Source organism: Pseudomonas orientalis (assembly GCF_001439815.1).
Classification (GTDB): Bacteria; Pseudomonadota; Gammaproteobacteria; order Pseudomonadales; family Pseudomonadaceae; genus Aquipseudomonas; species Aquipseudomonas orientalis.
In genome coordinates, this window is the sequence record NZ_JYLM01000017.1 from 1 (window position 1) to 57,432 (window position 57,432).

A 57,432-nucleotide genomic window follows, 5' to 3' on the forward strand; every position below is an offset into this window, starting at 1 on the left:
GTGGACGTGGATTGCGGGCTGGGGCTTGGCTGGAGTCATGCGCTGGCGCACAGGCTTTCTGTGTCGGGCGATTCGGTGGTGTGGACCGACCATGAGAATCGCTCGACCACCCTGCCCTTGCCGACGGCTGCTCGGCCGGCGATTACCAACAGCCTGGCGGAAGCGGCGATTTATTTGGGGTCTGCGCCGGATGAGTTGGTGCTGGCCCAGTCTTCAGGGTTTTATCACTTCCACGACGGCGTGCTGACGGCGATCAGCGATGCGTATGACAACCGGTTGCGGATTTTCCGGGATCGGTTGGGGCGTATTGAGCGACTGGATAACGGTGCCGGGCGCTCGCTTTTGTTGCGGTATGAATTCGACCGCATCGTCGCGGTGGACTACCAGGTTCATCGCGCCAAAGGCCATGAACCCTTCGCTTGGGTGACCGAGCAAAACGTCGTTTCCTACAGCTATGACGACGCCGGACGACTGGTATCGGCGACCAATGCCGTCGGTGAATGCGAGGTTTATCGGTACGACGAGCAGCACGTCATTCTTGAGCGGCAATTGGCCGGTGGGGCGAGTTTCTTTTGGGAATGGGAACGCGCCGGCAAGGCGGCACGCTGCGTCCGACATTGGGCCAGTTTTTCGCAGATGGACACGCGCTATGCCTGGGCCGATGACGGCAGCGTCAACGTGCACAACGCCGATGGCAGCCAGGAAGTTTACGTGCATGACCAGCGTGCGCGACTGGTACAGCGCATCGATCCCGACGGCGCCCGGCATTTCAAATCCTACGACGACAAGGGCCGACTGACCGTCGAGCAGGATCCGATGGGCGCGGTGACGGCGTATCAATACGACGACGCCGGACGCGTGATCGCGCTGTTTCCGGGGGAGGATGAGCCGACGTCCTACGAGCATGACAACGGCTTCGTACGGGTTGTGCGGCGCGGTGAATCGGTCTGGAAATACGAGCGTAATGAGCAAGGCGATGTCATCCGCAGGATTGATCCGGAGGGCAACGCGACCGACTACAGCTACGACAAACACGGGCAACTGACTGGGGTTTGGTATCCCGACAACAGCTGTCATCGGCTGGGGTGGAATGAACGCGGGCAGTTGCTTGAGGAGCAATTACCGAATGGCGGGATCAAGCGCTATCGCTATGACGATCTGGGGCGGCAGGTTGCGCGCGAGGATGAGCATGGCGCGCTGACCCAATACCAATGGGACGCGGTAGGACGCCTGCTGAAACTGACCCAATCCGACGGTACCTATCGGGAATTCAGCTACAACCCCTACGGCAAAATAATCACCGAACGCGATGAACTCGGCCACGTCACCCGCTACGAATACGCCGACGGCCTGCACCTGATCAGCCGCCGCATCAATGCCGATGGCACCCAGGTCAAGTACCGCTACGACAACGTCCGCCTTTTGCTGACCGCCATCGAAAACGAAGTCGGTGAAACCTATCAACTGGACTACCACCCCAACGGCCTGATCCGACAGGAAACCGGCTTCGACGGCCAACGCACCGCCTACGCCTACGACCTCAACGGCAACCTGCTGGAAAAAACCGAACACGGCGACGACGGCAGTCAGCTGGTTACCCGCTACGAGCGCGACCACGCCAGTCGCCTCGTACGAAAAACCCTGCCCGATGGCAACACGGTCGACTACACCTACGACCGCCAGGGCAACCTCCTCAGCGTCGAAGACGGCCACTGGGCGCTGGCCTACGAGTACGACAAACAAAACCGCCTCACCGCCGAGCACCAAGGCTGGGGCACCCTGCGCTACGGCTACGACGCCTGCGGGCAGCTGAAAAATCTGCGCCTGCCGGACAATAACCGCGTCACCTTCAACCACGACAAAGGCGGCCACCTTGCCACCGTCGAGCTGAATGACAAGTTACTGACTTCCCACCTCTTCCACGCCGGTCGCGAACACCAACGCCAACAAGGCCAACTGCTCAGCCACTACCACTACGACGACCAAAACCGTCTGCACGCCCACGCCATCACCCAGCAGCAAAACCACCTCTACCAACGCCAATACGACTACGACAAAGCCGGCAACCTCACCCGCCTGCTCGACACCCGCAAAGGCGAACACCGTTACCGCTACGACCCGCTTCAGCGCCTGACTCGCGCCGATCACTCCCAGGACGTCCAGGAGCGCTTCGCCCACAACCCCGCCGGCAATTTACTCATGCAGGACAGGCCGGGGCCGGACATCGTGGCGGGCAATCGCCTGATGATCCAGGGCGACCATCATTACGACTATGACGCCTTTGGAAATCTAATAAGAGAACGGCGTGGCAAGGGTCATGCACTCGTCACCGAGTACCGCTACGACTGCCAGCACCGGCTGATCGAAGTCACCCAACCCAACGGCCAAAAAGCCAGCTATCGCTATGACCCGTTTGGTCGGCGAATCAGCAAAACCCTCGAAGAGAAAACCACAGAGTTCTTCTGGCAAGGCGACAAGCTGATCGCCGAACACCATGCCGATCGCCATCGCAGCTACCTCTACGAACCCGACAGTTTCCGTCCGCTGGCCTTGCTGGAAGGCTTCGGTCCAGAAGACGTGAAGTCCTACCACTACCAACTCGACCACCTCGGCACACCGCAGGAACTCACCAGTCCCGACGGAGAAATCGCGTGGTCCGCCCACTACCGCGCCTACGGCGAAATCAGCCGCCTCGACATCGGAAAAATCGACAACCCACTACGTTTCCAAGGCCAGTACTACGACCAGGAAAGCGGCCTGCACTACAACCGGCATCGCTACTACCATCCGGATATTGGTCGTTACCTGACGCCGGATCCGGTGAAGCTGGCGGGTGGGATAAATGCATACCAATATGTAACCAACCCAACGGGATGGTTAGATCCACTGGGACTTAGTCAATGTCCTGGTGAATGCGCGTCTGTTAAAGGAGCCGAAGACCCGGCACACAATGCAAAATCCGAGGAAAACGAACCCACGCCGCCTTCACCTGAGAATGTCGAGTGGACAGCTCATGGCTATAAACACAGCCCTTCAAAGAAAATGCCTTGGAAAGAAATTTTGGCAGCAACAAAATCCGGCCCGGCCAAGTACAAGCCAGGGATAGACATTGAAAATTTAGAACGAGAAGCCTATAAAAATGGCAGAACGGCTACCAATGGCAAACCGTGGAAGGTGATGGAGTATCCTGACAGCATTGGCGCCAGCGAGGGCCTACCCAGCCGCTGGGTACGCATTGAGTTGAGTGCGAGAACGATTCATGGCCATCCTATCTCAGAGCAAGAATTCCGGAGACTCACCAAATGATCTCGTTAGACTTCCTGCAAGGCAAAATTACTTACGATGAGTTATCTATGTTGCAGGACTCCGGGGTTGAGCATCAAGCTCACCATCTGAAGGAGGACATGTTGCAGGTGGAATATCCAGACGGTTTCCTCATAGATGTGGGCTGGTATCCTTCATTCGACGCAAACGGCCACTTTCAAATCAGGGTTGTCAGGGACTATGAGTGGGACCTTCCAGCGTTGACGCTGACTGCGCAAACAATTGACGCATTAAAAGAGGTACTGGTTCTCGCTCAAGGTTCGATTAATACAAGACGTCAAAAAGAAGCCACCTCATTGATCGCCTCATAACACACTCAATTGATTGCCTTTCTGCACGCCTCTACCTGTGACGAGCAAGCTCGCTCGCCACAGCCAGGTTAAGCAAGCAGCGCCCTTAAATCCCCGCCAACGCCAAATCCATCGCAAAATACGTAAAAATCAAATCCGCCCCCGCCCGCTTGATCGACCCCAACGTCTCGCGTACCACGCGATCCTCATCAATCGCTCCGGCCTGTGCGCCAAACTTGATCATCGCGTACTCGCCGCTCACCTGGTACGCCGCCACCGGCAGGCGTGAGGCTTCGCGGATGTCGCGGATGATGTCGAGGTAGGCGCCGGCCGGTTTGACCATCAGCGCATCGGCGCCTTCCTGCTCGTCGAGCAGCGATTCGCGTACGGCCTCGCGGCGGTTCATCGGGTTCATCTGGTAGCTTTTGCGGTCGCCCTTGAGGGCGCTGCCGCCGGCTTCGCGGAACGGGCCGTAGAGGGCCGAGGCGAATTTGGTGGAGTAGGCCATGATCGGGATGTGGGTGAAGCCGGCATCGTCCAGGGCACGGCGGATGGCCTGGACCTGGCCGTCCATTGCCGCCGAGGGCGCGATGACGTCGGCACCGGCGCGGGCGGCGGCCACGGCTTGTTTGCCGAGGTTAACCAGGGTCGCGTCATTGTCGACGTGGGCGCCATGCATCACGCCGCAATGGCCGTGATCGGTGTATTCGCAGAAGCAGGTATCGGACATCACGATCATTTCCGGCACGGCGTCCTTGATGATCGACGACATGCGCGAGACCAGGCCGCGTTCCTTCCAGGTATCGCTGCCGCTGGCGTCCAGATGGTGGGAAACGCCAAAGGTCATCACTGACTTGATGCCGGCGCGGGCATAGCGCTCGATCTCGCCGGCCAGCTTTTTCTCAGGGATGCGTAACACACCCGGCATACTGGTAATCGGCACGAAGTCGTCGATTTCTTCTTCGACGAAAATCGGCAGCACCAAGTCGTTGAGCGTGAATTCGCTTTCCTGGAACAGGCCACGCAGCTCCGGGGAGCGACGCAGGCGACGGGGGCGGGCTTGGGGGAACTGGCTGGTCATGGCTTTCCTGAAAAAGTGGCTGAAATCTTTGGGGCCAAAGCTTATGCCCCTGGCCCCGACGGCACAAATGCCGAGGGGTCAACAGTGTATTGCGCGGCGCGTAACAATTGTATTGATCTAAAGCTGTAAACGCCCTTCGATGCAGACGGCAACGGCGCCGCCCACCCAGATTTCATCGCCCTGGCGCTCGATACGAATGCGCCCCGCTCGCCCCATGGCCGTACCTTGGCTGACCACGTAGCGCTCCGGCGCCAGACCCTCGCTGAGCAACCACTGCGCAAGACCGGCGTTCAGGCTGCCGGTGGCCGGGTCTTCCGGAGCACCGTCGCCGGCAATGAAGGCGCGCACCTCAAACTGTGCGTCCTCCACATCGCTCGGCGCGATGACGCCGACCGCCAAGCCGAGCAACTGCGAGTAATCAGGCTTCAACGCCAGTACAGCCTGGTGATCCGCCAGCATCACCGCCAGCCAACCGGCGCCGTTATCCACCCACTGGCTACGCACTATAGCGTCGGGCGCCAGGCCCAGCCCGAGGCGCACACGCTCCAGCAGCGGCTCCTCGACAACGCCCGAACGCAACAGGGGTGGCGCGATAAACGCCAGTTCGTCGCCTTCGCGTCGAATGCGTACCAAGCCGATTTCACACTCCTGAATGATTTCTTGCCCACGCGGCACACCGCCTGCGTGCAACCACGCGTGGCAACTGCCCAAGGTCGGATGCCCGGCAAATGGCAGTTCCTGGGTGGTTGTGAAAATTCTCACGCGGTAGTCGGCATCTGGGGCACGGGGCGTCAGCAAAAACGTGGTTTCGCTGAGGTTGGTCCACTTGGCGAAGTCGGCCATCTGCTGGTCCGTCAGGCTGTCGGCACCGAGCACCACGGCAAGCGGGTTGCCTTTGAGCGGCACACGGCTGAATACATCCAGTTGTTTGAAATCGAAAGTCGGCATGCTCAGCTCGGAATATTCAGGCCACGGATCACCGCTGGACGCGCGACAAAGCCATCCAACGCGCGCAGTACGTTAGGAAAATCGGCGATGCCCACCAGGTCGCCCGATTCGTAGAGGCCGATCAGGTTGCGAATCCAGGGGAAGGTGGCGATGTCAGCGATGCTGTAATCGTCGCCCATGATCCAGGTGCGGCCCAACAGGCGCTTTTCCAGAACCTGGAGCAAGCGCCGCGATTCGGCGGCATAACGGTCGCGCGGGCGCTTGTCTTCATAGGCCTTGCCGGCGAACTTGTTGAAGAACCCCAACTGCCCGAACATCGGGCCGATTCCGCCCATCTGGAACATCAGCCACTGGAGAGTTTCGTAGCGGGTGGCCGGATCTTCGGCGAGCAATTGGCTGGTCTTTTCCGCCAGGTAAATCAGGATCGCGCCGGACTCGAACAACGCCAGCGGCTGACCGCTGGGGCCATTGGGGTCGATGATCGCGGGGATCTTATTGTTGGGGTTCAGCGACAGGAACTCCGGGGACAACTGGTCCTGGGTGTCGAAGCTGACCTTGTGCGCCTCATAAGGCAGGCCCAGTTCTTCAAGCATGATCGAGACTTTCACCCCGTTGGGCGTAGGCAGCGAATACAGTTGCAGGCGCTCCGGGTGCTGGGCGGGCCATTTGCTGTTGATCGGGAAAGCGGCAAGTGCGTTCATCGGGAAATCCCTGGGCGTAAACCCCCATGATAGTCATCTGCTCGTCGTCATGCATGGGTCATCATTGCGCAACATTTGCGCACTAGAGTCCCACTCAGGCGAACCAAAGCACTCGACTGCACTCTTAACAGCGCCCGAACGGTGAATGGAGGCACCTTGCTACATCGACATGGAATACCGCAGGACGCTTGATGCGTCACTGGGGCCGGGCCTGTCCGCCATAACCCGACGCAAGAAGACTCGAACCTAAATGAAGATCAAGCCTCTGCGCCTTGTGCAACACATCAAACACTATTCATACATCATGTTACCGCTGCTGCTGGTCACGGCCGGTATTGTCACGGCACTGGATGCCCGTGAAAGCCGCGCGCAACCGGTGGACGGCGTGCAAACCCTGGTCTTCCTGCGCCACGGCGAAAAACCGGCCGGAGGCTTGGGCCAGCTCAATTGCCAGGGCCTGAACCGTGCGATGAACCTGGCCAGTGTATTGCCGGAAAAATTCGGCAAGGCCGATTTCGTGTTCGCCGCCAACCCGACGCGCAATGTCGAGGAAGGTGAACTGGACAACTCCTACAGCTACATTCGCCCGCTGATGACCATCAGTCCCAGCGCGATCAAGCTGGGCCTGCCGGTCAACATCAAGTTCTCAGCCAATGACACCAGTGCCCTGGCCGACGAACTGGTCGAGGACAAGTACCACAATGCCACGATCTACACCGCCTGGTCCCACGGTTACCTGCCGGAGTTGATCAACAAAGTCGCCAGTGAAGCGGCCGGCGAAAAGCACACCATTACCGACGATTGGTCCGGTAACGACTATGACTCGCTGTACGTGCTGACACTCACCTGGCACAACGGCAAGGCCTCGCTGCTCAGTCGCAACTATAAGCAGGGGCTCAATAACGGTAATGAAACCTGCCCGGATCCGACCCAGGTCAGCGCAGATACCTGAAGGTTGAGCGCCAGGCGCGTATGATGCTGCGCTATTGACTCATCGGCGGATCCTCTCCATGTCCAACCTCGCTTCTGCCCAGCCCAACCGGGGCTGGTCGTTCTGGTGCAAACCTGCCCTGTTTCTCCTGGTGGCCTGCATCGGCCTCTACTATGTGAAATGGTCGCCCTACTACCTCAAGGCGTTTGTAGCGGCGGACAACCACAGCATCGGCGCCTCGATTCTCAATGACCAGCAAAGCTCGCCTCTCGCGGCGGCACTGGCCTATGCCCAGGTGTATTTCCTGGCAATCTGGAAAGCCGCCGTACTGGCGGTGATCCTCGGTTCGCTGCTGCAGGTATTGATCCCTCGCGACTGGCTGCTGCGTCTGTTCGGCCGCGCCGGCCTGGGTTCGACCCTGCGCGGCGGGCTCTTCGCCTTGCCGGGGATGATGTGCAGTTGCTGCGCGGCACCGGTGGCGGCAGGCATGCGCCGTCAGCAGGTGTCGGTAGGCGCGGCGCTGGCGTTCTGGATCGCCAACCCGGTACTGAACCCGGCCACGCTGGTGTTCATGGGGTTTGTGCTGGGTTGGGGCTTTACCGCGCTGCGACTGGTGGCGGGGATTGTGCTGGTGGTGGGTGTGTCATTGATCGCGCAGCGTATTGCACGTCCGGACCAGGTGCCCGAAGCGGCGCTGGAGGCGGTGGCTGATGTCAGCACGGTCGAGTCAGAACCCTTCCTGTCACGCTGGTTACGCACCTTGTGGCAGCTGTTCTGGAGCACCATCCCTGTGTATATCCTGGCGGTGCTGATCCTCGGCGCGGCAAGGGTCTGGCTGTTCCCCCATGTGGACGGGGCGATGGCCGACAGCCTGGTGTGGCTGGTTCCGCTGGCGATTGTCGGCACGCTGTTCGTGATTCCGACGGCGGCCGAGATTCCCATCGTACAAACCATGATAACCCTGGGCATGGGCACCGGCCCGGCCGTCGCCTTGCTGATGACCTTGCCGAGCGTGAGCCTGCCGTCACTGCTGATGCTGCGCAAGGATTTCGATGCGCGCGTGCTGGTGACGGTGGCCGGGTTGACCATGCTGATGGGGGTGGTGTGCGGATTGATCGGGGCGGTGATTCTTTAGATTTCAAATGGGCTGACGGCCTTTCGCGGGCTTGCCCATACACCGCCGTCTGTAGGAGCGAGCTTGCTCGCGAAAAACGTCAACGATAACGCGTGCTTTCTGAATGAACGCGGTGCCTGCGAGTTTTTCGCGAGCAAGCTCGCTCCTACAAAAAAGCCTCCGCGAAGGGGTCTTTCAAACCTGCCAATCAACTGCGCCGAACATCACGCTCACGCAAGTATTCCACCACCGCCCCTTGCTCCCCGGCGAACTCGATCCGCGCGCCTTTCTTTTCACGCTGAAACGCATACATCGGGTCGTAATACTCGCGCAGCAAGCCTTCGATCCACACGCGGTGCAGGTCCACTGCTCCGCTGCGGGTCTGTTCCGCCAGGGCGTCCTGCAAAATCGCCTGCAGCCGCTGGAAGCGCTCGCCGCCCAGGCGCTTATGGATATTGGCCAGGCTCTGGGTCAGACGTTCGGCAAACAAGGCTTGGCCATTCTCACCAAATACCGCAATGAACTCGGCGCACAGGTCGACCACGTAGTCCTTCAGGATGCGCTCGACACGCCCCTCGACGCTGTCCTCCAGCCACACCATCGGGAACGCCTGCATACCTTTGTGCAGCGGCAGCGGCAGCGCGCAGCTGCCGATCATGCGGCTCTCGTCCTCGACCACAAACTGTTCGATGCCCGCCGCGCGCTTCTTTAGCAGGTCGACCGCGAGACGGTTCTCGAAGTCGATCGTGGACGGCTGCGCCGTGGCGCGCTTGCCGAAGCTGGAGCCGCGATGATTGGCGTGCCCCTCAAGGTCCAGGGCGTTACGCAACTGCCCCAGCACTTCGGTCTTGCCGGTGCCGGTCATGCCGCCGAGCAAGACGAAATCACAGTCGGCAGTGGCCTGCTCAAGCGTGTCCAGCAGAAAGGTGCGCATGGCCTTGTAGCCACCACCGACACGCGGATATTCGATACCCGCTTCGATTTTCAACCATTGCTGCACAATCTGCGAGCGCAGCCCGCCGCGAAAGCAGTACAGGTAACCCTCCGGATTAGCCTGGGCAAACTGCGCCCACTGCTCGATACGTTCAGCCTTGATCGCGCCGGACACCAGCTGATGGCCCAGCACGATTGCAGCTTGCTGGCCCTGCTGCTTGTAGCACGTGCCCACCCGCTGGCGCTCGTCGTCAGTCATCAACGGCAGGTTGACCACGCCAGGAAACGCGCCCTTGGTGAATTCGACCGGCGCGCGGGTATCCATCATCGGCCGGTCGTTGAGGAAGATGTCGCGGTAATCGGTGATGTCAGTCGCCATCAAACCACCTCTACCGCGTGGGTCTGTCGCTCAAGCAGTTCGCCGATTGGTTCGAGGACCAGGCCCAGTTCAGCGGCCACTGCGTGAAACTCGGCGTCGCCTTCGGGGGTGACGGCAATCAGCAGGCCACCGCTGGTTTGCGGATCACACAGCACGCGCTTGTGCAGCTCCTGTACACGCCCAAGCTTGCCGGCGTAGCTGTCAAAGTTGCGCAAGGTGCCACCGGGTACACAGCCCAGGTCCAGGTAGTACTCGACGCCAGGCAAGCGTGGGACTTTTGCATATTCGATGCGGGCCGTGAGGCCACTGCCGTCGGCCATTTCCACCAGGTGCCCGAGCAGGCCGAAACCGGTGACATCGGTCATCGCCGCGACACCGGCCAATTTGCCGAAGCGGCTGCCCGGCTTGTTCAGCGTGCACATCCAGTCGCGGGCCAGGCCGATATCCGCTTCGCGCAACTTGCCCTTCTTTTCCGCAGTGGTGAGGATGCCGATGCCCAAGGGCTTGGTCAGGTACAGCTTGCAACCGGCGGTGGCGGTGTCGTTACGTTTCATATGGCGCTTTTGCACGATGCCGGTCACCGCCAGGCCGAAGATCGGCTCCGGCGCGTCGATGGAGTGCCCGCCCGCCAGCGGGATGCCGGCGGCGTCGCACACCGAACGGCCGCCACGAATGACTTCCCGGGCAACTTCCGGCGCCAGCACATTCACCGGCCAGCCAAGAATGGCGATGGCCATCAACGGGTCGCCACCCATGGCGTAGATGTCGCTGATGGCATTGGTGGCGGCAATGCGGCCGAAGTCGAAGGGGTCGTCGACGATCGGCATGAAGAAATCGGTGGTGGAGACCACGCCGCGCTCCTCGTCGATGGCGTACACCGCCGCATCATCGCGCGAGGCATTGCCCACCCACAGGTTGGGGTCGAGGTTCTGTGCGCCGCTGCCGGCAAGGATCACTTCCAGGACCTGGGGCGAAATCTTGCAGCCGCAACCCGCACCGTGGCTGTACTGGGTAAGGCGAATCGGCTCGTTCATGGGGGGACCTCAAGCTATCAAGTGGGCCGATTCTAGCAGACAGCAAAAGGCCGGCTGGGCTCATATGAGCGCAGCCGGCCTGTTTGTGTCAGCGGTTACTGGCGGGCAGCGAGCAAACGCTTGTGGCGATTACGCCGTGCAATGTTCAGGCACTCGATGGCCGCCGAGAAGGCCATCGCCGCATACACGTAGCCTTTTGGCACATGGGCGCCGAAGCCTTCGGCGATCAGCGTCATGCCGATCATGATCAAGAAACCCAGGGCCAGCATCACCACAGTCGGGTTGTCGTTGATGAACTTGGCCAAGGGTTCGGCCGCCACCAGCATCACGATGACCGAGGTCACCACGGCAATGATCATGATCGGCAAGTGTTCGGTCATGCCCACGGCCGTGATGATGCTGTCGATGGAGAACACCAGGTCGAGCAGCAGGATCTGTCCGATGGCCGCGGCAAAACCGATGGCAACCGTATTGCCGACGCTGGCTTTTTCTTCGGGCTCCGGGTCCATGCTGTGATGGATCTCGGTGGTTGCCTTCCACACCAGGAACAAACCACCGGCGATCAGGATCATGTCCTTCCACGAAAAGGCCTGGCCGAACACTTCGAACACCGGTGCCGTCAGTTGCACGATAAAGGCGATGGTACTCAGCAGGCCCAGGCGCAATATCAGCGCCATGCTGATGCCAATGCGCCGCGCCTTGGCCCGGTGCTGCTCAGGCAGCTTGTTGGTAAGGATCGAGATGAAGATCAGGTTATCGATGCCCAGCACGATTTCCATGACGATCAAGGTGGCCAGTGCGACCCAGGCGGTGGGGCTGGCGGCCAGTTGTAAAAGATAATCCATAGGTCAGTCCTGACGTTGTGCTGGGAAATTAGGTTTCTTGGGTGTTCGATTCAGCGTCTTCTTTTTCCTGATCATCCTTTTTCTGCGGGCTGATCAAGCCTTGGGTCGCTTCACTCAATGCCTGTTGGGCGGCCTTCTGGGTGTCATCGATGGCTTGCTTGGCCGATTCGGTGGCCTTGCCCAGCACCTGCTGAGTGCTCTTTTCGACCTGATCACAACCGCTGATCACCACCAATGAAAGCGCAAGCAGCGACACCGCGCCCAGGGAATTGAGTTTCATGATGTATTCCTCGTTAGAACCATTGGGGCCAAATAGTGGCCTTGCGATAACGAGGCATTCTATGCAGATGGACAGTTCAGGAAAATTCGTATTTTTCTCACGTATACTTCGTTTTTTACGAAGTGTAGACAACGATGCTCAATTATCGACAGTTACATTACTTCTGGGTGGTGGCGAAAACGGGCAGCATCGTGCGCGCCTGCGAACAACTGAATCTCACGCCACAGACCATCAGCGGGCAGATCAGTCTGTTGGAACAGACCTTTGGCATCGCCCTGTTTCAGCGGGCAGGACGCCAGCTGGAGTTGACCGAAGCCGGGCGCCAGGCCCTGCCCTACGCCGAGCAGATGTTCCAGACCGGCAATGAATTGGAGGCGATGCTGCGCGCGCAACCCAATGAGCAGCAGATTGTGTTTCGCGTCGGGGTGGCGGATGTGGTGCCCAAGTCCATTGTGTACCGCCTGATTGCTCCGACCATGGAGCTGAGCGAACCGATCCGCATCACCTGCCGTGAAGACAAACTCGAACGGTTATTGGCCGACCTGGCGATCCAGCGCCTGGACCTGGTGATTTCCGACAGCCCGATGCCGACTCATCTGGACATCAAGGGCTACAGCCAGAAGCTGGGGGAATGTGGCATCAGCTTTTTTGCCACCCACGCATTGGCCGAGCAGCATGGCGGCGCGTTCCCCGAGTGTTTGCACGGCGCACCATTGTTGATTCCCGGCGCCGAAACCGTGGTGCGCAGCCGTTTGCAGCGCTGGTTTGCCGATCAGCAGATTCAGCCCAGGATCATCGGCGAGTTCGACGACAGCGCCTTGATGCAGGCATTCGGCCAATCCGGCAGCGGCATCTTTATCGCCCCCAGCGTGATCGCCGACGAGGTGGTGCGCCAGTACGGTGTGGCGCTGATCGGCCAGACCGACGCGGTAACCGAGTCGTTCTACGCCATTTCGGTGGAGCGCAAGGTCAAGCACCCCGGCATCGTGGCGATTACCGAAGGTGCCCGACGCGAGCTGTTTACCGCCCTACCCTGACACGAGGTGGGAGCGGTTTGGCCAAATCCGACGGCACCGGTGACGCAATGACGCAGCAAACGGGACTCGTCCTACAGCATGCTAGACTTCGCGCCTGCTCCCTACAGTACTTTCTCCCTGCGATGCTGTGCCCTACTAAAAAAACTAGAGACAACCGTTTATGACTGCTGCCCCTTCCCTGCTGCAACGTTTAATGCGCGTCAGCCTTGTCACCCAAATCATCATCGGCCTGATCGCCGGTATTCTGCTGGCGCTGTTGCTGCCTGAAGCGGCCAAGGCCACCGGATTTATCGGCAAAGTGTTCGTCACGGCGCTGAAGGCCGTCGCGCCGATCCTGGTGTTCGTGCTGGTGATGGCGTCCATCGCCAATCATAAACATGGCCAGGAAACCCATATCCGGCCGATCCTGTTCCTGTATTTATTGGGTACCTTTGCCGCGGCAGTGGTAGCGGTGGTTGCCAGCATGATGTTCCCGTCGTCCCTGGTCCTGGCGACCCATGACGCCACCGTGAGCGCCCCCGGCGGTATCGGCGAGGTGCTGCAAAGCCTGCTGCTCAGCGTGGTGGATAACCCGGTCAGCGCGCTGATGAACGCCAACTTCATCGGTATCCTGGCCTGGGCCATCGGCATGGGCATTGCCATTCGCCATGCCGGCGAAACCACCCGCACGGTGCTTGACGACCTGTCCAACGGCGTAACGCTGATCGTACGCGTAGTGATCCGCTTCGCGCCCCTGGGGATCTTCGGCCTGGTCGCCTCGACCCTGGCCACCTCCGGCTTCGGCGCCCTGCTCGGCTATGCCCATCTGCTGGTGGTGCTGATCGGCTGCATGCTGTTCGTGGCGCTAGTGATCAACCCGGCCATCGTGTTCTGGAAACTGCGCCGCAACCCCTACCCATTGGTGTTGCTGTGCCTGCGCGAAAGCGGTATCACCGCGTTCTTCACCCGCAGCTCGGCGGCGAATATTCCGGTGAACCTGGCGTTGAGCAAACGCCTGGGCCTGCATGAAGACACGTATTCGGTATCGATCCCGCTCGGTGCCACGATCAACATGGCCGGTGCGGCAATCACCATCACCGTACTGACCCTGGCGGCGGTGCACACGCTGGGTATCGCCGTTGACCTGCCCACCGCCGTGCTGCTCAGCGCGGTCGCGGCCATTTGCGCCTGCGGGGCTTCGGGCGTGGCCGGCGGCTCGCTGCTGCTGATTCCGCTGGCGTGCAGCCTGTTCGGCATTCCGAGCGAGATCGCCATGCAGGTGGTGGCTGTCGGCTTCATCATCGGCGTGCTGCAGGATTCGGCGGAAACCGCGCTCAACTCGTCTACCGATGTGTTGTTCACCGCGGCGGCGTGTTTGGACAAGGATGCACAGCGGTCTTAACCGTCAGCCACAAAAAAGCCCGGGACCGTTCGTTGAAGAACGCTCCCGGGCTTTTTTGTGGGGGTTTAGAAAGCGCCCATGTAATCACGCTTGCCCACTTCCACGCCGTTGTGACGCAACAAGGCGTAAGCGGTGGTGACGTGGAAGAAGAACTGCGGCAGGCCGTAGGTCAGCAGGTAGGACTGGCCGCTGAAGCGCTTCTCTTTCGGGGTGCCTGGGCGGGTGACGATCTCAATGCCTTCCTTGCCGTCGATCTGCTCGGGCTTGATGGTGTCGACAAAGGCCAGCACCTTGGCGATCAGCGCTTGCAGGTCGGCGAAGGTGACTTCGCTGTCTTCGTACTTGGGCACTTCAATTTCGGCAAGGCGTGCACTGACACCTTTGGCAAAGTCGACGGCGATCTGTACCTGGCGCACCAGCTGGAACATGTCCGGGAACAGGCGCGCCTGCAGCAAGGCGTTCGGCTCGATGTTCTTGGCGCTGGCGTGGGCTTCGGCTTTGTTCAGCACATCGCTCAGGGCGTTGAGCATTTGCTTGAAGACTGGGATGGAAGCGGCATACAGGGAAATAGTCATGTCAGTCTCACGGTAATGGCAGGGTTGGAACCAGCGGCGATTATAGCCCTGCCTGCCGCTTGTCTTTTATTTTTTCCGGCTTAGGCTAGTGGATTCACTGCATAGGGAACGCGCGATGACCGCCGAGCACGACACCGACACTCTTGAGCCGCGCCTGAACAGCACGGAAATCCGCGTCCTGGGCTGCCTGATCGAGAAACAGGCGACCAACCCTGAGACCTACCCCCTGACCCTTAACGCCCTGGTGCTGGCCTGTAACCAGAAGACCAGCCGCGAACCGGTGACCAACCTCAGCCAGGGCCAGGTTGGCCAGAGCTTGCGCGCACTGGAAGGCCAGGGCTATACCCGGCTGGTCATGGGCAGCCGCGCCGACCGTTGGGAACACCGCGTCGACAAGGCACTGGAACTGGTGCCGGCGCAGGTTATCCTGATCGGGCTGCTGTTCCTGCGCGGGCCGCAGACGGTCAACGAGCTGCTGACCCGCAGCGGGCGTATGCATGACTTTGAGGACGCCGAGCAAGTGGTGCATCAGCTCGAACGCCTGATTGCCCGGGGCCTGGCGGTGTTGGTGCCGCGCCAGACCGGGCAGCGCGAGGATCGGTACACCCATGCGCTGGGCGACCCGGCGGATATCGAAGCGATTATTGCCGCGCGCGGGAACCCGGTGGAGCGTGGCGGCGCGGCCGTCGGCGCCGAGCGCATTGAAGAGCTGGAAGCGCGGATTGCGGCGCTGGAAGAACGCCTGACACAGTTGGAGCAGGCCTGACGAGATTCAACCTTGCGCTAATGCCAGTCAGTTAAGCGTACACCACCGTCTGTAGGAGCGAGGGGGGCGCCTAGCTCTTGCTCGCGAAAAACGTCAACGATAACGCGTGTTTTCTGAATGAACGCAGTGCCTGTGAGTTTTTCGCGAGCAAGCTCGCTCCTACAGGGCGTCAGCTCCGGGCGAAGGCAACCGCCGCCTGGAACTGCTCCTGCGTAGGGCGCACGCCGGTATAAAGTACAAACTGCTCCAGCGCCTGGATTGCAATCACTTCAAGCCCGGTAATCACCCGCTTGCCCTTGGCACGTGCACGCACAATCAAGGGTGTTTCAGCGGGGATCGCGACCACGTCGAACACCGTCTCGGCGTTATCCACGGCATCAGCCTCAAACGCCAGTTGATCCGCTTCCGCCCCGCCAGTCATGCCAATCGGTGTCACATTCACCAGCATCTGCGGGCGCAACTCGCCCAGCTCAGCCTGCCATGCATACCCCAGATTCTGCGCCAGCGCCCTGCCCGCCACTTCATTGCGCGCCACGATCACACCCTTGGCGTAACCGCCATCGCGCAAGGCACTGGCCACGGCCTTGGCCATGCCGCCGCTGCCGCGCAGGGCGAAGCTTGCGTCTTGCGGCACCTGATGCTTTTTCAGCAGTTGCTCGACGGCGATGTAATCGGTGTTGTAAGCCTTGAGACGGCCGTCGGTGTTGACGATGGTGTTGAGCGAATCGATGGCTTGAACCGAATCGTCAAGTTCGTCCACTAAAGCGATGGCAGCTTCCTTGAACGGCATGGACACGCCACAGCCGCGAATGCCCAGCGCCCGGATGCCACCGATCGCGCCGGGCAAGTCCTGGCTGCTGAAGGCTTTATAGTAGAAATTCAGACCCAACTGCTCATACAGATGGTTATGGAAACGCAGGCCGAAATTCCCGGGACGCGCCGACAGTGACATGCACAGCTGGGTGTCCTTGTTGGGGTGCATCTGCATGGGTAGCTCCTTGAAGTAAGCAAATCGGTACAGACCTTACACAACCTTTACCTATTGGCTGTGCTGTTTTTCAGAAATACGTTGTCTTAAAAGTATCCCCGCGACAATCCTTGAGTCTATTGATTGCAGACCACAAGCGCAGGGGCTAACCGAGGAATGACCATGATGCGTAAAGTCCCCAGGATCGCCTTGCTTATTGGCGCACTCGCTATGGCAGGCCAAGCTTCGGCCCACGGTGGTGGGTGGGGCGGCCCGGCCGTGTTGGGTGCGCTTGTCGGTGCAGCTGTCGTTGGCTCCGTGGTTGCCAGCCAGCCTCGTGAGGTCTATGTACAGCAACCGGTGTACGTGCAGCCGCAGCCGGTCTATGCCGCTCCGCCGCCGGTCTACTACGCACCGCCACCACCGGTGTATGTGCAGCAACAGGTTTATTACCGTCCGGCGCCGGTCTATTACGGCCCGCCACGGGGTTATGGCTACTATGGCCCGCCACGGGGTTATGGCTACTATGGCCCGCCCCATGGCTACTACCGCCACGGCTGGTAACCGTCCATCGGTGCATACACAGGCCTCGCCCACACGCGAGGCCTTTTTTTGCCCGCAAAGTCTGGATTTATTCGGCCAAGGTCGTTGTGAGGACAATGCTTGAGCGCCGATCCCACATCATCAGGTTGGGATCGCCTCTTGATCGACTGCCTCTTGATCGACTGATAGGAACGCTGTCATGTTTGTGTCACCCAGCCATCTCACTATCGATTATGTCCACTCAATAACAATTAAGGACGATTGACCATGCCCACACAAAATCCGCACCGCACCGCTGGTCTCTGTACATCCAGCAAGGTCTACAGCGCGCTGACCGAACTCAAGCACTTGGAAGGCCACCGCAGCGCAAAATTCCTGGCATTGCTGGCAGAGAGCCTGGTGCGCAAAGGCCTGCTCAGTGAACAGGAAGTGGTGCACATGCTCGATCAGGTGGTGGATTGACCTCTGGTATTGATATCGACTATCGAGCCAGGTGATTTTTCCTCGGCGCCATCGCGCCGTAAGGTGACCTCCATAACGTTTGGAGGTACTTATGCCCACTGTTCAGATCATGTCCGTCATCGGCAGCGCCGTTCCCGCCCCTCTTCGCAAGCGGGGCCTGCTCGCCTGCTGGTACGTGGTAAGCGATGGCGAGCCCATCAGCGGCCCGCTCACCTCGTTATCCGACGCCCAGACGCAACGCCAGCTGGCAGCCGGCTACAGGCTTGAAGCCTAGGGCAACGGCAGCTTGACGCGCGGCTTGGTTTCGACAAACAACGCCCAGCAGGACATGAACAGCGCCGCGACCAGCGGCCCGATCACGAAGCCATTGAGGCCAAACACCGACAGCCCGCCCAGGGTCGAGATCAGGATCAGGTAATCCGGCATCTTGGTGTCTTTGCCCACCAGGATCGGACGCAGCACGTTGTCCACCAGGCCGATCACGAACACGCCGAACAGCGCCAGCACCACGCCCTGCCAGATCGAACCGCTCAACAGGAAGTAAGCGGCCACCGGCCCCCAGACAATCCCGGCGCCCACCGCCGGCAGCAGCGACAGAAACGCCATCAATACCGCCCAGAGCAGTGCACTGGGAATATCCAGGAACCAGAAAATCAGGCCGCCCAGCGCACCTTGGGTCACGGCGACCAACACGTTGCCCTTGACCGTTGCCCGCACCACTCGGTTGAACTTGAGTTGCAGGCGACGCTTTTGCGGCTCGGCCAATGGCACCGCAGTGCGCACCTTGCGTACCAGGTCCGGGCCGTCGCGCAGCAGGAAAAACAGCAGGTACAGCATGATGAAGAAGCTCACCAGGAAATCGAACGTGCCCTGGCCGAAGCTGAACGCCTGAGAGGCGAAGAACTGGCTGCCCTGCATCGCGCCCTTGACCACCTTTTCCCGCAGGCCTTCCAGGTTACCCATGCCGAAGCGGTCCAGCAGGTGCTGGAAATACGGCGGCAGGAAATGCTTGAACTGCTCGATGTAACCGGCCACGTCCAACTTGCCGCTTTCGATGTTTTTATAAAGTGTGGCGCCCTCTTGCACCAGCAAGGCACTGGTGATGATCACCGGCAAAATCGCGATCACCAGGCACACCATCAAGGTGGTCAGGGAGGTCAGGTTGCGGTTCCAGCCAAAGCGCTGCTGCAGGCGGCGCTGCATGGGCGCGAAGATGATGCCGAGGATCACCGCCCAGAACACCGCGCCGTAGAACGGCAGCAATATCCAGATAAAGGCGACGGTGACCAGGGCCAGCAGTAACAGCAGGGTCTTGAATTGCAGGTTGGTTTGATTCATGTCCGATCCATGTCAAAAAAGCACAGGGCCGGTGTCGGCCCTGTTGCTTAGTCAGCAGCGAAACCTGGGAGTGCCCTGTTTCATCGAACAAGCATAGATCGGCTTTTTAGACGTGGATCAATACACAGCGCCCTGCCCTGCACTACCCTCGCGCCTTTTTGCGGCTCACACACCATGCCCCCGATAATCGCCCCCGAACTGCTCGCTCCCGCCGGCACGTTGAAGAACATGCGTTACGCCTTTGCCTATGGCGCCGATGCGGTCTACGCCGGCCAGCCGCGCTACAGCCTGCGCGTGCGTAACAATGAATTCGACCACGCCAACCTGGCCCTCGGGATCCAGGAAGCTCACTCACAGGGCAAGCGCTTCTACGTGGTGGTGAACATTGCGCCGCACAACGCCAAGTTGAAGACCTTCCTCAAAGACCTTGCGCCAGTGGTCGCCATGGGCCCGGATGCGCTGATCATGTCCGACCCAGGGCTGATCATGCTGGTGCGCCGGCATTTCCCGCAGATGCCGGTTCACCTGTCGGTGCAAGCCAACACCGTCAACTGGGCCAGTGTGGAGTTCTGGCAGCAACAGGGCATCTGCCGGGTGATCCTGTCGCGGGAGCTGTCCCTGGAAGAAATCGGCGAGATTGGCCAGCAGGTGCCGGCCATGGAGCTTGAGGTGTTTGTGCATGGCGCCCTGTGCATGGCCTATTCCGGGCGTTGCCTGCTGTCAGGCTATATGAACAGGCGCGACGCCAACCAGGGCAGTTGCACCAATGCGTGTCGCTGGAAGTACCAGGCCGGCGCGGCGGTGGAAAATGCCACGGGCGAGATCGTCCAGGCCTTTGAACCGACGCTGGGCATCGGCACGCCGACCGATCAGGTATTCCTGTTGCAGGAAGCCCATCGCCCCGATCAACAGATGCCCGCCTTCGAAGACGAGCACGGCACCTACATCATGAACGCCAAGGACCTGCGCGCCGTACAGCATGTGGAGCGCCTGGCCCACATGGGCGTGCATTCGCTGAAGATCGAAGGCCGCACCAAATCGCACTTCTATTGCGCGCGCACCACCCAGGTGTATCGCCGGGCAATCGATGATGCGGTGGCCGGTCGCGCCTTTGACCGCCGCTTGATGACCGACCTCGAATCCCTGGCCCAACGCGGCTACACCGAAGGCTTTCTGCGCCGCCATGTGCACGATGAATACCAGAACTACCAGCACGGCAGCTCCGTCTCCGAGCGCCAGCAGTTTGTCGGTGAACTGACCGGCGAACGCCGGGGCGAGCTGGCCGAGGTCAAGGTCAAGAACCGCTTCGCCGTGGGTGATCACCTGGAATTGATGACGCCGGCGGGCAACTTTCACTTTGACCTGGCCTCGTTGCATAACGCCAAGGGCGACGCCATCGAGGTAGCGCCGGGGGATGGGCACACGGTGTATGTGCCCCTGCCGGTCGAGATGGACCTGGATTTTGGCTTGTTGATGCGCGACCTATGAACGATCAAATCCTGAACTGACCCACCAACTGCCCCAGGCGCTGGCCCAGATCCGCCAGGCTGCGGGAGGTCTGGGCGCCAAGCTGGGTTTCATCGGCCACGCTGTCCACCGCCACGGCAATCTGATGCACGCTGCGGTTGATTTCTTCGGCCACGGCGGTTTGCTCTTCGGCGGCGCTGGCGATCTGCGCGTTCATCGAGTTGATGGTGCCGATCAACTGGGCCATGGTGTCCAGCGATGCCCCGGCCTGGTTGGCCTGGGCCGACGTGCCGTCACCGGCATCGCTGGAGCGGCGCATGGCTTCAACGGCGGCTTCGGTGCCTTTTTGCAGGCGGTCGATCATGCCCTGGATTTCCTGGGTGCTGGTCTGGGTGCGGCTGGCCAGGGCGCGCACTTCATCGGCAACCACGGCAAAGCCCCGCCCGGCCTCCCCGGCGCGCGCCGCTTCAATCGCCGCATTGAGCGCCAGCAGGTTGGTCTGTTCGGCAATCGAGCGGATCACGCCAAGCACGCTGACAATCGAGGACACGTCCTGCTGCAGGCTGTCGAGGGACACGCCGCTGCTGCGGATATCGTTCACCAGCGCATGGATCTGCGCGATGCTGCCATCCACCACCCGCTTGGCGGCCTGGCCCTCGGCATCGGTCTGCTGCGCGGCAACGGCAGCGCCCTGGGCACTGCGCGCCACTTCATGGGCGGCGGACGACATCTGATTGATCGCAGTGGCGACCTGGTCGGTTTCGTGACGCTGGCGTTCCATGGCGGTTTCCGAACGCTGGGCTTGCTCGGACACCTGGCTCACCAGGCCGGTGAGTTGTGCGGTCATTTCGGTGATCTGGCGCACCAGCCCGTGGATCTTGTCGACAAAGCGGTTGAACGCGCCGGCCAGGTCGCCGAGTTCATCCTGACTGGTAATGGCCAGGCGGCGCGTCAGGTCACCTTCACCGGCGGCGATATCGTCCAGGTTGGCTTTCATCAGGCTCAGTGGGCGCAGGATGGTGTTGGCCACCAGCAGGCCGACAGCCGCGATCACCAGCAAGACTACGGCAGCCAGACCGAGAATGCTCAACAGCACGCCCTCCATGCGCTCATGCACCTTGGCCTCGACCACCGCGACCTGGGCCTCGATGCCATCCAGGTTGACCGAGGTACCGATGACCATGTCCCACTTGGGCAGGTATTCGGTGTAGCCGAGCTTGGGCACCAGCTCGGTCTGGCCGGGCTGGGTCGAGCTGTATTGCAGGTAGTGGGTGCCGTCCTTGCCGACTTTGACCAGGTCGCGGTTGACATAGACGCCGTTGGGATCGCGGTTGTCCTTGAAGCTCTTGCCCACGCCGTCCGGGCTGTTGCCCTTGAACAGGCGGATGGTCTCGGAATCGTAGCCGAAGAAGTAGCCGTCCTTGCCGTAGCTGGTGTTGGACAGCAACTTGACCACCTGCGCCCGCGCCGCCGTATCACCGGGGGCAGCGGCGTCGTAGAGCGGCTTGATGGTGGTCATGGCCACCTCGACATAACCTTTGAGGGTGGCCTTGGCGTCGTTGAGCAGGCGCTGGCGGGTTTCATCCACCTCGTTGCGCGCCTGGCCCTGCAGCATCCACACGGTGGTCAGGCTGATGACCAGGGCGAACAGCAACACCGGCACGACGGCAAGGGTCAGGACTTTGGCCTTGAGGCTCAGACGCATGGCTTTTCTCTCTTATTAGGGGCGACTTGAGAGGTTAGCGGCCAAACGCAAGTTTTCTGTAGGAGCGAGCTTGCTCGCGAAGGTTGCCAACGATAAAGCGTGCATTCTGGATGAACGCGTTATCTGGAGTTTTTTCGCGAGCAAGCTCGCTCCTACAGTGAGGTGGGCGAATGTCAGAGGGTCATCGCCGCCAGCCAGCCAAACGCCAGCAACGGCAGGTTGTAGTGCAGGAAGGTTGGCACCACAGTGTCCCAGATGTGATGGTGCTGGCCGTCGATGTTCAGGCCGGAGGTCGGGCCAAGGGTGGAATCGGAGGCCGGTGAACCGGCGTCGCCCAAGGCACCGGCGGTGCCGACGATGCACACGATCGCCACCGGGCTGAAACCCAGTTGCACACACAACGGCACAAAAATCGCGGCCAGGATCGGCACCGTGGAAAACGACGAACCGATGCCCATGGTCACCAGCAGTCCCACCAGCAGCATCAACAGCGCCCCTACTCCACGGCTATGGCCGATGAACGCCGCCGAGGTTTCCACCAGGGAGCGCACATCACCGGTGGCCTTGAGCACTTCGGCAAAGCCCGACGAGGCGATCATGATGAAGCCGATCATCGCCATCATCTTCATGCCTTCGGTGAACAGATCATCGGTGTCGCGCCAGCGCACGATGCCCGACACCGAGAAAATCAGGAACCCGGCCAGCGCGCCGATGATCATCGAGTCCAGCCACAGTTGAATGATGAACGCCGAGGCAATCGCCAGGCCGGCCACCAGCAGGGTCAACGGGTTGTACTGCACTGCCACCTGCTCGACCCGTTCGATTTTCTCCAGGTCATACACGCGTTTTTTGCGATAGCTGATAAACACCGCCACCAGCAGCCCGACCACCATGCCCAGCGCGGGCAGGCTCATGGCGTGGGTCACGTTGACCTGGCTGATGTCCACGCCGCTCTTGGCCACGTTGGCCAGCAGGATCTGGTTGAGGAAGATATTGCCGAAGCCCACCGGCAGGAACATGTAAGGCGTGATCAAGCCGAACGTCATGACGCAGGCGATCAGGCGGCGATCCAGTTGCAGTTTGGTCAGCACATACAACAGCGGCGGCACCAGCAGCGGGATGAACGCGATGTGGATGGGCAGGATGTTCTGCGAAGCGATCGCCACCGCCCACAGCAAGCCGATCAACAACCATTTGACATGGTTGCCGCCGCTGGCTTCCTGGCGATCGACCAGCAACAGCGCTTTGTCCGCCAGGGCATGGGCCAGGCCGGACTTGGCAATCGCCACAGCGAAAGCGCCGAGCAAGGCGTAGGACAACGCCACGGTCGCACCGCCACCCAAACCGCTGTTAAACGCTTTGAGCGTAGCGTCGATCCCCAGGCCCCCGGTCAAGCCGCCCACCAGGGCGCCAACAATGATGGCGATGACCACATGCACACGGGACAGGCTGAGCACCAGCATGGTGCCGACCGCGGCGATAACAGCGTTAATCATGGTTACCTCAAGACAGAAACATAAAAGACAGGCATGCCCGCGCCTCAGCGGCCATTGAAGGTGCTGCCGGCGTACGGGCTCAAAGAGGTCTTATTAGAGGGCGCGCACTGTGCAGCAGCCGGCCGGCTATGTCAAAAAGCTGTGACTCCGGACAGGTTTAAATTGACTGTTTGAATAAAGAAAAAACGCGCGCAGCCGATAACGGCTTTTCTATGTGTATTCAGGTAAGGATGTCCCGATGTCGCTCAGGCAGCTCTCCATTCAATGGAAAATCACCCTGCTCGCGGGCCTGTGCCTGCTGGGAATCGTGACCCTGCTGGTGGGTCTGTCGCTGTATCGCATGGCGCAGAGTTCCGAGCAGGTCAAAGCATCCAGCATGCAAATGCTCGATGAAGCCGCCCAGGCGCGCATCGAGGCCCAAGGTGAAGTGCAGGCGCTGGGCATCCGCCGGCAGTTCATGGATGCCTACCAGTACGGACACGGGTTTTCGCGCCAGGTGCTGTTTTTGCGCGAGCAGGCGGAAAAACGCTTTCTGGATGCCTTCGACACCCGCGAGGACCTGACCCGTCAGGTGCGCGCCGCGCTGCAGGCCAACCCCGACCTGCTGGGTTTGTCCCTGGTGTTCGAAGCCAATGCGCTGGATGGCAAGGATGAGCTGTTCGCCAACCAGGCGGAGCTGGGCAGTAACGACAAAGGCCGCTTCGCCCTGTACTGGTCGCAGCCGACACCCGGCAACATCACCTCAATGTCGCTGCCCGAAAGCGACATGACCGACACGTCCGTCGGCCCCAGCGGCGAAAAAGCCAATGCCTGGTTCACCTGTCCGCGCACCACCCTCAAACCCTGCGTGATCGAGCCTTATTTTTATATGATCGACGGGCAGAACGTGCTGATGACCAGCATCGTCTTCCCGCTGATGGCCAACGGCAAGGTCATTGCCTCGTTATCCGTGGACATCAATCTCAACAGCTTGCAGGCCGTGAGCCAACAGGCCAGCCAGAAGCTCTACGACGGCCAGACCCAAGTCAGCATCCTCAGCCCCACCGGCTTGCTCGCCGGCTACAGCCCGGACGCCAGCAAGCTCAGCCAGCGCCTGGACCAGGTCGACCCTGCCAGCGGCGCACAGCTGATCACTGCCCTGGCGAGCGGCACCGAGATCCGCAGCCTGCGCACCGATCACCAACTCAAAGTGCTGGCGCCCTTTGCACCGATCCCGGGCGGCAAGCCATGGGGCGTGCTGCTGGACGTGCCGAAAAAAGTCCTGGTAGCGCCGGCCGAGGCGCTCAAAGCCCAGTTAGATGCCGACAATACCCAGGGCACCTTGCTCGAACTCGGCCTGGGCCTGCTGGCCGCCGTGGTCGGTTTGATCCTGGTGTGGCTGATGGCGCGCAGCGTGACCCGGCCGATCCTGGGCGTGGCGCATATGCTTGAGGACATCGCCAGCGGCGAAGGCGACCTGACCCGCCGCCTGGCCTACGACAAACAGGACGAACTGGGCCAACTGGCCGGCTGGTTCAACCGTTTCCTCGACAAGCTGCAGCCGATCATCGCCGAGGTCAAACGCTCGGTGCAGGACGCCCGTGGCACCGCCGACCAATCCGCCGCGATCGCCAGCGAAACCAGCGCCGGCATGGAGCAGCAGTATCGCCAGGTTGACCAGGTGGCCACGGCCTCCCACGAAATGAGCGCCACCGCCCAGGACGTCGCCCGCAGCGCAGCCCAGGCTGCGCAAGCGGCCCGCGATGCCGACCAATCCACCCGCGATGGCCTGACCGTGATCGATCAGACCACCAGCAACATCGGCCTGCTGGCCGCTGACATGAGCACGGCCATGGCCCAGGTTGAAGGCCTGGCCGGCAACAGCGAAAAAATCGGCTCGGTGCTGGAAGTGATTCGTGGCATCGCCGAGCAGACCAATCTGCTGGCACTCAATGCCGCCATCGAGGCCGCCCGCGCCGGTGAGGCCGGTCGTGGGTTTGCCGTGGTGGCCGATGAAGTGCGCAACCTGGCACGGCGCACCCAGGAGTCGGTGGAAGAAACCCGCGTGGTGATCGAGCAATTGCAAAGCGGCACCCAGCAAGTCGTCGGTGCCATGGGCAACAGTTATCGCCAGGCCCAAGGCAGCGTCGAGCAGGTCGGCCAGGCGGTCACCGCACTGCGCCAGATCGGTGACGCCGTCACCGTGATCAGCGACATGAACCTGCAAATCGCCAGCGCCGCCGAAGAGCAAAGCGCAGTGGCCGAAGAGATCAACAACAACGTGGCGACGATTCGCGACGTAACCGAGTCGCTGTCGGAACAGGCCAATGAATCGGCGCGGGTGAGCCGGGCGTTGAACAGCCTGGCCAATCAGCAGCAGGGGTTGATGGATCAGTTCCGGGTGTAACGACTCTGGTCCTGGCGCAGGTTAAATGTGGGAAGGGGCATCGCCGTCTGCCGTCTGTAGGAGCGAGCTTGCTCGCGAAAAACGTCAACGACGACGCGTGCTTTCTGAGTGAACGCGGTGCCTGTAAGTTTTTCGCGAGCAAGCTCGCTCCTACACAACGCGGTAGCACCCCACCGTAACCACGATGCGAAGCGAGCCGCTCTTGATCTTGATCTGCTTTTGATCCGCCCCGTTAAACCACGCTGGCCGAACGCAGGCGAGGTGCCGAGTGGTGGGGCAAGAGCGTTTTGCTTACTTTTGCGCTCTTCAAAAGTGAGCCGCCGTCAGGGCGGAACCCTAAGTGGCCGTTACCTAAATAATGGATATGTACTCGGTCTGATCCAAGATACTGGCCAGCCCGGAGGTCGCCATCGGGGGCAAGTCGACTCATCGCACCGCCCCGCCCACATGTTTAAATCTGCACTACCGCCTGGGCAATTCGACCAGCGCCTTGAGCCCGCCCAGCTCACTTTCCTGCAACTGCAGCACCCCGCCCCAGACTTCGACAATATCGCGCACGATGCCCAGCCCCAGGCCGTGGCCGTCAATCTGTTCATCCAGGCGAGCGCCACGGCCGAACACCTGGTCACGCTGGGTCTCCGGAATGCCCGGGCCATCGTCTTCTACCGCCAGACGGTAACCGTGCGGCGTCTCACTCACGCTCAGTCGAACTTCGGCATCCGCCCATTTGCAGGCGTTGTCCAGCAGGTTGCCGAGCAGCTCCAGCAAATCCTCACGGTCCCAGGGTAGTTGCAGGCCGGGGGCGACGTGGTAGCTGAGGTCCAGGTGTTCGCCGTGGATCATGCGCAGGGTGGCCAACAGCCCGGGCAGTTCCTTTTCGCAGTCGAACAACGCCCCCGGCAAGGTTTCACCGGCCAGGCGCGCGCGATTGAGCTCGCGGTTGAGGCGCTGCTGCACCTGTTCAAGCTGATCGCGCAATAACTTGCTCAACTGCGGCTGATCCTTGAGCGCCTCGCTTGACGCGGCACTGAGCATCACCGCCAATGGAGTTTTCAGCGCATGCCCCAGGTTGCCCAAGGCATTGCGCGAGCGTTTGAGGCTGTCTTCGGTGTGCGCCAGCAAATGGTTGATCTGCGCCACCAGCGGCTCCAGCTCCAACGGCACCTGGGTGTCCAGTTGCGAGCGCTGGCCCTGTTGCAATTGGGCAATCTGATTGCGCGCGGTCTCCAGCGGGCGCAAGGCGCGGCGTACGGTGATGCGCTGCAATACCAACACCACCAGCAAGGCCGCCAGCCCGAGTACCAGGCCGATCTGGCGCATCAGGCGAAAGCTTTCCCGTACCGGCGTGTAGTCCTGCGCCACGCTGATGGAGATCGGCTGGCCGAAGCGTTTGTAGTCCGAGCGCAATACCAGCAGCTTCTGGCCTTCAGGTCCCAGTTGCAGATTGCCCTTGAGCCCGGCCTCGGGAAGCGTTGGCAGTTCCTGGTCCCACAATGAGCGCGAGCGCCAGTGCGTGTCGGCAAAATCAATGCGGAAATAGTGCCCTGAGAAGGGCCGTTGATAGGCCGGTGACAAGCGGTGTTCATCCAGCTGCACGCCGTTGGGCCCACGCACCAGGGCCACCAGCAGGTTTTCGCTGTCGTTGCGCAACCCGGCCTCCAGATAGCGCTGCAAACCGGCCTCGAACAGCCACAGGCTGGTTTGCGCCAGCACCACGCCGACGATCACCATCACGCTGATCAACCCCAGGCTCAAGCGCCGCTGGATCGACTTCATGCAGGGCTGGCGCCAAACCGGTAACCCTGGCCGCGCCGGGTTTCGATCACACTGCGCCCCAGTTTGCGGCGCAGATGGTTGACGTGGACCTCCAGCACATTGGAATCACGCTCGGTCTCGCCGTCATAGAGATGTTCGGCCAGGTGGCTTTTGGACAGGATCTGTTCGGGGTGCAACATGAAATAGCGCAACAGGCGGAACTCGGCGGCCGTGAGCTGGATCTCTTCACCGTCGCGCAGCACGCACTGGCGCCCTTCATCCAGGTGCAGGCCGGCAGCTTGCAGGGTCGGTTGGTTGGCATGCCCGTGGGCCCGGCGCAACAACGCCTGGATGCGCAGGTGCAGCTCTTCGGGGTGAAAAGGCTTGCTCAGGTAATCATCGGCACCGGCCTTGAGCCCTTCGATGCGTTCCGCCCAGGAATCACGCGCCGTCAGCACCAGCACCGGCGTGGCCAGGGCTGCAGCGCGCCATTGCGCCAGCACCTCAAGCCCCGGCAAGCCCGGCAGGCCAAGGTCGAGGATGATCAGGTCATAGGGTTCGCTGCGGCCCTGGTACGCCGCGTCGCGCCCATCGGCCAGCCAATCGACCGCATAGCCTTGGCGCTGCAGGCCGGCCAGCAGCTCATCGGCCAGCGGGACGTTGTCTTCCACCAGAAGCAGGCGCATCAGTCTTCCTTATCCTTGATCAATGTACCGTTGGTGGCGTCGAGCTTGATTTCGCGCACGACGCCTTCGGTGGTTACCAGTTCCACTTCATAGGCGTATTGGCCATGCTTGAGCTCCAGCTCCGCCTCCAGCAGCCGCCCCCCCGGGTAGCGTGACATCGCCTTGTGCAACAGGAGCTCCAGCGGCAGGATCACGCCCTGCTGACGCAGCGCCAAGGCTTCATCCTGATTGAGGTCGCGAGCGGCCAGGCTTGAGCAAAAGGCCAGGAGCGCCAGCAGCACCAGACTACCGGCGCGTCGATATAGCGTCATTACGTGTCCTGATGATTCTTGAGAACGTGCCCGGTGAGCGCGTCCAATTCAACGTCCCATTCAAGGCCATGGGCATCTTCCAGTTCGACCTGGTAGATGTACTTGCCGTACTCCTCGTCAAGGTCGGTGCCCAGCAAGGTCGAACCCGGATGCAAGGCCAGGGCGGCGGCTTCAAGCTGATCGAAGGCGACAATTGTAACAGTGCCGGGCAATTTCAGTGGTTTGTCGGGGTCCATTGCCCAGGCCGGCGTGACCGAGGACGCAATGATACCGGCGGCGACCAGCGCTGTGAGGCGCTTCATGATAAGTCTCCGTTTCAGGATGTTTTTCCTACGCCTGGTAAGGGTACGCGCGGCAACTTAACTGAAACTGAATTGCCACCATGGCAATTTCCCGCAGGAGCAAATTTCCTGCAATCGCTCTGACGAGAACGGTATGACTGCTATTCACATCAAGTTCCCCGCCCTGACGCTCAGGGCTGGCAAACGCGCCTTTGCGCGCATTCGTGAGCAAGGCCTGGCGCCCGGCGACGTCGGCATTCTCCCGGGCGCAGCCGGCGGTCCGAAGGCGTTGGGCATCCAGGGCCTGGACCTGGCGCTGTTTGGCGACTGGCTGCCGCGCACTCCCCGGGCACGTGCGCTGATCGGTGCGTCCATCGGGTCCTGGCGGTTTGCCAGCGCTTGCCTGCCCGACCCGGTGCAAGGCTTGCTGGACCTGGGCCGCCTGTACAACGAACAGCGTTTCGCCAAAGGCGTGACCATGGCCGAAGTCAGCCAGAGCTGCCGACGCATGCTCGACGACCTGCTGGCTGGCCGCGATGCACAGGTGCTGAGCAACCCCGACTACCGCCTGAACATCATGGTGGTGAAAAGCCATGGCCTGCTCGCCGATGACCACCGAGGCCGGCTGGGCCTGGGCCTGTCATCGGTAATTGCCGATAACCTGCGTGGCCGCGCACGGCTGTCGCGGCATTTCGAACGTCTGATCGTCCATGACCCGCGCCAGGCGCCTCCGGTGCATCCACTCAAGGATTTCCCGTCGCGTTTCCTTGAACTGCAGTTGGGCAACCTGCGCCAGGCGCTGCTGGCGTCCGGCTCGATTCCCATGGTGATGCAAGGCGTGCGCGACCTCCCCGGCGCAGGCGTCGGCACCTACCGCGACGGCGGCCTGCTGGACTACCACCTCGACCTGCCTTACCACGGCGACGATATCGTGCTGTACCCGCACTTTACCGACCGGGTCATTCCGGGCTGGTTCGACAAAGGCCTGCCGTGGCGACGCAGCAGCCCGCAGGGGTTGCAGGATGTCCTGCTGCTGGCGCCGTCAAAGGACTACCTGGCGCGCCTGCCCCATGGCAAATTGCCTGACCGTAGCGACTTCAAGCGTTTCATGGGTGATGACCGGAGTCGCAACACATACTGGCAGACGGCAATGAGCGAGAGTCGGCGATTGGGCGATGAGTTCCTGCAGTTGGCGGACAACGGTGGCCTGGGCGAGCGTTTGCAAGCACTTTGACCCAGCGGTATGCGCGGCGACGGGTCAAGCTGTTAAACTCGCCGCCTGCCAGATACCTGACCGAGCTGAAAATACCGTGGAAATCTTCAAAGAGTTTACGTTCGAATCCGCCCACCGCCTGCCCCACGTCCCGGATGGCCATAAGTGCGGGCGCCTGCACGGGCATTCGTTCAAGGTGGCGATCCACTTGAGCGGCGACCTGGATCCCCATACCGGCTGGATTCGCGACTTCTCTGAAATCAAGGCGATCTTCAAGCCGCTCTACGAGCGTCTCGACCACAATTACCTCAACGACATCCCCGGCCTGGAAAACCCCACCAGCGAAGTGCTGGCCAAGTGGATCTGGACTGAATTGAAACCCTTGCTACCCGAACTCAGCGCGATTCGCATCCATGAGACGTGCACCAGCGGGTGCATTTATCGCGGCGAGTAAGCGATGCAGCGTTGAAGAGCCACCTGCGGGTGGTTTTTTTACGTCTGCCAATTGATCCAATTTGTTACACGACTGCACTGCTTTCGCGCTTGATCGGCCATCCGGAACCATTCAGACGGCGGCCCTCCTGCGTTTGGCTGTCATACACCGCTGCCGCCAGTCTGGCACGCTCGGTGCAACAGCCCTGCGTCATCATTCAGGGAGCAAGGCACATGACCCAGCAAGCATCCGGCAACGATTACCCGCTCAGTGAAGTGCCTTTGCATGCGCGCAAGGGCCTGGCATCCACGGCCATGGTGCTGCTGGGGTTCACGTTTTTTACCGCAACGATGTTTGCCGGCGGCAAGCTGGGGGTGGCCTTCAGTTTTATCGACATGCTCGGCGTCGTGGCCCTGGGTAACCTGCTGCTGGGTATATACGCCGCAGGGCTTGGGTACATCGCCTTCAAGAGCGGCCTGAACTCGGTATTGATGGGCCGGTTCTGCTTTGGTGAAATCGGCAGCAAGCTCAGTGACCTGATCCTCGGTTTCACCCAGATCGGCTGGTACGCCTGGGGCACCGCCACGGCTGCCGTAGTGCTGGGCAAGTATTTCGCGTTGAGCCAGGGCAGCGTACTGGCCTTGATGGTGCTGTTTGGCCTGGTGTTCTGTGCGACCGCGTACGTGGGGTATCGCGGGCTGGAAATCCTGTCCTATATCGCGGTGCCCGCCATGGGCCTTTTGCTGTTGCTGTCGATGTGGGTCGCTACTGTGAAGGTCGGCGGGCTGGATGGGCTGCTGGCGGTGGTGCCGACCGCCGAACTGGACTTGTCCACGGCGATCACCCTGGTATTCGGCACCTTCGTCAGCGGCGCGACCCAGGCCACCAACTGGACGCGGTTTTCCCGCTCGGCCAAGGTCGCGGTGCTGGCCAGCCTGATCGGCTTTTTTATCGGCAACGGCCTGATGGTACTGATCGGTGCCTATGGCGCCATCGTCTACCAGCAACCGGATGTGGTGGAAGTCTTGCTGCTGCAGGGTTTTGCCATGGCGGCAATGGCCATGTTACTGCTCAATATCTGGAGCACCCAGGACAACACCATCTACAATTTTGCCGTCGCCGGTTGCAACCTGCTGCGCACACGGCGGCGCAAAACCGTAACCCTGGCCGGTGCGGTGATCGGTACCCTGCTCGCCTTGCTGGGCATGTACGACATGCTCGTGCCTTACCTGATTCTGCTGGGCACGGTGATTCCGCCGATTGGCGGAGTGATCATGGCGGACTTCTTCTATCGCTATCGCGGCCAGTACCCACGCTTGGCAGAGGCCCGCCTGCCCGCGTTCAACTGGCCCGGGCTCACGGCCTACGCGGTGGGTACACTGCTGGCGTTCAACTCGCCATGGGTTGCACCGCTGGTGGGGATCGCGGCCGCGTCGCTCAGCTACATATTGCTCAGCTACATACTGCGCGTGCGCGCACCGTTGGCGGATGCCCAGACATGAGCCTGACAGCTGCCAATGCTAACCTGATGGCCGCCTGATTGAATTTAGCCAAGAGGAACTTGACCATGCACATCATCAATGCCCGCCTGCGCAACCGTGAAGGCCTGCATGATCTGCACCTGGAACATGGCCGGATCGCCAGCATCACTGCGCAAACAGGCGTACCGAGGTCAATGACCGGCGACCTGGATGCCGCCGGCAATCTGGTGATCCCGCCCTTCGTCGAACCGCACATCCACCTGGATGCCACCCTCACCGCCGGCGAACCGCGCTGGAACATGAGCGGCACCCTGTTCGAAGGCATCGAATGCTGGGGCGAACGCAAAGCCACCATCACAGAGGAGGACACCAGAACTCGCGCAAAAAAAACCATCCAGGCCCTTGCCGCCCACGGTATCCAGCATGTGCGAACCCACGTCGACGTGACCGACCCGGACCTCACCGCGCTCAAGGCCATGCTGCAGGTGCGTGAAGAAAGTGCGCACCTGATCGACCTGCAAATCGTGGCCTTTCCCCAGGAAGGCATCGAGTCGTTCCGCAATGGCCGTGAATTGATGGAAGAAGCCATTCGCCTGGGCGCCGACGTCATCGGCGGCATTCCCCACTTTGAATACACCCGCGATCAAGGCGTGAGTTCGGTGAAATTCCTCATGGACCTGGCCGAACGCACCGGCTGCCTGGTGGACGTGCATTGCGACGAAACCGATGACCCGCATTCACGCTTTCTTGAGGTGCTGGCCGAAGAAGCGCGCAGCCGCGACATGGGTGCCCGCGTCACCGCCAGCCACACCACCGCCATGGGCTCCTACGACAACGCCTACTGCGCCAAACTGTTTCGTCTGCTGGGCCACTCCGGCATCAGCTTCGTCTCCTGCCCCACCGAAAGTATCCACTTGCAGGGCCGCTTCGACAGTTTCCCGAAACGCCGTGGGGTCACCCGCGTCAACGAACTGCTCGAAGCCGGCATGAACGTGTGTTTCGGCCAGGACTCCATCGTCGACCCCTGGTACCCCTTGGGCAACGGCAACATCCTGCGGGTATTGGAAGCCGGGTTGCACATCTGCCATATGCTCGGCTACCGCAACCTGCAGAGCGCCCTGGACCTGGTCACCGACAACAGCGCCCAGGCCATGGCGCTCGGCGACCGTTACGGCCTGGAACCCGGCCGACCGGCCAACCTGTTGGTGCTGTCGGCAGACAGTGACTATGAGGTGATTCGCAGCCAGGGCCTGCCGTTGTATTCGATCCGCAACGGCGAGGTGCTGATGAAGCGTCAGCCGGCGCAAGTGGAATTCATGTAACGCGCTGCGCTAGACGATCGAGTCGATGTCCAGTACTTGCGCGTGTCCCAGGTCGCTTTGGAGGGGCGACGGGATACTGGCAACCTGGGACAACACTCGGTTTTCCCGGTGAGTGAACCAGCGCTTGAGGCCCTGTTGCAGGTTGGCGCTTTGGGCATGGCTACCGTACACATCGTGCGCATCGAGACGGCGCCAGCGCATGCTGGCCAGGCGCTCGCGGCTGGTATGCAGACGGTCGATCTCTGCGTTCAAGGCGTCGTTATGCTCATGGCTACGGTCATTGGCCGGGCGCAAGCGGGCCAGCTCGCGGCGTTTGGCCCTCAGTTGCTCGCGCATGTCTTCAAGCGCGCGATCAAGCAACTCGAACTCCCTCGCAGTGACCACCGGGCCCTGGCTATCCAGGGTTTGCTGCCAGCGCCGCAATGTCGCCCAGGCCGCGGGAACGTAGCTGGCGCTCATGAAGTGTTGGTTGGACTGGAAAATCTGCCTCAGCAGGTTGTCGCGCTCGGGCATGTCGCCGCGCAACTGCAACGCTCGATGACAGCCCAGTTCCTGGATCGACTCACAGCCAGGTTTCCACAGCACTGAAGACTGTGTGCCGTCCGGGAGCGTGATCGGCATGAAGTGCTGTTGTTCGCCATGATGCTGGTAGGCATTCCCACCGACGCGCACCAGGCCGGCGGCGAACAGCAAACCGCCGGCGGTGGGCGCACTGAACAAGGTGACAGCGCCTGGCACCCACAGTTTGGCCGTAGTGTTCATCCAGGGCGCGGGGACACTGGGGACAGGGTCGTTATGGTTGACGATTCGGTGATGGACCAGGGCGGAGGCGCCGGAAGTGAATTCGGAATCGGCGGCGCGGGGGGCGCCGTAGGTGTAGAGGAGCGGGTTGTAATGGGCATCCGGGATACGGCGCAGCCCTTCAGCCAGCAGCAGGGCAATCGCACCGCCCAGGCTGTGGCCGCAAATAACAACACGCTGTCCGACGTGATATCGCGAAAGGTAATCCAGAACAAAATGGTACGTGGCTTTAAATGCCTGGTAAAAACCGCGGTGAGCTTTACCTGCGCCTTCGACAAAAGGGACCTGATGAGCATCTGCGTCGCGTAAAGCGTCCGCGCCACTGGCAGTACCACGGACAGCTATGAGTACAACCTCATCGTGATGGCAGATAAAAGCTTGCGTGTCGGTTCCGGATTCAACGTCGTTAAAAAAATGTATACGCTCCGGATGCTCGCCAGGCGGGTGATTGCGCTCATATAATTCAGGATCGAAAGGCAGAATCTCAAAGCGACGGGAATAGGCTACGTCTTCATACAATGGATAAAACCGCTGTACTTGTTTTGAATCGAATTTCCAAGCCTCCCCGTAACATGATAACTGTTCTACAAACACGTTTCCTATGCTCGGGTTCAGCGGAAAAGCGACCGTATCCGCAGCACCGGTTGGAGGATCTTGACCAAATTCGCAATAACTCAATGTGGCCATGAGCGCCAACTGGTAAAGGTTCAGTGCACAAAACTGATCATCAGTGGAAATAATTGGCCGTAGCGCTCGTAAAGGACGCACCTCCAAAACCGTAAATTGGTTTGGGAATAACACCACGCCTTTGAATAAGCACTCAGGAGGACCAAACCCCAGGTCCGCCATCATCTTGAGCGCATTGCGCGTGGGCCGGTGAGCCCCAGACGAAGTTGGAGGTAAGTGGGCTTTGTACCGAACCAAATCACTTACCTCCACCTGATAAAAACGGTCTGCTTTTTGCCGTGCCGAGTTACCTTCGACACATTGACCATCGCTGCTTAGAAAAAACGTATGCTCCGCGCGTACTTGAAGCTCCGTAATGGGTAAAGGGTAGTCAAGCCGTTTCATAAGCGTGATATAGGGTATTTCTGTTCCCGAATAAGGCTCATCCATCGTGAGAACTACCGGGCCACAATAGATACCCTCCAGCCTGGTAAAACCATCCCCATCCAGCCGCCCCCTGTATTGCTGCCCAACACTGTCCTGGAGAGTATAAAGCAGACCACCGTAGGCCTTGCCGCTCCCGGTTTTATCAACGAGCCCCAAAGACAACCAATCTCCGCGTAATGGGCAAGCGGGCATCCTGTCATTAAAAAACTGCTGCTTCCATGCATCCTGTTTCATAAAGCTTCTCCCTATCAATCACACGTTGGATAAACGCTGCATAAGCGCCCATCTGGCATTTTGAAAGTCTTGAAATCGGAAACATTGCCGCGACAAAACCCGAACAAATCCTCCTCACTTTCTCCCCTGCAGCGTTTCCAGCCACGGGCAACTTTTACCCAGTTATCACCAAAAGCGGGTTGTTCCTCTTCCGTGAATGCCAACACCATCCTCAACGTTTTCCCGGACAGTCCGTCACGGTGCACATGCCCCCCAGGCCGCGCCCTCGTAAGCTTTCCGGCAGCATCCAGTGATTTGCACCAAAGGCTTTTAATAAGGGCATGTCTGGGGCCGGCGGTACGAAATAACCATTGGCATTGCCCAGGAAACTCTTGAACTCCCGTCTCAAGCATCAAAGGCATTCCAGGCTCCCATCTATCGTGAAAATAGATAAGGGCATAGTCCCTTCCGATATCCGACCAACGCTGCCCCCAACTGGCATTAATCACAAAAACGAGGCTGCGCAATACGAGAGGGCAGCCATTTACCTGTTCCGTTAATGGCACCTCAAAACTGACCCTATTGGCGACGGGTTTCCTGACGGCCTTGAATATCTTGAGCTCAGGTCGCCTACCCTTTCTTGCAGGCAGTTTGCAGCTTTCACCTGATGCGGGTGCGTATGAAGCGTCACCTAACACGTCAAACCCCGCCGGCAAATCCACCTCCAGCGTAAAGCTATCCGCCGCCCTCCCCGCACACCCCGTTAGCCACACCATCCCAACGCCAAGCAACACCTTTCCTATCCACCTAGGCATCCCCGAGCCCTTCCGTAAGCCACTGTTCCCGCACACGCTCAAAATGCTGTCCAGGTGCCTCCCCCTCCAGCGGCTGCCAGCGAATGACGCTGCTCCGGGTCGCCTCCTCCAACCGGCGCACCACCAGGAACTCAAGCTGCTCAGGCGAACGCCATTGCCAGATACGGGCCTGCTCCAGCACATGGGCCAGCCAGATCCTGGGGTCGTGAAACTCCACCAGGGCCGCCAGGCCTTCACTGTGTTCAGCCAGCAGGTAACGCAAAATATTGGCCTGAAGGATGGCCGACGCCTGGGGATTAGGCACCTGCAGCCAGGGCGCGGGATCGGGCACCGGGTACTCACCCGGCGCGGGGTTGTCGTGGCTGCACCAGCGTCCCTCATGCCAGTAGCACACGCTGGTCAGCGGGCCCAGGTAGACTGGCCATTGCGCTGCAGGCAGATGCGCCAGGGCGCGGCCCAGGGTGCGGTTGTCGTGGAAACGGTACAGCGCCTTTTCGCCCTCTGGCCCGACCAGCAGGCGCTCACGCCAATGTCGGATCACAACGGCCAGGTCATCGCTGGGTAAACTGCCCAGCCACCCTCGATTTGCCTCTGGGTCTCGCAGAAAATTGATTAGCGCAGGCTCCCCTGGCTGCTCCAATAGCAGGATCACCGGGCCCTTGCTCGCCAGTTCCGCTGCCGCGGTTTCACCATAGAGCGGGCAATAGTGCGAAAGGTCGCGAGCCGCCATGAGCGACTGGCAGTGCTCGTTGCCGGCTTCGAGTATCAGGCACAGGTGACGCCCCGCCTGTTGCTGCTGCGCCATCCATTGATAAGGCTCGTGCTGCATCACGCGGCCCTCCCGGTGCTGGCGCATTGACCTTCGCGACAGCGCTCGCACAGGGGGCAAAAATCCGCGTCCAGTTGGCCGGCCATGTCCGAGATGAGGCCCTGTACCAGCGAAATCTCAGGAGTGCCCGCAGCAGACAAAGGGTTGGCCGACCTTGCAACGGCTGGCGAACCACCGACAGTGATGGGCCGGCTACTGAAAATCCCGCCGGCCTGAATCTGCAAATGCTCGCCGCCCGCCTTGAAACTCAACTGGGCGCCCGCATCGATGACAAGGCTGGCTCCTGCCTTCAGATGAATCTGTTGACCGGCTTCGATCACCATGACCTGAGCCACCTGGGTGTGGCTGTCGCCTTGCACCGCGAGGTGATCACTTGCCTTGATCATAACGCTGCGCTCGCCCGCGATGTGGCGCTGCTCACCGCTTTCAAGATGAACCGTGCTCAAGCCTCGGATGATCTCACTGCGCTCACCGAGCACTTCCAACCGACAGTCATGGCCCACGTGCTGCTCCAGGTCGCGCTGGGCGCGCAGGTAGACCAGTTCCTCGCCACGACGGTCTTCCAGGTGCAGCTCGTTACTGCCCGCGCCACCCGGAACACTGCAACTGCGCAACACGCTGCGGGTTTTGTGCTGCGGCAGGGAAAAAGCCGGCATGTGCAGTGCATTGGGCAGGCAACCATTGATCACCGGCTGGTCCGGGTCTCCCTCCAGGAAGGTCACCAGCACCTCCATGCCCACCCGGGGAATCATCATGGCGCCAAAACCGGAACCGGCCCAACCGGTTGCGACCCTCACCCAGCAGCTGCTTTTATCATCCGACCTGTCCAGCCGGTCCCAATGGAAGCGCACCTTCACGCGACCATATTCATCGCAGTGCACCTCCTCGCCCGCAGGCCCCGTAACAGTCGCCGTCTGGCTGCCATTAATGGAGGCCTTGGGATGTCTGAGGGGTGGCCGATGCACGGCACGCCAAGGGGTCGCAGTGAACCGGTTGCGATACCCAACGAAGGTGTCCGTATCGCCTGTCGCTTCCTCCAGAACCTGGGGCTGAAAGCCTTCGTGGCGCACCGAGGTGAGCAACCACAGGTCATTGCAGATCGGATCCGGGTGGTCCTGCAATTCAAGAAAGTGACCGCTGCGCAACAGGGGCTGGTCACTGCTGCCCGACGCGCGATGACGGTCGGACTGATGTCGCTCCAGGCTGCGAAGCGTCAATTGCGAACCCCGTGCACGACGGGTGAAACCGGCCGGGTAACGATAATCCTCAAGGGCTGAGCCCGGTGCACAGCCAGACGCGTCCTGCAACCGCAGCGACGGGTGCTCGAAGTCATGATCACGGCGCACAGTTCGCCGACTGCGGGTTTCCAGACGAATATCGAAGCGCTTTATCCCGTGGGTTGCGGCCATCGGATCAATCGTCGAGCAGTATCGCTGCATCGGCAGGCGTTGAAACACTGTTTGATCATCACCAAACACCAGCAAATGACTGTCGGCACTATGACGGAAGTGGTAATGGATACCCTCTTCCTCGCACAGTCGCTGAATGAAGTGCAGATCAGTCTCCGCATACTGCACGCAGAAGGGCCGAGACGGATAAATCACCGGGCCCAGCTCGAAGGCATAGGCATCTGCCAGGATGCCGTGTTGTTCAAGCACGCTGGCGATGATCTGCGGCACGCTACGCTGCTGGAAAACCCGCTGGTCGCGGCGATGGGCGAGGCAGGCCAAGCGGGGCGCGAGCGTAAGATGGTAACGGGTGAGCCGGGCTCCCGCGGCATCACGACCAATGGCGTAGACCGACCCGTGCAGGCCTTGATCCGCTTCGCCCAGATCCAGATAGACCGGCTGATGAAGCAATGCCTCCAGATCCAGGTCAGGGTTTTCGCTGACGACTTGTACCTGTATGAAATAGGGCCGATCAAGACATTCACTGCCTTCAAAAGCGAGTACCTGCAAGTTGGCAATGACGCCTGGAATCATTAATTTGAAACGTGACGAAACAAACGCGTCAACCATCCGTTGTTACCCGCCGTCAATAACCAACTGATTAAAAGCTCCCCCTCGTTATTGCCGCAAATGCTGATCGAGAAAAAGCGCCTGAACGCTCTGAAGCTTAGCGATTTCAGGAAAAAAACGGCCCTTTGAAAATAAAACAGAAGATTCGTACGGCGAGAATGGAAGTGTCTTTTGCGAAGTTACGCCCGCTAATCCCGACGGAACCCGGCTCGCTCCACGAGGCCTGATATGCAAGGATGTCGCGCCGGACATCGTTCGTTGAACGCAATACCAAGGATTATTCATGACTGCCATTCCCACTTCCGCCCCCGTGGTTCCCGGGCGGCTGGAGCAAATGTCGACCCGTATCGCTTTTTTCATTGCAGGCTTCGGCATCGCGGCCTGGGCGCCGCTGGTGCCGTACGCCAAGGCGCGCGCGCAACTCAACGAGGGCACGCTTGGTCTGTTGTTGCTGTGCCTGGGGGTAGGCTCGATCCTCGCCATGCCCGTGGCAGGGGTATTGGCGTCGCGCTTCGGCTGCCGGCGGGTGTTGACGGCCGGCACGATCATGATCTGCCTGGCGTTGCCGATGCTGGCCACCGTGAGTTCGATTCCGCTGTTGATGGCGGGGTTGTTTCTGTTTGGCGCCGGCCTGGGTACCGTGGATTCGACCGTCAACCTGCAAGCGGTGATTGTTGAACGCGCCAGCGGGAAAACCATGATGTCGGGCTTCCACGGCTTGTTCAGCCTGGGCGGCATTGTCGGCGCGGCGGGCGTCTCCGGCTTGCTGGGGCTGGGCCTGTCGCCGTTGCAGGCAACCCTGGTGGTGATCGTCGTCATGGTAGTGGCACTGCTCAAGGCCGCGCCGCATTTGCTGCCCTACGGCAGTGAAAGCTCGGGGCCGGCGTTTGCCATTCCTCACGGCGTGGTGCTGTTTATCGGCTGCTTGTGTTTCATCGTGTTCCTGGCCGAAGGCGCGGTACTGGACTGGAGCGCGGTGTTCCTCAGCACCGAACGTGGCCTGGACCCAGCGTATGCAGGTCTGGGCTACGCGGCCTTCGCCCTGACCATGACCGCAGGGCGCTTGACCGGTGACATGATTGTGCGGCGCCTGGGTGCAACCCGGGTGATCGTGGCCGGTGGCACGCTGGCCGCGGCCGGTGTGTTCCTGGCCACGCTCTCCCCTGCCTGGGAAATGGCGCTGCTCGGGTACGCGCTGGTGGGCGCCGGCTGCTCCAATATCGTCCCGGTGCTCTACACCGCCGTCGGCAAGCAGAACGTGATGCCGGAACACATTGCCGTGCCGGCCATTACCACGTTGGGCTATGCAGGCATATTGGCCGGGCCGGCAGTGATCGGGTTCATTGCCCATGGCAGCAGCGTGGCCACCGCCTTCCTGCTGATTGGTGGATTGCTGGCGGCGGTGGCAATCAGCGGAAAGGTATTGCGGGTATAAATTCGCCTGTATGAGCGGCTTGATTCATCCAACCCGCCATGCTCCGTCTAATCGCCCTTTTCCGCTCTATCGTTTTTCAGCCATCGCTCGAGGCTATAGTTCTTCAACCAGTTGTCGTGGTTGAGGCTACCCGTGACGGCGTATCCATTCGCCTTGTAATCATCCAATGACTGCAACAGCCCGGGCCGATCAAAAATATTTTTGACCAGGTATATCTCTCGGAGGCTGAACTTATCGCTGGCTGACCCGTCAACGGGCGCTTTGCGCATCTCGTCAAGCGTTTTTACATCTATATATCGGTGCTTTTCTTCGAACCAATTGCGATCTTCCGAAGGATCGCGAACCCGATCAAATATACCCACCAACTCCTTCACTAAATCTCGATTGGTATACGAAATGAACGGGTCGGCACTATTCGTATTGGGGTTGGTGTTGCCGATCAACGTGCCGCCGGCCGTTTCCAGACTGCCGCGTGTGATCTCGCCCCCCTTTCCACGGATCGCTTCGCCGACCCGGGGTCGATTGAGTATCTCTTTGGCCAGTTTTATATCGCGCTCGGCGAGAACCGCTTCACTGGAGATTTCCTTGGATATTTTCTGCGACTCCAAACGAGGCGGCGCAGGTTGCTGAGAGATCACCTTCAAATGTTCATGAGTCAAATGATCTGTACCCAGGAACTTGGTAAAGGTGTTAAAGCTGAGTTTGAGATCCTCAACCAGCTTATTATCGTCCGAGCTGACATAGGGGTTTCCGGCGTCGCTCATACTGCCATAATGATTCTGGTAGTCGATGTGTCGATTGGCATTGTTTACGTCAGCACCGTAGAGACTCGGCATCGGCAGAGGTGGGCGGTACTGCAAGTTAACGGTCTCATTCATTTTTACACCTCCAAGCATTTAGTTTTTCCAGCCTGTCCGCCAATGACTGATCCCCAATGCATGTGGATCAATGGCACGAGGTAGGCATTCGATAGGTGGCGTCTTGGAAAACAACGGTTCCACTCCACACTGTGTGAAGCAACGTCCGTCGCGGTAACCGCTGGTAACGAGTCACCCCAACGATCATCGACGCGTTGAAGGGAGCTTGACAGTCACTGGCGCCAGGACAGTTTTTTCCACAGATTTGCAAACAATGATGGCGTTGCATCGGGACCCGGCTCGTCGACCGATGTTCGCGTACCTTTATCGAAGTCTTCGGTCGTAGGCGCCTTGAAACTGAACTTCGGCGAAGAGGTGAGGTTGAGCCCCTTTGCCTGAGATTTGCCTGGACTTGGTTCCGTGGTTGCCGGAGCAGGCAGGCTTGCAACGGCGTACTGGGAGTGAGACTGGCGAGGTTCAAATGATGTGGAATTCATAGGCCATTACCTGTTCCAGTAGACGAAGGCATCCACGGGAGAGGCCGGTGGATGCTCTGTTCGTGGTAAATGCTTGCAAATGGTTCCAGCATCGCCGAGGGGCGATTTCGCGGCTGGGGATCTACCAGCCGATGCAACACAGTGGGCAGGTTTTAACGCAGAAGCCGATACAGGTCGTCTCGAGTGATCTTGCCGTCGCGCAGGAACCCGAAAACGTTGTCCATCGAGCCCTTGAGCTCCGAACGGTTCATGATTTCCCTCGACAGTTGGGTAATGCTGTCGGTTGGCCCATGACCATAAAGCGGGCGCGAAGCGAACTTGGCAAACGTATTGACGTCGATGGCGTTCCTGTCGGCGCTCCACCACGGCCCTTTCAACGCATTGAAGTTATTCAGGACATTCTGGGCAAGTTGCCTGTCATCCTGAAGTTTCAGAGGGTTGGACGAAAGAATGAATTTACTGATGTCGTCTTTAGACAGGGAACTGTCCAAAGCCCCGGTTCCGTTATTTCGATCAAGGGCTTGCATCAAGCCTGGGCGCTTGAGCAACTCCCTGGCCAGCCTGGTATTCGAATCCCTCTCCGGGTAACCGGTCAGGGGCCGACCTGCCAGGTTATTGATATGCTCTGGCGTAACAGTCGGTGCGTACCAAGGCTTGAACGCGTTGTATTTATTCAATAACCCTTGCGCCAGCAGCTCATTGCTTTGCTTGCCGTAATAAGGATCCGGCAGCGTGGGATTGGGACGTGGGGGCGGGCCTGGATTGAAGGCGGATTTCGCAGACTGCGGTGCGCTATCGAAAACCGGGCCGGACTGACTCGCCGATGGCTCGAAACTCGGGCCGGCCGCGCCTGCTGCCTTGGCCGCAGGGCTGGCCTGCGCGCCCGCAGAGGGCTGCGCGAAGTTGTCCGTTGATGGGGTGTACGCTTGATTGGATGCGGATACCGACATGTGGTGCTCCAGTTCTGAGTTAGGGCGGTGCCTTGCTGCTGCAGCCGTACCAGCGATGAATGAACCGTGGCGCAGGTCTGCACCAGCAGGCATTTGCTATGTGGCAGAGCGATGGCATCGGGTTCCTCACCGTGTTGAAAACTTCTGAATGCGGGTAGGAAGGAGGTCGTGACAGATGAAGAGCGAACCGCGAAATTTTCCCCACCCACGGCACAATGCCAATCGCAGGTTCCGAACAACGCTTCGTAGTGCTTGAAGCTGAACTTGTGCGCCGCCCTGCCAGTCAGCTAACTGAACTCACACACTTAAAGGTGGGCAGTCCATGCAGCTCTCGTTGGATCAACAAGTGGCCCTCGTCACCGGCGCCAGCTCCGGTATCGGCGCAGGCGCCGCCAAGGCGCTGGCCGAAGCCGGCGCGGCGGTCGTGCTTAACTACAACTCCCAGGCGGCACCCGCCGAAGCGCTCGCCGCGCAGATCAATGCCAACGGTGGCCGAGCCATTGCCGTCGCAGGCGATGTGTCGAAAGAAGCCGACGTCGAACGCCTGTTCGCCCAGACCCTCGACGCCTTCGGCCATCTGGATATTCTCGTCGCCAACTCCGGCCTGCAGAAAGACGCCAATCTGGTCGACATGAGCCTCGAGGACTGGAACACCGTGATCGGCGTCAACCTCACCGGTCAATTTCTCTGCGCGCGCGCCGCCGTGCGGATTTTCAACCGCCAGGGCGTGCGTGAGGGCGTGTCCCGCGCCGCCGGCAAGATCATCCATATGAGTTCGGTGCACCAGTTGATTCCCTGGGCCGGGCACGTGAATTACGCAGCGTCCAAGGGCGGTGTGGAGATGCTGATGCGCACCCTCGCCCAGGAGGTCAGCGAGCAGCGCATTCGCATCAACGGGATTGCGCCAGGGGCGATTCGCACGGCGATCAACCGTGCAGCCACCGAAGGCGCCGCCGAACAGGAGCTGCTCAAGTTGATTCCCTATGGCCGCGTCGGCGATGTGGAAGATGTGGCGAATGCGGTGGTGTGGCTGGCCAGCGACGCGTCCGATTACGTGGTCGGCAGCACGCTGTTCATCGATGGCGGCATGAGCCTTTATCCGGAGTTTCGTGGCAATGGTTGACCTGAAGAACGAGCCACAAAGCCCCATCGATGCCCACGGCATCATCGGCGACATGCGCAGCGCGGCGTTGGTGAATGATCAAGGCAGCATCGATTTTTTCTGCTGGCCGGAATTCGACAGCCCGTCGATCTTCTGCGCATTGCTCGACAGCCCCGAGGCCGGCACCTTCCAGCTCACCCCGGACCTGCCCAATGCGCGTCGCGAGCAGATCTACCTGCCCGACACCAATGTGCTGCAAACCCGCTGGCTCAGCGATGCGGCGGTGGTGGAGATCACTGATTTGCTGGCCGTCAGCGAAGACGTCGATGATCTACCTCTATTGATCCGCCGCGTGCGGGTGGTCGGCGGCACCGCGACGTTCCATCTGCGCTGCGCCGTGCGCCATGACTATGCCCGCGCTCAGACCCACGCCGAGATCGTCGATCAGGGCGTGCTGTTCAGCGCGCAGGGTCAGCCCGGACTGCGTCTGGCAGGCAGCCACCCGTTGACCCTCGACGAACATGCCGCGACGGCCAGCTTCACCCTGGCCCAGGACGAGAGCGCAGAATTCGTCCTCGGCGGCCAGGACGATCCACGTGTGACGAACGCCTGCACCGAGCTCTACCTGGAACGCACCTTGAAGTTCTGGCGCAGTTGGATCGGTCAATCGAACTACCGGGGACGCTGGCGTGAAATGGTCAACCGCTCGGCCCTCGCGCTGAAGCTGTTGACCTCACGCAAACACGGCGCAATCATCGCCGCCGCCACCTTCGGCCTGCCCGAGACGCCCGGCGGCGAACGCAACTGGGACTACCGCTACACCTGGATCCGCGACGCTTCCTTTACCGTCTACGCGTTCATGCGCCTGGGTTTTGTCGAGGAAGCCAACGCCTACATGCGCTGGCTCAAGGGACGGGTCAGCGATTGTTGCGGCCAGACGGTCAAAATCAACATCCTGTACGGCATCGATGGCCGCCAGAAGCTGCCGGAAACCACCCTCGATCACCTCAGCGGTCATGGCGGCGCACAGCCGGTGCGTGTGGGCAATGAAGCGTTCGACCAGGTTCAGCTGGATATCTACGGCGAACTGATGGACGCGGTTTACCTGGTCAATAAATACGGCGAAGCCATCTCCCACGAAGGCTGGAAGCACACCGTGGAAGTGGTTGACCAGGTCTGCGAAATCTGGAACCGGCAAGACGTCGGCATCTGGGAAATGCGCGGCGAGCAGCACCACTTCCTGCACTCGCGCCTGATGTGCTGGGTGGCCCTGGACCGCGCCATCCGTCTGGCCTCCAAGCGCTCGTTACCGGCACCGTTCGCCCGTTGGGACCAGACCCGCCAAGCGATCTATGCCGATATCTGGAGCAACTTCTGGAACGAAGAGCGCGGGCACTTTGTGCAGCACATCGGCAGTACCGCCCTCGACGGCTCAATGCTGTTGATGCCGCTGGTGCGCTTCGTTGCCGCCACTGATCCGCGCTGGCTGTCGACCCTGGAGGCGATCCAGAAAAGCCTGGTTCGCGATGGCATGGTCTACCGTTACCGCAACGACGACAGCCAGATCGATGGGTTGCAAGGCACTGAAGGCGCGTTTGCCGCGTGTTCGTTCTGGTACGTCGAATGCCTGGCCCGCGCCGGCCAGGTGGAAAAAGCCCATCTGGAGTTCGAACAACTGCTGCGCTACGCCAACCCGCTGGGGCTGTATGCCGAAGAGTTCGACAGCCAGGCCCGGCACCTGGGTAATACGCCCCAGGCGTTGAGCCATCTGGCGCTGATCAGTGCGGCGACGTTTCTGGACCGTAAACTCAGTGGCGCGAAAACGGTGTGGCAGCCATGATTTCCCCCCCTGTTCAGGAGCCGGTCATGACCCCCCTCGCCCCGCTGCTCTACGTGCGTACGTCCATGCTCGATATCGCCTATGAAACCCACGGTCCGCTGGACGGTGAGCCGGTGATCCTGCTGCACGGTTTCCCCTACGACCCTCGCGGCTACGACGACATCGCGCCGCACCTGGCCGAACAGGGTTACCGCGTGCTGGTGCCTTACCTGCGCGGTTATGGCCCGACGCGGTTTATCAACGAGCAGGTCATGCGTTCCGGTCAACAGGCGGCGCTGGGCAAGGACTTGCTGGACTTCATGGATGCGCTGTCCATCCCCTGCGCCACCCTGGCAGGCTACGACTGGGGCGGGCGCGCCGCGTGTATCGTCGCGGCGCTGTGGCCGGAACGGGTGCGCGGGTTGGTGACCGGCGATGGCTACAACATTCAGAACATTGCCCAGTCACTCAAGCCAAGAGCACCTGAAACAGAGCACCGCTTGTGGTACCAGTATTACTTTCACACCCAGCGCGGCGTGGATGGCCTGACGGCCAACCGGCGGGAGTTGTGCGAGCTGTTGTGGTCGTTGTGGTCACCGTCCTGGGCGCACGGGCCGAGCCTGTACGGGCAAACCGCGCCCTCGTTCGACAACCCGGATTTTGTCGAGGTGGTGATCCATTCCTATCGCCATCGCTTCATGTACGCGCCAGGCGACCCGGCGCTGGCGGTCATCGAGGAGGCATTGGCGCTGCAACCGCCGATTTCGGTGCCGAGCATTTCGCTGTGCGGTGCCGATGACGGCGTGGGGCCGCCACCAGCAGAAGACGACGATATCGAACATTTCAGCGGCTTTTATCGACGGCAAGTGCTGCCCGGCGTGGGCCACAATATTCCCCAGGAAGCGCCGCAGGCCACCCTGGCGGCGCTGCTGGAATTGCTACAGCGGTGAAAACCGTTCGCGGTAAGCCTGGGGCGTCACCGACAGGGCCCGCAGGAAACTGCGCCGCAGGGTCTCTTCACAGCCAAACCCACACTGCATGGCGATGCGTTTGATCGAGGTGCTACTGTCGGCCAATTGCCGGCGCGCGCTTTCCACACGCAGCAGCTCCACGGCCCGCGCCGGGGTCTGGCCGGTTTCGGCGCGGTAGTGGCGCACAAAGCTGCGCTCGCTCATGCCGGCCTGGGCGGCCAGGGTGGCGATATTCAGGTCCAACTTAAGGTTCTCGGCGATCCAGGCGTGCAACTCGGCAAAGCGGCTGTCGCTCTTTTGCAGCGACAGGGTCACGCTGAATTGCGACTGCCCGCCGGGACGTTTGAGAAACACCACCAGGTGCCGCGCCACCTCCAAGGCGACGGCGCGCCCCAGGTCCTCCTCCACCAGGGCCAGGCACAGATCGATACCGGCGGTCACACCGGCCGAGGTCCACAGTGCGCCTTGCCGGATAAAAATCGGATTGGACTCCACCGTCAGTGCGGGAAACCTGCGCGCCAGTTCTTCGCAGCGCGTCCAGTGCGTGGCCACGCGGCAACCGTCGAGCAGGCCACTGGCGGCCAACAGGAAAGCGCCGGTGCAGACCGAAGCCATGCGCCGGGTGTGCCGCGATTTTTCCCGCACCCAGTGCACCAGCGCCGGGTCTTCGGCGGCGCCGTATACGCCCCAGCCGCCGGCGATCACCAGCGTGTCGCACGGCTGATCGACGCCGGGCAGCGGATCGGCCAGCAGCGCCAGGCCCGCAGACGTCATCACCGGTTTGGCCTGGTCGGCAATCACATTTACCGCGTAGGGCAAGGGCAAGCCGCGCTGGCGCGCCAGGTCATTGGCCGAAGCAAATACCTGCAGGGGCCCGGTGACGTCGAGTACCTGGGCATTATCGAAAGCGAGGACATGGATGATTCTGGACATGATTGGCGTGATATGTGGGCTCAATGGCGTATGCGCCAAAGCCTAGGCTCCTACAGTGAGGGCGTCCACCCCCTTTATTGGAGCGTCATTCATGACCCTGCACATCGGCTTCCTGCTCTTTCCCGGCATCCAGCAACTGGACCTGACCGGCCCCTATGACGTGCTCGGTTCGCTGCCGGACGTAAAACTGCACCTGGTGTGGCAGGACCTGGCACCGGTCACCTCAAGCACCGGCCTGGTGTTTACGCCAACCATGACCTACGCCGACTGCCCGAACCTGGACGTGCTGTGCGTGCCCGGCGGCTCGGGCGTTGGCGCCTTGATGGAAGATCCTGCCACCCTGGACTTCCTCAAGGCCCAGGCGCAGACCGTGCGCTACATGACCTCGGTGTGCACCGGTTCACTGGTGCTGGGCGCCGCAGGTTTGCTGCGCGGTCGCAAGGCCACCACCCACTGGGCCTACCACGACCTGCTCGCGCCACTGGGCGCGATCCCGGTGCACGCGCGCGTGGTGCGTGACGGCAACCTGTTTACCGGCGGCGGGATCACGGCGGGCATCGACTTTGCACTGACCCTGGCGGCGGAGTTGTACAGCGAAGCGGCGGCGCAATTGGTGCAACTGCAAATCGAATATGCGCCGGCACCGCCGTTCGACGCGGGTCGCACGGATACGGCGCCAAGGCACGTCCTGGAGGAAGCCAACAAGCGCACGGCAGAATCGCGCAGGGTGCGTGGGGAGATTGTCGCGCGGGCGGCGGCACGCTTGGGTTGAGCTGGCGCCTGAATTCCCACTGATGCATGCAGATCTAGATGTGGGAGGGGGCTTGCTCCCGATTGCAGTGTGCCAGTCACAAAAGCACTGGCTGACACTCCCTCATCGGGAGCAAGCCCCCTCCCACCCTTTGAACCGTGCTCGACATCCGATTGCCCATTCCCACATTCAACGACTAGAATGCGAAACATTATCAATTAAGACGGCTGCGCCGGGATGCCCATGTCGAGCGATCACCCACTGGACCATGCCGCCATCGGCCAGCTGTACCAAACCCACCATGCCTGGCTGCGCGGCTGGTTGAGCCGGCGTACCGGCTGCCGCGAGCACGCCGCCGACCTGGCCCAGGAAACCTTCGTGCGCCTGCTCAACGCGCGCCGGCAACAGACCTTGCAGCAACCGCGCGCTTACTTGAGCAGCATTGCACGCAGCTTGATGATCGACCAATACCGGCGCCGGGAACTGGAGCGTGCCTACCTGGAAAGCCTTGCGCATTTCCCACAGGTCGACGTGCCCTGCGAGGAAACCCGCTTGCTGATCCTCGACAGCCTGGAGCGCATCGACCGTTTGCTCGACCAACTCAAACCGCGCATGCGCGAGGCCTTCCTGCTGGCGCAGCTGGACGGCCTGACCTGCCCGCAAATCGCCCTGCGCCTTGGCGTGTCCAGAGCCACGGTGGAGCGCGACCTGGCCAAGGCGCTGCATGCCTGTTATCGGTTGCGCTATGCCGACTGTTGACCCGCGCCTGGTGGACCAGGCGATCCAGTGGATGATCCAACTGCGCTTCAACAGCGCTGACGACGCCGCCACCGCCGCCTTTGAGCAGTGGCTGCACACCAGCGCCGCGCATCAACTGGCGTGGCAGCGCGTGGCGACGATGAATGACGATTTCAGCCAATTGCCCGCGCATATCGGTCGCCATGCACTCGATGGCGCGCGCCAGCGCATCAGCCGTCGTGAAGGCCTGAAGCTGCTCGGGCTGTTGGCCGGTGCCGCCGGCTTGACCTGGCTGGGCCGCGACTACACGCCCCTGCCCGCGCTGATGGCCGACTACCGCACCGCCACCGGCGAGCGGCGCTGGGTGGCGTTGAACGAGGGCAGCAAGGTCCAGCTCAACAGCGCCAGCGCTATCGACGTCGCGCTGAATGCCGAGCGACGCCTGGTGAGCCTGCGTCAGGGTGAGGTGTTGATCAATACCGGCGCCGACAATCGCCCGTTCTGGGTACACACCCGCGACGGTGACCTGCGCGCCCTCGGCACACGCTTTCTGGTGCGCGAAGAACCCCGAGGCACGCTGCTGGTGGTGCAACAGGGTGCGGTGGCGGTGTTTGCCGACCGCCACGCCGCCCACGCACGTAACGTAATCAAGTCCGGCGAACAGGTGCTGTTCGACCGCAGTGGCGTGCGCCCTGCCCCGGCCAACGGCCTCGATCCCTGGGCCTGGAGCGAGGGTGTAATCAGCGCCCACGACATGCGCCTGGATGACTTCCTGGCCGAGCTGGGCCGCTACCGCAACGGCCTGGTGCGTTGCAGCGAAGCCGTGGCCGCGCTGCGGGTATCGGGCACATATCAACTGGACGATACCGATCAGGTGCTGCAATTGCTCGTCCAATCACTCCCGGTCACCCTGACCTACCGCAGCCGCTATTGGGTGACCCTGTCCTCGCGGGCCTGACCGGAAAAATAAATGAGGTGAATTCTCATCGCCGCTCGACCTGTAAGGAAAGGCCGATCAACAGGCCGGATTCAGCCACTTCCTTCAGGAGCATCCGCGGTCATGCAAGCGTTCCCCTCCCAACGTTCATCCCTCAAGCACGCGGTACGGGCCGCCCTGCTCGGCGTCTGCCTGGGCGGTGCCAGCCTGCCCCTGGCGGCGCTGGCCGAGAGTGCCGCCGACACCCAGGCCAGCGATTGGCGGATCGCACCCGGCCCGCTCGCTTCGGCACTCGACCAGTTCGCCCGCCAGGCCGGGATCAGCCTGTCCTACGACGCCAGCAGCGTCGCCGGCAAAACCAGCAGCGGGCTCAACGGCAGCTTTGACCCTGAGCAAGCCCTGGCCCGGTTGCTGCGTGACCAGGGCCTGCAAGCCCAACGCCAGGGCAACAGCACCTGGCTGCTGCTACCGCAAACGGCCGATACCGGCGCGCTGAACCTGGGCGCGACGATGATCACGGGCGATCGCCTGGGAGCAATGACCGACGGCACCGGCGCCTACACCACCGGTGCGGTCACCATTGGCAAAGGCGAGCACAGCCTGCGCGAAACGCCGCAGTCGGTGAGCGTGATGACCCGTCAATTGATGGACGACCAGAACGTCACCACCATCGACGACGTGATGGAGCGCACGCCGGGAATCACCACCTATGAATCGCCCATGGGCGGCAAATATTTCTATTCCCGCGGCTTCAAGATGCTTGGCCAGTACCAGTACGACGGTGTGCCGCTGGACATGGGCAAGGACTACGTACAAGCCGACAGTTTCAGCGCCAACATGGCGATTTATGACCGTGTGGAAGTGCTCAAAGGCGCGGCCGGCATGCTCAAGGGCGCCGGCACCGCCAGCGGCGCGGTGAACTTCGTACGCAAGCGCCCGCAGGCCAAGCCGACCTCCAGCCTGTCGCTGTCCGCCGGCACCTGGGACAACTACCGTGCCGATGTCGACACTGGCGGCCCGCTCAATGACAGTGGCACCGTGCGTGGCCGCGCCGCGTTCAGCCAACAGGATCGCGACTCCTACATGGATATTTCCAAGCGCAAGGACCGGGCGTTCTACGGCGCGCTGGATGTCGACCTCAACCCCGACACCACCCTGGGCCTGGGCGCCAGTTATGAGGACGTCGATGCCAGCCCGTGCTGGGGCGGCTTGCCACGCTACAGCGACGGCAAGAGTGCCGAACTCAGTCGCTCCACCTGCCTGGGCCAATCCTGGAACGACTGGCAAAGCCGGCGTGCCACGTTCTTCGCCGACCTCACCCATCACTTCAGCGACGACTGGACACTCAAAGTCGCCGCCGTGCACAGCCGTAACCTGCAAGACACCCAATACGCCGCCAGCGAAGGCACCATCGCTTACGGCAACCCGCTGCCTACCGCCAATTCCTACGCAGCCTTGATGGACTATGACCACAAGGACTTCGGCCTCGATGCCTACGTGGATGGCAAGTTCGAAGCCTTCGGCCTGGAACATGAGTTGATCCTCGGCGCCAACGGCAGCCGTGGCACCCAGGACGACATCTACGCGATCCAGAACCTGCCCAGGCGCCAAAGCATCTACCAACCCGACCACCACTTCCCGGAACCGGCCAATGACACCTTCTGGCCGAACATGTACCGCGGCGGCACGGTCAAGGAAACCGCCACGCAATACGGCACCTACGCCACCCTACGCCTGCGCCTGGCCGAGCCGTTGATGTTTATCGTGGGCAGTCGCGTGAGCTGGTACGACAACCGCCGCGAGTCGAACAACCTGGGCTGGGGCGAATGGAGCGTGCAGGACGCACACACCAAAGAAACCGGCGAAGTCACCCCGTTCGCCGCGCTGATCTACGACCTCAACGAGCACCTGTCGGTATACGCCAGCTACGCCGATATCTTCCAGCCGCAAAGTTCCTACGCAACGGCCGATGGCGCGGCGCTCAAACCGAAAATCGGCAACAACTACGAGCTGGGTATCAAGGGCGAATGGTTCGACGGACGCCTCAACAGCTCCGTGGCGCTGTTTCGCGCGGTCGAAAAAAACGGCGCCGAGACCGACTTCCTGAGTTTTTGCCCGACCTCCGCCGATGGCTATTGCTATACCGACACCGGCAAAGTGCGCGCCCAGGGCGTCGAAGCCGAAGTCAGCGGCCAATTGCTCGAACGCCTGCAGGTGTCCGGCGGCTACACCTACACCCAGACCAAATCATTGAAGAACATCGACAGCAGCCTGGAAGGTGGGGCGTCCAATACTTACGTGCCCCGGCACATGCTGCGCATGTGGGGCGACTACCAGCTCGATGGTGCGCTGTCCAAGTGGAGCGTGGGAGCCGGCGTCAACGCACAGAGCAGCAACTACCGGATGCAGGGCATCAAGCTGGAGCAAGCCGGGTATGCCCTGTGGGATGCGCGCCTGGCGTACCGTGTGGATGACACCTGGACCCTCGCACTGAACGGCAAGAACCTGTTCGATAAAAATTACTATCAAACCGTGGGCACCGCGTCCTGGGGTAATTTTTATGGCGAACCGCGCAATTTCACCGTCAGTTTGAAAGGCGCGTTCTAACCTCCCTTCCCGGGCATAGGTATCTACACAACTCAGCAGCGCCCAACCGTAACCACGATGCGAAGCGAGTCGCTCTTGATCTTGATCTGCTTTTGATCTTGATCTCAGGCGCCCCGTTAAACCACGCTGGCCGAACGCAGGCTTGAATCCGTGGGTAACCCGGCAGGACGCCGGGTTAGCCGCCCCGCGCCATGGATGGCGCGTGGCGGCGGCCCACGGATTCAAGCCTGCGTTCGGGCACACCGAGCCTGGGCGAGGTGCCGAGTGGTGGGGCAAGAGCGTTTTGCTTACTTTTGCGCTTTTCAAAAGTGAGCCGCCGTCAGGGCGGAACCCTAAGTGGCCGTTACCGCAGAAACGGATATGTACTCGATCTGATCCAACATCCTGGTCGGCCCAGAGGCCGCCATCGGGGGCAAGTCGAATCGTCGCACCGCCCCTCCCACATTTGGACCTCGGAGCGTCAGGTAGATATGTTAGCTCCCTCGCCACAGGTGCGGTGTCGCACCAAAATTGTGTAGATACCTATGCTTCCCGGGGGCGATTGCTTCACGCAATGGCCCCTGCGCGTCCCCTTTTCCTGCCACGCGAAAAAACCTTTTCACAGTCGGCAGGAAAATTCTCACATTTGTTCCTACACTCAAAATCACCTCCCCAATGCCAAGTGCCAGTACAAGGAACGTCAAGCATATGACATGCAAAATTCTGATCTACCTGCCAGCAATGCCAAATCCAGCACCAAGTCAATCTATTGACCAACTCGCATAAGGAATCTCTGTTAATAACCGTTTCCCGCAAAACTACCTTCATTTGGATGGTTCCACTTGGATGATGGTTGCGTTTTAACCAGATTTAGCGCTCCGCCTGCTCAATTGAACAGCCGCAAAGCGAACCTGGTATGCAATGAGGGATGTTTGTATGCGAGAGAAGTCATCAGTTGTCAGTTTGTTTTTGACCCGTGCAGGTTTCGTTGAATTTTTTGTCATTTTTGTCAAGTTGATCCATGGCCTGACTGCCATTTTGCCACCGCTGGTCCTGGCGTTTTTCATCGACCCGATGGAACTCGAAATGCGCTCGCGCTTTCTGGGTCTGTTGCTGTTTTTCGCGTTCCTGACGATTATTTTGTTTCAGGCCCTGGGCATCTATTCCGAAGAGCTGTTCAGCAACCGCCTGCGCTTGCGCGCCAAAATCGTGGCCTGGTCGTCGGCGTTTTGCATCCTGCTGTTCATGTACCAGATCCTGCAGGTGTTCCCGCAATTGAACCCGCGCAATCTTGTGGCCTGGTACTTCGCAAGCCTCGGATTGTTCTGCCTGGAACGCATGATGATGCTGCGCCTGTACCGCAGCCTGATGCGCCGGGGCAAATACCTGCAACGCACCGTGCTTCTGGGCTTCACCGACACCGCCGTGCACATCGCCGACCACCTGCAACGCAATGGCGATATCCGCTCCGGCCTGATCGGTTTTATCGACGACCGTACCGAACGCATACCCAAGGAGTTGAGCAACCTGCCGCTGCTGGGCAACACCCGCGACCTGGAAAAACTGATCCGCGCCGAGCAGGTCAACCAAGTGATGATCTGCCTGCCGTGGTCTGCCGAGCAGCGTATCCTCGGGCTGGTCAATCGCCTGCGGCAGATGTCGGTGAACGTGATGCTGGTGCCGGACATGGCCGCCCTGCGCTACGGCCACAGCCGCATTACCGACGTGGGCGGTATCTTGATGTTCAACACCTCGCAGTTACCGCTGCGCGGCTGGGCGCCCTTTATCAAGCGCTGCGAAGACCTGTTGCTGGCCAGCATTGCCCTGGTGGTGCTGTCGCCCGTGATGCTGTTGACGGCCATCGCGATCAAGCTCGATTCCAAGGGGCCGGTGCTGTTTCGCCAGAACCGCTTCGGCTATAACGACAATGAAATCCGCGTGTTCAAGTTCCGCTCGATGTTCACTGACCAAAGCGACTTCACCGCCGAACGCCAGACCACCCGCCAGGACCCACGTATCACACGCGTCGGCCGCATCATCCGCAAAACCAGCATCGACGAACTGCCGCAGTTGTTCAATGTACTGCTGGGCAACATGTCCATGGTCGGCCCGCGTCCCCACGCCACCGCAACCAAGGCGGCAGGCATTCCTTTTGAACTGGCGGTGAGCGAATACAGCTCACGGCACCGGGTCAAGCCGGGCATCACCGGTTGGGCGCAAATCAACGGCTACCGGGGCGAAACCGATACCCTTATCAAAATCCAGAAACGCGTCGAGTACGACTTGGAGTACATCTCCAAATGGTCGGTGTGGTTTGACTTGTACATCGTTTTCATGACGGTCCCGGCCGTCCTTTCCACCAAGGAAGTCTATTGATGAATACCCTCAACGGATTGATTCCCTGCATTATTTCCGGTGGTTCGGGCACACGCTTGTGGCCGGTGTCCCGGCAGAACATGCCCAAGCCGTTCATGCGCATGCGCGACGGCCAGAGCCTGCTGCAGAAAACCTTCCAGCGCGCCGCACGCCTGCCCGGTGTGGAAAGCGTGTTGACGGTGACCAACCGCGACCTGCTGTTTCGCACCCTGGATGACTACCGCAGCGTCAACAAGGCCCACCTGCCGCTGGACCTGCTGCTCGAACCGTTCGGGCGCAACACCGCAGCGGCCATCGCCGTGGCGGCGCTGCACGTGCAGGAACATTTCGGCGGCGATGCGCAACTGCTGGTGATGCCCGCCGACCATCTGGTGCTCGATGAAAACGCCTTCGCCGAAGCCGTGGCCCAGGCCCGTGACCTGGCCGAAGCCGGCTACCTGGTGACCTTCGGCATTCAGCCCGACCACCCGGAAACCGGTTTCGGCTATATCGAAAAAGGCGAAGCGCTGAGCCAGGGCAACCGGGTCAAGCGCTTTGTCGAAAAACCCGACCTGGCCACCGCCCGAGCCTATCTCGACGGCGGCAAGCACCTGTGGAACGCCGGCATGTTCTGCTTCAAGGCCAGCACCCTGGTGGATGAACTGAACACCCACGCCCCCGACGTGCTGATTGCTGCGCGTGCCGCCCTCGAACACAGCCAGCACCTGCAAAACAAAACCTCGCGCCAGCGCGAACTGGACAGCGATGCCTTCGCCAGCGCGCCGGACATTTCCATTGATGTGGCGCTGATGGAGAAGTCCGGGCAAGTGGCCGTGGTGCCGTGCAACATCGGCTGGAGCGACATCGGTTCCTGGGAAGCCCTGCGCCAGCTCACGCCAAGCGATGCCCAGGGCAACCAGGTCAATGGCGAAGCGATCCTGCATGACGTGCACAACTGCTACATCGACTCGCCCAAGCGCGTACTCGGTGCGGTCGGCGTGCGTGACCTGATCATCGTCGACACCCCCGACGCCCTGCTGATCGCCGACGCCAACCGCAGCCAGGACGTGCGCTACATCGTGGCCGAACTCAAGCGCCAGAATCATCCGGCCTTCAGCCTGCACCGCACCGTCACCCGGCCGTGGGGCACCTACACCGTGCTGGAGGAAAGCAGCCGTTTCAAGATCAAGCGCATCGTAGTCAAACCCCAGGCGTCGCTGTCGCTGCAAATGCACCATCACCGCAGCGAGCACTGGGTGGTGGTCAGCGGCGCGGCGCAGATTACCAATGGCGAACGTGAATTCCTGATCAACGCCAACGAGTCCACTTATATACCGGCCGGGCACAAACACCGCCTGACCAACCCGGGCATCATCGACCTGGTGATGATCGAGGTGCAGAGCGGCGAATACCTGGGCGAAGACGACATCGTGCGTTTCGATGACATCTATGGGCGTGCGCCTGCCGAAGTGAAGAAATGACATGCGCACCTCGTTGATTATTCCGACCCGTAACGCCTCCAGCCACCTGGCGCGGCTGCTGCCGGCACTGAAGATGCAGACCCTGCAGCCGGACGAAATGCTGGTGGTCGACAGCGCCTCCAGCGATGACACCGTGGCGCGCTTTCGCGACTACGGTGCGCGGGTCGAGGTGATCGACGCGCGTACCTTCAACCACGGCGGCACGCGGCGCTGGGCCAGCGAACAGGTGAGCGGTGACGCGCTGATCGTGATGACACAGGACGCCATTCCCGCCACCCCGGAAACCTTCGCCAACCTGCTCGCGGAATTGCAGCAGGACCCGCTCAATGGCGTGGCCTACGGGCGCCAGTTGCCGCACCCGGATGCCGGAGTGCTGGGGGCGCAGTCGCGACACTTCAATTACCCGGCCCAAAGCCGCAGCAAGCGCCTGGCCGATGCGCCGGAACTGGGGATCAAGACCTGTTTCAGCTCCGATTCGTTTTCCGTCTATCGGCGCAGCGCCCTGCACGCCGTAGGCGGCTTCCCCGTCGATGTCATCGGCAGCGAAGACGCCTACGTCGCGGCACGCATGCTGATCGAAGGCTACACCGTGCGCTACGCCGCCTCCGCGCAGGTGTACCACTCCCACGATTACCGGCTCATGGACGAGTTTCACCGCTACTTCGACATCGGCGTGTTCTACGGTCGCGAACCGTGGATACGCCAGGCCTTTGGCGATGCCGGCGGTGAAGGTAAACGCTATGTACTGGCTGAACTCGCGGCATTG

50 protein-coding genes and 3 pseudogenes (1 of these 53 only partly in view) are annotated in these 57,432 nt (G+C 60.9%); 28 read left to right on the top strand and 25 right to left on the bottom strand.

Features of this window, described 5'->3' with window-relative positions:
* Positions 1-3,306: RHS repeat domain-containing protein (locus tag TU82_RS26540; protein WP_057726226.1), on the top strand; the 3,306-nt coding region annotated here is incomplete at its 5' end.
* On the top strand, positions 3,303-3,635 hold the full coding sequence (locus TU82_RS26545) for a hypothetical protein (RefSeq protein ID WP_057726228.1): 333 nt from the start codon (positions 3,303-3,305) through the stop codon (positions 3,633-3,635). The genes TU82_RS26540 and TU82_RS26545, both read left to right, overlap by 4 nt.
* Before the next feature lie 85 nt (positions 3,636-3,720).
* Here TU82_RS26545 and hemB read toward each other — a convergent pair whose 3' ends face one another.
* From hemB to TU82_RS26560, 3 genes are all read right to left on the bottom strand, one after another.
* Complete coding sequence (gene hemB, locus TU82_RS26550; RefSeq protein ID WP_016977356.1) at positions 3,721-4,695, bottom strand: porphobilinogen synthase; 975 nt, start codon at positions 4,693-4,695, stop codon at positions 3,721-3,723.
* Positions 4,696-4,812: 117 nt separating this feature from the next.
* Positions 4,813-5,643 (bottom strand): PhzF family phenazine biosynthesis protein, encoded by an 831-nt coding sequence (locus TU82_RS26555; protein WP_057726230.1) that lies wholly within the window; start codon positions 5,641-5,643, stop codon positions 4,813-4,815.
* Positions 5,644-5,645: 2 nt separating this feature from the next.
* On the bottom strand, positions 5,646-6,344 hold the full coding sequence (locus tag TU82_RS26560) for a glutathione S-transferase N-terminal domain-containing protein (protein ID WP_057726232.1): 699 nt from the start codon (positions 6,342-6,344) through the stop codon (positions 5,646-5,648).
* Between the two features lie 250 nt (positions 6,345-6,594).
* Between TU82_RS26560 and TU82_RS26565 the strand changes: the two genes are divergently transcribed.
* Both TU82_RS26565 and TU82_RS26570 read left to right on the top strand, forming a co-directional pair.
* Entirely contained in the window at positions 6,595-7,296 is a 702-nt protein-coding gene (locus tag TU82_RS26565) for a hypothetical protein (protein WP_057726233.1), read from the top strand.
* 58 nt (positions 7,297-7,354) lie between these two features.
* Complete coding sequence (locus TU82_RS26570; protein ID WP_057726236.1) at positions 7,355-8,410, top strand: permease; 1,056 nt, start codon at positions 7,355-7,357, stop codon at positions 8,408-8,410.
* A gap of 187 nt (positions 8,411-8,597) precedes the next feature.
* Here the strand turns inward: TU82_RS26570 and mnmH are convergent, their stop codons facing one another.
* The 4 genes from mnmH to TU82_RS26590 form a co-directional block, all read right to left on the bottom strand.
* Complete coding sequence (mnmH, locus tag TU82_RS26575) at positions 8,598-9,701, bottom strand: tRNA 2-selenouridine(34) synthase MnmH (protein WP_057726238.1); 1,104 nt, start codon at positions 9,699-9,701, stop codon at positions 8,598-8,600.
* Complete coding sequence (gene selD, locus TU82_RS26580) at positions 9,701-10,735, bottom strand: selenide, water dikinase SelD (protein ID WP_057726239.1); 1,035 nt, start codon at positions 10,733-10,735, stop codon at positions 9,701-9,703. The genes mnmH and selD overlap by 1 nt, the downstream gene beginning before the upstream one ends.
* A 95-nt stretch (positions 10,736-10,830) precedes the next feature.
* Positions 10,831-11,580 (bottom strand): TerC family protein, encoded by a 750-nt coding sequence (locus tag TU82_RS26585; protein WP_057726241.1) that lies wholly within the window; start codon positions 11,578-11,580, stop codon positions 10,831-10,833.
* Positions 11,581-11,608: 28 nt separating this feature from the next.
* The gene (locus tag TU82_RS26590) at positions 11,609-11,860 is read right to left on the bottom strand and encodes a hypothetical protein (RefSeq protein WP_057726243.1); all 252 of its coding nucleotides are present in this window, start codon (positions 11,858-11,860) and stop codon (positions 11,609-11,611) included.
* Between the two features lie 134 nt (positions 11,861-11,994).
* On the opposite strand from TU82_RS26590, the gene nhaR reads away from it, so the two are divergent.
* A complete protein-coding gene (gene nhaR, locus TU82_RS26595; protein WP_057726245.1) occupies positions 11,995-12,897 on the top strand; it encodes a transcriptional activator NhaR in 903 nt (300 codons plus the stop codon).
* 160 nt (positions 12,898-13,057) lie between these two features.
* Positions 13,058-14,278 (top strand): serine/threonine transporter SstT, encoded by a 1,221-nt coding sequence (gene sstT / locus TU82_RS26600; RefSeq protein ID WP_057726247.1) that lies wholly within the window; start codon positions 13,058-13,060, stop codon positions 14,276-14,278.
* Positions 14,279-14,343: 65 nt separating this feature from the next.
* Here sstT and TU82_RS26605 read toward each other — a convergent pair whose 3' ends face one another.
* Positions 14,344-14,853: a DUF1993 domain-containing protein gene (locus TU82_RS26605; RefSeq protein WP_057726249.1), complete on the bottom strand. Its 510-nt coding sequence runs from the start codon at positions 14,851-14,853 to the stop codon at positions 14,344-14,346.
* A 115-nt stretch (positions 14,854-14,968) separates the two neighbouring features.
* Here TU82_RS26605 and TU82_RS26610 point away from each other — a divergent pair, with 115 nt between their 5' ends.
* Complete coding sequence (locus tag TU82_RS26610; protein WP_057726251.1) at positions 14,969-15,619, top strand: YceH family protein; 651 nt, start codon at positions 14,969-14,971, stop codon at positions 15,617-15,619.
* A gap of 169 nt (positions 15,620-15,788) precedes the next feature.
* Here the strand turns inward: TU82_RS26610 and TU82_RS26615 are convergent, their stop codons facing one another.
* Positions 15,789-16,607: a shikimate 5-dehydrogenase gene (locus TU82_RS26615; protein ID WP_057726253.1), complete on the bottom strand. Its 819-nt coding sequence runs from the start codon at positions 16,605-16,607 to the stop codon at positions 15,789-15,791.
* Positions 16,608-16,763: 156 nt separating this feature from the next.
* Here TU82_RS26615 and TU82_RS26620 point away from each other — a divergent pair, with 156 nt between their 5' ends.
* The 3 genes from TU82_RS26620 to TU82_RS26630 all read left to right on the top strand — a co-directional run bounded on the left by TU82_RS26620 (position 16,764) and on the right by TU82_RS26630 (position 17,865).
* Positions 16,764-17,150: a hypothetical protein gene (locus TU82_RS26620; RefSeq protein ID WP_082632103.1), complete on the top strand. Its 387-nt coding sequence runs from the start codon at positions 16,764-16,766 to the stop codon at positions 17,148-17,150.
* A gap of 246 nt (positions 17,151-17,396) precedes the next feature.
* On the top strand, positions 17,397-17,591 hold the full coding sequence (locus tag TU82_RS26625; protein ID WP_057726255.1) for a hypothetical protein: 195 nt from the start codon (positions 17,397-17,399) through the stop codon (positions 17,589-17,591).
* 91 nt (positions 17,592-17,682) lie between these two features.
* On the top strand, positions 17,683-17,865 hold the full coding sequence (locus TU82_RS26630) for a hypothetical protein (protein WP_057726256.1): 183 nt from the start codon (positions 17,683-17,685) through the stop codon (positions 17,863-17,865).
* Here TU82_RS26630 and TU82_RS26635 read toward each other — a convergent pair.
* On the bottom strand, positions 17,862-18,929 hold the full coding sequence (locus TU82_RS26635; protein ID WP_057726258.1) for an AI-2E family transporter: 1,068 nt from the start codon (positions 18,927-18,929) through the stop codon (positions 17,862-17,864). The genes TU82_RS26630 and TU82_RS26635 overlap by 4 nt on opposite strands.
* A 174-nt stretch (positions 18,930-19,103) precedes the next feature.
* Here TU82_RS26635 and trhP point away from each other — a divergent pair, with 174 nt between their 5' ends.
* Positions 19,104-20,417: a prephenate-dependent tRNA uridine(34) hydroxylase TrhP gene (gene trhP / locus TU82_RS26640; protein WP_057726260.1), complete on the top strand. Its 1,314-nt coding sequence runs from the start codon at positions 19,104-19,106 to the stop codon at positions 20,415-20,417.
* A 4-nt stretch (positions 20,418-20,421) separates the two neighbouring features.
* Here the strand turns inward: trhP and TU82_RS29660 are convergent, their stop codons facing one another.
* The 3 genes and pseudogenes from TU82_RS29660 to TU82_RS26650 all read right to left on the bottom strand — a co-directional run bounded on the left by TU82_RS29660 (position 20,422) and on the right by TU82_RS26650 (position 23,594).
* Positions 20,422-21,243, bottom strand: a complete 822-nt coding sequence (locus TU82_RS29660) for a methyl-accepting chemotaxis protein (protein WP_428838895.1) — start codon at positions 21,241-21,243, stop codon at positions 20,422-20,424.
* A 36-nt stretch (positions 21,244-21,279) separates the two neighbouring features.
* A pseudogene (locus tag TU82_RS29665) lies at positions 21,280-22,101 on the bottom strand (cache domain-containing protein); the annotation flags it as partial.
* A gap of 173 nt (positions 22,102-22,274) precedes the next feature.
* Positions 22,275-23,594 carry a Na+/H+ antiporter family protein gene (locus TU82_RS26650; RefSeq protein ID WP_162276158.1) on the bottom strand — a complete coding sequence of 440 codons (1,320 nt, stop codon included), beginning with the start codon at positions 23,592-23,594 and terminating at the stop codon, positions 22,275-22,277.
* Positions 23,595-24,054: 460 nt separating this feature from the next.
* On the opposite strand from TU82_RS26650, the pseudogene TU82_RS29670 reads away from it, so the two are divergent.
* A pseudogene (locus tag TU82_RS29670) lies at positions 24,055-25,125 on the top strand (PDC sensor domain-containing protein); the annotation flags it as partial.
* 348 nt (positions 25,126-25,473) lie between these two features.
* Positions 25,474-25,983, top strand: a pseudogene (locus tag TU82_RS29675) (methyl-accepting chemotaxis protein); the annotation flags it as partial.
* A gap of 462 nt (positions 25,984-26,445) precedes the next feature.
* Here TU82_RS29675 and TU82_RS26660 read toward each other — a convergent pair.
* The 4 genes from TU82_RS26660 to TU82_RS26675 are packed head-to-tail and all read right to left on the bottom strand — an operon-like array spanning position 26,446 to position 29,037.
* Positions 26,446-27,759 carry a sensor histidine kinase gene (locus TU82_RS26660; RefSeq protein WP_057726267.1) on the bottom strand — a complete coding sequence of 438 codons (1,314 nt, stop codon included), beginning with the start codon at positions 27,757-27,759 and terminating at the stop codon, positions 26,446-26,448.
* Positions 27,756-28,424, bottom strand: coding sequence for a response regulator transcription factor (locus TU82_RS26665; protein ID WP_057726269.1), 669 nt, complete (start codon positions 28,422-28,424; stop codon positions 27,756-27,758). The genes TU82_RS26660 and TU82_RS26665 overlap by 4 nt, the downstream gene beginning before the upstream one ends.
* Positions 28,424-28,735, bottom strand: coding sequence for a PepSY domain-containing protein (locus TU82_RS26670; RefSeq protein WP_057726271.1), 312 nt, complete (start codon positions 28,733-28,735; stop codon positions 28,424-28,426). The genes TU82_RS26665 and TU82_RS26670 overlap by 1 nt, the downstream gene beginning before the upstream one ends.
* Complete coding sequence (locus TU82_RS26675) at positions 28,735-29,037, bottom strand: PepSY domain-containing protein (protein ID WP_057726273.1); 303 nt, start codon at positions 29,035-29,037, stop codon at positions 28,735-28,737. The genes TU82_RS26670 and TU82_RS26675 overlap by 1 nt, the downstream gene beginning before the upstream one ends.
* 133 nt (positions 29,038-29,170) lie before the next feature.
* On the opposite strand from TU82_RS26675, the gene TU82_RS26680 reads away from it, so the two are divergent.
* The 4 genes from TU82_RS26680 to codA all read left to right on the top strand — a co-directional run bounded on the left by TU82_RS26680 (position 29,171) and on the right by codA (position 33,465).
* A complete protein-coding gene (locus TU82_RS26680) occupies positions 29,171-30,250 on the top strand; it encodes a patatin-like phospholipase domain-containing protein (protein WP_057726275.1) in 1,080 nt (359 codons plus the stop codon).
* A gap of 76 nt (positions 30,251-30,326) precedes the next feature.
* Entirely contained in the window at positions 30,327-30,683 is a 357-nt protein-coding gene (queD, locus tag TU82_RS26685; protein ID WP_017736453.1) for a 6-carboxytetrahydropterin synthase QueD, read from the top strand.
* 212 nt (positions 30,684-30,895) lie between these two features.
* Entirely contained in the window at positions 30,896-32,164 is a 1,269-nt protein-coding gene (codB, locus tag TU82_RS26690) for a cytosine permease (protein ID WP_057726277.1), read from the top strand.
* Between the two features lie 65 nt (positions 32,165-32,229).
* Positions 32,230-33,465: a cytosine deaminase gene (codA, locus tag TU82_RS26695; RefSeq protein WP_057726279.1), complete on the top strand. Its 1,236-nt coding sequence runs from the start codon at positions 32,230-32,232 to the stop codon at positions 33,463-33,465.
* A 9-nt stretch (positions 33,466-33,474) separates the two neighbouring features.
* Here codA and TU82_RS26700 read toward each other — a convergent pair whose 3' ends face one another.
* The 4 genes from TU82_RS26700 to tssI are packed head-to-tail and all read right to left on the bottom strand — an operon-like array spanning position 33,475 to position 39,254.
* Complete coding sequence (locus tag TU82_RS26700) at positions 33,475-35,613, bottom strand: lipase family protein (protein WP_057726281.1); 2,139 nt, start codon at positions 35,611-35,613, stop codon at positions 33,475-33,477.
* Positions 35,614-35,627: 14 nt separating this feature from the next.
* The gene (locus tag TU82_RS29315; protein ID WP_057726283.1) at positions 35,628-36,407 is read right to left on the bottom strand and encodes a hypothetical protein; all 780 of its coding nucleotides are present in this window, start codon (positions 36,405-36,407) and stop codon (positions 35,628-35,630) included.
* The gene (locus TU82_RS26710; RefSeq protein ID WP_057726284.1) at positions 36,400-37,236 is read right to left on the bottom strand and encodes a DUF4123 domain-containing protein; all 837 of its coding nucleotides are present in this window, start codon (positions 37,234-37,236) and stop codon (positions 36,400-36,402) included. The genes TU82_RS29315 and TU82_RS26710 overlap by 8 nt, the downstream gene beginning before the upstream one ends.
* Positions 37,236-39,254 carry a type VI secretion system tip protein TssI/VgrG gene (gene tssI / locus TU82_RS26715; protein WP_057726285.1) on the bottom strand — a complete coding sequence of 673 codons (2,019 nt, stop codon included), beginning with the start codon at positions 39,252-39,254 and terminating at the stop codon, positions 37,236-37,238. The genes TU82_RS26710 and tssI overlap by 1 nt, the downstream gene beginning before the upstream one ends.
* Positions 39,255-39,537: 283 nt before the next feature.
* Between tssI and TU82_RS26720 the strand changes: the two genes are divergently transcribed.
* Positions 39,538-40,689: an MFS transporter gene (locus TU82_RS26720; protein ID WP_057726286.1), complete on the top strand. Its 1,152-nt coding sequence runs from the start codon at positions 39,538-39,540 to the stop codon at positions 40,687-40,689.
* A 47-nt stretch (positions 40,690-40,736) separates the two neighbouring features.
* On the opposite strand, the gene TU82_RS26725 is transcribed toward TU82_RS26720, so the two are convergent.
* From TU82_RS26725 to TU82_RS29320, 3 genes are all read right to left on the bottom strand, one after another.
* Positions 40,737-41,567 (bottom strand): hypothetical protein, encoded by an 831-nt coding sequence (locus TU82_RS26725; protein WP_231982741.1) that lies wholly within the window; start codon positions 41,565-41,567, stop codon positions 40,737-40,739.
* 212 nt (positions 41,568-41,779) lie between these two features.
* Positions 41,780-42,043, bottom strand: coding sequence for a hypothetical protein (locus TU82_RS28475; RefSeq protein ID WP_082632104.1), 264 nt, complete (start codon positions 42,041-42,043; stop codon positions 41,780-41,782).
* Between the two features lie 152 nt (positions 42,044-42,195).
* Positions 42,196-42,993 carry a hypothetical protein gene (locus TU82_RS29320; protein ID WP_231982740.1) on the bottom strand — a complete coding sequence of 266 codons (798 nt, stop codon included), beginning with the start codon at positions 42,991-42,993 and terminating at the stop codon, positions 42,196-42,198.
* A gap of 322 nt (positions 42,994-43,315) precedes the next feature.
* On the opposite strand from TU82_RS29320, the gene TU82_RS26735 reads away from it, so the two are divergent.
* From TU82_RS26735 to TU82_RS26745, 3 genes are read left to right on the top strand one after another with little or no spacing between them, the layout of a single operon-like run.
* Positions 43,316-44,116, top strand: coding sequence for a glucose 1-dehydrogenase (locus tag TU82_RS26735; RefSeq protein WP_057726289.1), 801 nt, complete (start codon positions 43,316-43,318; stop codon positions 44,114-44,116).
* Entirely contained in the window at positions 44,109-45,935 is a 1,827-nt protein-coding gene (locus TU82_RS26740) for a glycoside hydrolase family 15 protein (protein WP_057726291.1), read from the top strand. The genes TU82_RS26735 and TU82_RS26740 overlap by 8 nt, the downstream gene beginning before the upstream one ends.
* Before the next feature lie 26 nt (positions 45,936-45,961).
* The gene (locus tag TU82_RS26745; protein ID WP_057726293.1) at positions 45,962-46,864 is read left to right on the top strand and encodes an alpha/beta fold hydrolase; all 903 of its coding nucleotides are present in this window, start codon (positions 45,962-45,964) and stop codon (positions 46,862-46,864) included.
* Here TU82_RS26745 and TU82_RS26750 read toward each other — a convergent pair.
* Complete coding sequence (locus tag TU82_RS26750) at positions 46,853-47,818, bottom strand: GlxA family transcriptional regulator (protein WP_057726295.1); 966 nt, start codon at positions 47,816-47,818, stop codon at positions 46,853-46,855. The two genes, TU82_RS26745 and TU82_RS26750, sit on opposite strands and share 12 nt — an antisense overlap.
* A 91-nt stretch (positions 47,819-47,909) precedes the next feature.
* On the opposite strand from TU82_RS26750, the gene TU82_RS26755 reads away from it, so the two are divergent.
* The 7 genes from TU82_RS26755 to TU82_RS26785 form a co-directional block, all read left to right on the top strand.
* Positions 47,910-48,590, top strand: a complete 681-nt coding sequence (locus TU82_RS26755; RefSeq protein WP_057726297.1) for a DJ-1/PfpI family protein — start codon at positions 47,910-47,912, stop codon at positions 48,588-48,590.
* 222 nt (positions 48,591-48,812) lie between these two features.
* A complete protein-coding gene (locus TU82_RS26760; protein WP_057726299.1) occupies positions 48,813-49,328 on the top strand; it encodes a sigma-70 family RNA polymerase sigma factor in 516 nt (171 codons plus the stop codon).
* Positions 49,315-50,265 (top strand): FecR domain-containing protein, encoded by a 951-nt coding sequence (locus tag TU82_RS26765; protein WP_057726301.1) that lies wholly within the window; start codon positions 49,315-49,317, stop codon positions 50,263-50,265. Before TU82_RS26760 ends, TU82_RS26765 begins: the two co-directional genes overlap by 14 nt.
* 102 nt (positions 50,266-50,367) lie before the next feature.
* Entirely contained in the window at positions 50,368-52,851 is a 2,484-nt protein-coding gene (locus TU82_RS26770) for a TonB-dependent siderophore receptor (protein WP_057726302.1), read from the top strand.
* 915 nt (positions 52,852-53,766) lie between these two features.
* Positions 53,767-55,206, top strand: a complete 1,440-nt coding sequence (locus TU82_RS26775; protein ID WP_057726304.1) for an undecaprenyl-phosphate glucose phosphotransferase — start codon at positions 53,767-53,769, stop codon at positions 55,204-55,206.
* Positions 55,206-56,666 (top strand): mannose-1-phosphate guanylyltransferase/mannose-6-phosphate isomerase, encoded by a 1,461-nt coding sequence (locus TU82_RS26780; protein ID WP_057726306.1) that lies wholly within the window; start codon positions 55,206-55,208, stop codon positions 56,664-56,666. Before TU82_RS26775 ends, TU82_RS26780 begins: the two co-directional genes overlap by 1 nt.
* Before the next feature lies 1 nt (position 56,667).
* Positions 56,668-57,432 carry the 5' portion of a glycosyltransferase family 2 protein gene (locus tag TU82_RS26785; protein WP_057726308.1) on the top strand. 147 nt of this gene lie beyond the right edge of the window, so the window shows 765 of its 912 coding nt (coding positions 1-765); it begins with the start codon at positions 56,668-56,670; the stop codon falls past the right edge of the window.

Bases quoted from the DNA above. Each gene is read 5' to 3' on its own strand.
- TU82_RS26760 (WP_057726299.1), top strand. From the start codon at position 48,813: ATGTCGAGCGATCACCCACTGGACCATGCCGCCATCGGCCAGCTGTAC.
- TU82_RS26585 (WP_057726241.1), bottom strand. From the start codon at position 11,580: ATGGATTATCTTTTACAACTGGCCGCCAGCCCCACCGCCTGGGTCGCA.
- TU82_RS26620 (WP_082632103.1), top strand. From the start codon at position 16,764: ATGACCATGATGCGTAAAGTCCCCAGGATCGCCTTGCTTATTGGCGCA.
- TU82_RS26755 (WP_057726297.1), top strand. From the start codon at position 47,910: ATGACCCTGCACATCGGCTTCCTGCTCTTTCCCGGCATCCAGCAACTG.
- TU82_RS26565 (WP_057726233.1), top strand. From the start codon at position 6,595: ATGAAGATCAAGCCTCTGCGCCTTGTGCAACACATCAAACACTATTCA.
- TU82_RS26545 (WP_057726228.1), top strand. From the start codon at position 3,303: ATGATCTCGTTAGACTTCCTGCAAGGCAAAATTACTTACGATGAGTTA.
- nhaR (WP_057726245.1), top strand. From the start codon at position 11,995: ATGCTCAATTATCGACAGTTACATTACTTCTGGGTGGTGGCGAAAACG.
- TU82_RS26675 (WP_057726273.1), bottom strand. From the start codon at position 29,037: ATGAAGCGCCTCACAGCGCTGGTCGCCGCCGGTATCATTGCGTCCTCG.
- codA (WP_057726279.1), top strand. From the start codon at position 32,230: ATGCACATCATCAATGCCCGCCTGCGCAACCGTGAAGGCCTGCATGAT.
- TU82_RS26560 (WP_057726232.1), bottom strand. From the start codon at position 6,344: ATGAACGCACTTGCCGCTTTCCCGATCAACAGCAAATGGCCCGCCCAG.
- TU82_RS26610 (WP_057726251.1), top strand. From the start codon at position 14,969: ATGACCGCCGAGCACGACACCGACACTCTTGAGCCGCGCCTGAACAGC.
- TU82_RS26735 (WP_057726289.1), top strand. From the start codon at position 43,316: ATGCAGCTCTCGTTGGATCAACAAGTGGCCCTCGTCACCGGCGCCAGC.
- TU82_RS29320 (WP_231982740.1), bottom strand. From the start codon at position 42,993: ATGTCGGTATCCGCATCCAATCAAGCGTACACCCCATCAACGGACAAC.
- TU82_RS26590 (WP_057726243.1), bottom strand. From the start codon at position 11,860: ATGAAACTCAATTCCCTGGGCGCGGTGTCGCTGCTTGCGCTTTCATTG.
- trhP (WP_057726260.1), top strand. From the start codon at position 19,104: ATGCCCCCGATAATCGCCCCCGAACTGCTCGCTCCCGCCGGCACGTTG.
- TU82_RS26555 (WP_057726230.1), bottom strand. From the start codon at position 5,643: ATGCCGACTTTCGATTTCAAACAACTGGATGTATTCAGCCGTGTGCCG.
- TU82_RS26725 (WP_231982741.1), bottom strand. From the start codon at position 41,567: ATGAATGAGACCGTTAACTTGCAGTACCGCCCACCTCTGCCGATGCCG.
- TU82_RS26630 (WP_057726256.1), top strand. From the start codon at position 17,683: ATGCCCACTGTTCAGATCATGTCCGTCATCGGCAGCGCCGTTCCCGCC.
- TU82_RS26720 (WP_057726286.1), top strand. From the start codon at position 39,538: ATGACTGCCATTCCCACTTCCGCCCCCGTGGTTCCCGGGCGGCTGGAG.
- TU82_RS26710 (WP_057726284.1), bottom strand. From the start codon at position 37,236: ATGCAGCACGAGCCTTATCAATGGATGGCGCAGCAGCAACAGGCGGGG.
- selD (WP_057726239.1), bottom strand. From the start codon at position 10,735: ATGAACGAGCCGATTCGCCTTACCCAGTACAGCCACGGTGCGGGTTGC.
- TU82_RS26680 (WP_057726275.1), top strand. From the start codon at position 29,171: ATGACTGCTATTCACATCAAGTTCCCCGCCCTGACGCTCAGGGCTGGC.
- TU82_RS26670 (WP_057726271.1), bottom strand. From the start codon at position 28,735: ATGACGCTATATCGACGCGCCGGTAGTCTGGTGCTGCTGGCGCTCCTG.
- TU82_RS29660 (WP_428838895.1), bottom strand. From the start codon at position 21,243: ATGACCGCACAACTCACCGGCCTGGTGAGCCAGGTGTCCGAGCAAGCC.
- TU82_RS26665 (WP_057726269.1), bottom strand. From the start codon at position 28,424: ATGCGCCTGCTTCTGGTGGAAGACAACGTCCCGCTGGCCGATGAGCTG.
- TU82_RS28475 (WP_082632104.1), bottom strand. From the start codon at position 42,043: ATGAATTCCACATCATTTGAACCTCGCCAGTCTCACTCCCAGTACGCC.
- TU82_RS26765 (WP_057726301.1), top strand. From the start codon at position 49,315: ATGCCGACTGTTGACCCGCGCCTGGTGGACCAGGCGATCCAGTGGATG.
- TU82_RS26700 (WP_057726281.1), bottom strand. From the start codon at position 35,613: ATGAAACAGGATGCATGGAAGCAGCAGTTTTTTAATGACAGGATGCCC.
- TU82_RS26615 (WP_057726253.1), bottom strand. From the start codon at position 16,607: ATGCAGATGCACCCCAACAAGGACACCCAGCTGTGCATGTCACTGTCG.
- TU82_RS26660 (WP_057726267.1), bottom strand. From the start codon at position 27,759: ATGAAGTCGATCCAGCGGCGCTTGAGCCTGGGGTTGATCAGCGTGATG.
- TU82_RS26770 (WP_057726302.1), top strand. From the start codon at position 50,368: ATGCAAGCGTTCCCCTCCCAACGTTCATCCCTCAAGCACGCGGTACGG.
- TU82_RS26605 (WP_057726249.1), bottom strand. From the start codon at position 14,853: ATGACTATTTCCCTGTATGCCGCTTCCATCCCAGTCTTCAAGCAAATG.
- TU82_RS26750 (WP_057726295.1), bottom strand. From the start codon at position 47,818: ATGTCCAGAATCATCCATGTCCTCGCTTTCGATAATGCCCAGGTACTC.
- TU82_RS26775 (WP_057726304.1), top strand. From the start codon at position 53,767: ATGCGAGAGAAGTCATCAGTTGTCAGTTTGTTTTTGACCCGTGCAGGT.
- TU82_RS26635 (WP_057726258.1), bottom strand. From the start codon at position 18,929: ATGAATCAAACCAACCTGCAATTCAAGACCCTGCTGTTACTGCTGGCC.
- TU82_RS26740 (WP_057726291.1), top strand. From the start codon at position 44,109: ATGGTTGACCTGAAGAACGAGCCACAAAGCCCCATCGATGCCCACGGC.
- TU82_RS26745 (WP_057726293.1), top strand. From the start codon at position 45,962: ATGACCCCCCTCGCCCCGCTGCTCTACGTGCGTACGTCCATGCTCGAT.
- codB (WP_057726277.1), top strand. From the start codon at position 30,896: ATGACCCAGCAAGCATCCGGCAACGATTACCCGCTCAGTGAAGTGCCT.
- TU82_RS26570 (WP_057726236.1), top strand. From the start codon at position 7,355: ATGTCCAACCTCGCTTCTGCCCAGCCCAACCGGGGCTGGTCGTTCTGG.
- TU82_RS26780 (WP_057726306.1), top strand. From the start codon at position 55,206: ATGAATACCCTCAACGGATTGATTCCCTGCATTATTTCCGGTGGTTCG.
- hemB (WP_016977356.1), bottom strand. From the start codon at position 4,695: ATGACCAGCCAGTTCCCCCAAGCCCGCCCCCGTCGCCTGCGTCGCTCC.
- TU82_RS26625 (WP_057726255.1), top strand. From the start codon at position 17,397: ATGCCCACACAAAATCCGCACCGCACCGCTGGTCTCTGTACATCCAGC.
- sstT (WP_057726247.1), top strand. From the start codon at position 13,058: ATGACTGCTGCCCCTTCCCTGCTGCAACGTTTAATGCGCGTCAGCCTT.
- TU82_RS29315 (WP_057726283.1), bottom strand. From the start codon at position 36,407: ATGCCTAGGTGGATAGGAAAGGTGTTGCTTGGCGTTGGGATGGTGTGG.
- mnmH (WP_057726238.1), bottom strand. From the start codon at position 9,701: ATGGCGACTGACATCACCGATTACCGCGACATCTTCCTCAACGACCGG.
- tssI (WP_057726285.1), bottom strand. From the start codon at position 39,254: ATGGTTGACGCGTTTGTTTCGTCACGTTTCAAATTAATGATTCCAGGC.